The sequence below is a fragment of the Bacillus sp. AFS031507 genome (genome assembly GCF_002584635.1).
Taxonomy (GTDB): domain Bacteria; phylum Bacillota; class Bacilli; order Bacillales; family Cytobacillaceae; genus Neobacillus.
Map to the genome: position 1 here is coordinate 1 of NZ_NUOW01000023.1, position 56,966 is coordinate 56,966.

General features: G+C 40.6%; 68 protein-coding genes and 1 other annotated feature. Of the genes, 9 read left to right on the forward strand and 59 right to left on the reverse strand.

From position 1 onward, the window contains the following. Positions 1-247: 247 nt before the first annotated feature. On the reverse strand, positions 248-478 hold the full coding sequence (locus COE25_RS19600) for a hypothetical protein (protein WP_026565703.1): 231 nt from the start codon (positions 476-478) through the stop codon (positions 248-250). Positions 479-616: 138 nt separating this feature from the next. On the opposite strand from COE25_RS19600, the gene pdaB reads away from it, so the two are divergent. Next, positions 617-1,369: a polysaccharide deacetylase family sporulation protein PdaB gene (gene pdaB / locus COE25_RS19605; protein ID WP_098933826.1), complete on the forward strand. Its 753-nt coding sequence runs from the start codon at positions 617-619 to the stop codon at positions 1,367-1,369. Positions 1,370-1,396: 27 nt separating this feature from the next. Here the strand turns inward: pdaB and COE25_RS19610 are convergent, their stop codons facing one another. Continuing rightward, positions 1,397-2,089 carry a KinB-signaling pathway activation protein gene (locus COE25_RS19610; protein ID WP_088085023.1) on the reverse strand — a complete coding sequence of 231 codons (693 nt, stop codon included), beginning with the start codon at positions 2,087-2,089 and terminating at the stop codon, positions 1,397-1,399. Positions 2,090-2,240: 151 nt separating this feature from the next. Here COE25_RS19610 and gerD point away from each other — a divergent pair, with 151 nt between their 5' ends. Continuing rightward, positions 2,241-2,855 (forward strand): spore germination lipoprotein GerD, encoded by a 615-nt coding sequence (gene gerD / locus COE25_RS19615; RefSeq protein ID WP_179195685.1) that lies wholly within the window; start codon positions 2,241-2,243, stop codon positions 2,853-2,855. 74 nt (positions 2,856-2,929) lie between these two features. On the opposite strand, the gene COE25_RS19620 is transcribed toward gerD, so the two are convergent. The 3 genes from COE25_RS19620 to COE25_RS19630 form a co-directional block, all read right to left on the reverse strand. Next, positions 2,930-3,985: an Mrp/NBP35 family ATP-binding protein gene (locus COE25_RS19620; protein WP_098933827.1), complete on the reverse strand. Its 1,056-nt coding sequence runs from the start codon at positions 3,983-3,985 to the stop codon at positions 2,930-2,932. 139 nt (positions 3,986-4,124) lie between these two features. Then, positions 4,125-4,850: an N-acetylmuramoyl-L-alanine amidase CwlD gene (gene cwlD / locus COE25_RS19625; RefSeq protein WP_306298912.1), complete on the reverse strand. Its 726-nt coding sequence runs from the start codon at positions 4,848-4,850 to the stop codon at positions 4,125-4,127. An 84-nt stretch (positions 4,851-4,934) separates the two neighbouring features. Then, entirely contained in the window at positions 4,935-5,378 is a 444-nt protein-coding gene (locus COE25_RS19630) for a YbaK family protein (RefSeq protein ID WP_088085020.1), read from the reverse strand. A gap of 198 nt (positions 5,379-5,576) precedes the next feature. Between COE25_RS19630 and COE25_RS19635 the strand changes: the two genes are divergently transcribed. The 6 genes from COE25_RS19635 to COE25_RS19660 all read left to right on the forward strand — a co-directional run bounded on the left by COE25_RS19635 (position 5,577) and on the right by COE25_RS19660 (position 11,016). Continuing rightward, on the forward strand, positions 5,577-6,491 hold the full coding sequence (locus COE25_RS19635) for a nuclease-related domain-containing protein (RefSeq protein ID WP_098933828.1): 915 nt from the start codon (positions 5,577-5,579) through the stop codon (positions 6,489-6,491). Positions 6,492-7,031: 540 nt separating this feature from the next. Then, the gene (locus COE25_RS19640) at positions 7,032-7,748 is read left to right on the forward strand and encodes an SDR family NAD(P)-dependent oxidoreductase (RefSeq protein WP_088085019.1); all 717 of its coding nucleotides are present in this window, start codon (positions 7,032-7,034) and stop codon (positions 7,746-7,748) included. After that, entirely contained in the window at positions 7,748-8,776 is a 1,029-nt protein-coding gene (locus COE25_RS19645; RefSeq protein ID WP_098933829.1) for an S-adenosylmethionine:tRNA ribosyltransferase-isomerase, read from the forward strand. Before COE25_RS19640 ends, COE25_RS19645 begins: the two co-directional genes overlap by 1 nt. Before the next feature lie 16 nt (positions 8,777-8,792). Next, the gene (locus COE25_RS19650; RefSeq protein ID WP_098933830.1) at positions 8,793-9,140 is read left to right on the forward strand and encodes a VOC family protein; all 348 of its coding nucleotides are present in this window, start codon (positions 8,793-8,795) and stop codon (positions 9,138-9,140) included. Between the two features lie 108 nt (positions 9,141-9,248). Next, positions 9,249-10,361, forward strand: a complete 1,113-nt coding sequence (locus COE25_RS19655; protein ID WP_098933831.1) for a GAF domain-containing sensor histidine kinase — start codon at positions 9,249-9,251, stop codon at positions 10,359-10,361. A 13-nt stretch (positions 10,362-10,374) separates the two neighbouring features. Continuing rightward, a complete protein-coding gene (locus COE25_RS19660; protein WP_088085015.1) occupies positions 10,375-11,016 on the forward strand; it encodes a response regulator in 642 nt (213 codons plus the stop codon). A gap of 720 nt (positions 11,017-11,736) precedes the next feature. On the opposite strand, the gene COE25_RS19665 is transcribed toward COE25_RS19660, so the two are convergent. From COE25_RS19665 to COE25_RS19685, 5 genes are all read right to left on the reverse strand, one after another. Continuing rightward, positions 11,737-12,669, reverse strand: a complete 933-nt coding sequence (locus COE25_RS19665) for a response regulator (RefSeq protein ID WP_098933832.1) — start codon at positions 12,667-12,669, stop codon at positions 11,737-11,739. A gap of 4 nt (positions 12,670-12,673) precedes the next feature. Then, positions 12,674-13,981, reverse strand: a complete 1,308-nt coding sequence (locus COE25_RS19670) for a sensor histidine kinase (protein ID WP_098933855.1) — start codon at positions 13,979-13,981, stop codon at positions 12,674-12,676. Between the two features lie 128 nt (positions 13,982-14,109). Next, positions 14,110-15,804, reverse strand: a complete 1,695-nt coding sequence (locus tag COE25_RS19675) for an NAD-dependent malic enzyme (protein ID WP_306572711.1) — start codon at positions 15,802-15,804, stop codon at positions 14,110-14,112. A gap of 219 nt (positions 15,805-16,023) precedes the next feature. Beyond that, positions 16,024-17,460 carry an aspartate ammonia-lyase gene (aspA, locus tag COE25_RS19680; RefSeq protein ID WP_088085012.1) on the reverse strand — a complete coding sequence of 479 codons (1,437 nt, stop codon included), beginning with the start codon at positions 17,458-17,460 and terminating at the stop codon, positions 16,024-16,026. A gap of 20 nt (positions 17,461-17,480) precedes the next feature. After that, positions 17,481-18,752 (reverse strand): cation:dicarboxylate symporter family transporter, encoded by a 1,272-nt coding sequence (locus COE25_RS19685; protein ID WP_098933834.1) that lies wholly within the window; start codon positions 18,750-18,752, stop codon positions 17,481-17,483. A gap of 421 nt (positions 18,753-19,173) precedes the next feature. Here COE25_RS19685 and COE25_RS19690 point away from each other — a divergent pair, with 421 nt between their 5' ends. Then, positions 19,174-19,608: a CBS domain-containing protein gene (locus COE25_RS19690; RefSeq protein ID WP_088085010.1), complete on the forward strand. Its 435-nt coding sequence runs from the start codon at positions 19,174-19,176 to the stop codon at positions 19,606-19,608. Positions 19,609-19,875: 267 nt separating this feature from the next. Here the strand turns inward: COE25_RS19690 and rpsI are convergent, their stop codons facing one another. The 49 genes from rpsI to nusG all read right to left on the reverse strand — a co-directional run bounded on the left by rpsI (position 19,876) and on the right by nusG (position 56,838). Further along, positions 19,876-20,268, reverse strand: coding sequence for a 30S ribosomal protein S9 (gene rpsI / locus COE25_RS19695; protein ID WP_088085009.1), 393 nt, complete (start codon positions 20,266-20,268; stop codon positions 19,876-19,878). Between the two features lie 20 nt (positions 20,269-20,288). After that, on the reverse strand, positions 20,289-20,726 hold the full coding sequence (gene rplM / locus COE25_RS19700; protein ID WP_088085008.1) for a 50S ribosomal protein L13: 438 nt from the start codon (positions 20,724-20,726) through the stop codon (positions 20,289-20,291). Between the two features lie 380 nt (positions 20,727-21,106). Continuing rightward, the gene (gene truA, locus COE25_RS19705; RefSeq protein WP_088085007.1) at positions 21,107-21,847 is read right to left on the reverse strand and encodes a tRNA pseudouridine(38-40) synthase TruA; all 741 of its coding nucleotides are present in this window, start codon (positions 21,845-21,847) and stop codon (positions 21,107-21,109) included. A 12-nt stretch (positions 21,848-21,859) separates the two neighbouring features. After that, positions 21,860-22,657, reverse strand: coding sequence for an energy-coupling factor transporter transmembrane component T family protein (locus COE25_RS19710; RefSeq protein WP_088085006.1), 798 nt, complete (start codon positions 22,655-22,657; stop codon positions 21,860-21,862). Then, positions 22,654-23,523 carry an energy-coupling factor ABC transporter ATP-binding protein gene (locus COE25_RS19715; protein WP_098933835.1) on the reverse strand — a complete coding sequence of 290 codons (870 nt, stop codon included), beginning with the start codon at positions 23,521-23,523 and terminating at the stop codon, positions 22,654-22,656. The genes COE25_RS19710 and COE25_RS19715 overlap by 4 nt, the downstream gene beginning before the upstream one ends. Next, positions 23,499-24,338 carry an energy-coupling factor ABC transporter ATP-binding protein gene (locus tag COE25_RS19720; RefSeq protein WP_088085004.1) on the reverse strand — a complete coding sequence of 280 codons (840 nt, stop codon included), beginning with the start codon at positions 24,336-24,338 and terminating at the stop codon, positions 23,499-23,501. Before COE25_RS19720 ends, COE25_RS19715 begins: the two co-directional genes overlap by 25 nt. 401 nt (positions 24,339-24,739) lie before the next feature. Continuing rightward, the gene (gene rplQ, locus COE25_RS19725; protein ID WP_088085003.1) at positions 24,740-25,102 is read right to left on the reverse strand and encodes a 50S ribosomal protein L17; all 363 of its coding nucleotides are present in this window, start codon (positions 25,100-25,102) and stop codon (positions 24,740-24,742) included. 64 nt (positions 25,103-25,166) lie between these two features. After that, positions 25,167-26,111 carry a DNA-directed RNA polymerase subunit alpha gene (locus tag COE25_RS19730; protein ID WP_088085002.1) on the reverse strand — a complete coding sequence of 315 codons (945 nt, stop codon included), beginning with the start codon at positions 26,109-26,111 and terminating at the stop codon, positions 25,167-25,169. Positions 26,112-26,287: 176 nt separating this feature from the next. After that, positions 26,288-26,677 (reverse strand): 30S ribosomal protein S11, encoded by a 390-nt coding sequence (gene rpsK / locus COE25_RS19735; RefSeq protein WP_075689916.1) that lies wholly within the window; start codon positions 26,675-26,677, stop codon positions 26,288-26,290. A gap of 22 nt (positions 26,678-26,699) precedes the next feature. Further along, on the reverse strand, positions 26,700-27,065 hold the full coding sequence (gene rpsM / locus COE25_RS19740; protein WP_026565543.1) for a 30S ribosomal protein S13: 366 nt from the start codon (positions 27,063-27,065) through the stop codon (positions 26,700-26,702). 24 nt (positions 27,066-27,089) lie between these two features. Beyond that, positions 27,090-27,203 (reverse strand): 50S ribosomal protein L36, encoded by a 114-nt coding sequence (rpmJ, locus tag COE25_RS19745; RefSeq protein WP_000868344.1) that lies wholly within the window; start codon positions 27,201-27,203, stop codon positions 27,090-27,092. 38 nt (positions 27,204-27,241) lie between these two features. Beyond that, positions 27,242-27,460: a translation initiation factor IF-1 gene (infA, locus tag COE25_RS19750; RefSeq protein WP_007085268.1), complete on the reverse strand. Its 219-nt coding sequence runs from the start codon at positions 27,458-27,460 to the stop codon at positions 27,242-27,244. Positions 27,461-27,653: 193 nt separating this feature from the next. Further along, a complete protein-coding gene (map, locus tag COE25_RS19755) occupies positions 27,654-28,400 on the reverse strand; it encodes a type I methionyl aminopeptidase (protein WP_098933836.1) in 747 nt (248 codons plus the stop codon). Then, positions 28,400-29,047, reverse strand: coding sequence for an adenylate kinase (locus COE25_RS19760; protein WP_098933837.1), 648 nt, complete (start codon positions 29,045-29,047; stop codon positions 28,400-28,402). The genes map and COE25_RS19760 overlap by 1 nt, the downstream gene beginning before the upstream one ends. Before the next feature lie 57 nt (positions 29,048-29,104). Next, a complete protein-coding gene (gene secY / locus COE25_RS19765) occupies positions 29,105-30,400 on the reverse strand; it encodes a preprotein translocase subunit SecY (protein ID WP_088084999.1) in 1,296 nt (431 codons plus the stop codon). After that, positions 30,400-30,840 (reverse strand): 50S ribosomal protein L15, encoded by a 441-nt coding sequence (gene rplO / locus COE25_RS19770; protein WP_088084998.1) that lies wholly within the window; start codon positions 30,838-30,840, stop codon positions 30,400-30,402. Before rplO ends, secY begins: the two co-directional genes overlap by 1 nt. A gap of 32 nt (positions 30,841-30,872) precedes the next feature. Beyond that, positions 30,873-31,055 (reverse strand): 50S ribosomal protein L30, encoded by a 183-nt coding sequence (rpmD, locus tag COE25_RS19775; protein ID WP_088084997.1) that lies wholly within the window; start codon positions 31,053-31,055, stop codon positions 30,873-30,875. Between the two features lies 1 nt (position 31,056). Further along, positions 31,057-31,569: a 30S ribosomal protein S5 gene (rpsE, locus tag COE25_RS19780; protein WP_088084996.1), complete on the reverse strand. Its 513-nt coding sequence runs from the start codon at positions 31,567-31,569 to the stop codon at positions 31,057-31,059. A gap of 24 nt (positions 31,570-31,593) precedes the next feature. Then, positions 31,594-31,956 carry a 50S ribosomal protein L18 gene (rplR, locus tag COE25_RS19785; RefSeq protein WP_088084995.1) on the reverse strand — a complete coding sequence of 121 codons (363 nt, stop codon included), beginning with the start codon at positions 31,954-31,956 and terminating at the stop codon, positions 31,594-31,596. 32 nt (positions 31,957-31,988) lie between these two features. Beyond that, positions 31,989-32,525: a 50S ribosomal protein L6 gene (gene rplF, locus COE25_RS19790; RefSeq protein WP_088084994.1), complete on the reverse strand. Its 537-nt coding sequence runs from the start codon at positions 32,523-32,525 to the stop codon at positions 31,989-31,991. Positions 32,526-32,556: 31 nt separating this feature from the next. Next, positions 32,557-32,955, reverse strand: a complete 399-nt coding sequence (gene rpsH / locus COE25_RS19795; protein WP_088084993.1) for a 30S ribosomal protein S8 — start codon at positions 32,953-32,955, stop codon at positions 32,557-32,559. A gap of 29 nt (positions 32,956-32,984) precedes the next feature. Continuing rightward, positions 32,985-33,170: a type Z 30S ribosomal protein S14 gene (locus COE25_RS19800; RefSeq protein ID WP_034676107.1), complete on the reverse strand. Its 186-nt coding sequence runs from the start codon at positions 33,168-33,170 to the stop codon at positions 32,985-32,987. 24 nt (positions 33,171-33,194) lie between these two features. Continuing rightward, positions 33,195-33,734, reverse strand: coding sequence for a 50S ribosomal protein L5 (gene rplE / locus COE25_RS19805; RefSeq protein ID WP_088084992.1), 540 nt, complete (start codon positions 33,732-33,734; stop codon positions 33,195-33,197). A 28-nt stretch (positions 33,735-33,762) separates the two neighbouring features. Next, a complete protein-coding gene (gene rplX / locus COE25_RS19810; protein WP_098933856.1) occupies positions 33,763-34,071 on the reverse strand; it encodes a 50S ribosomal protein L24 in 309 nt (102 codons plus the stop codon). A gap of 35 nt (positions 34,072-34,106) precedes the next feature. Continuing rightward, on the reverse strand, positions 34,107-34,475 hold the full coding sequence (gene rplN / locus COE25_RS19815; RefSeq protein ID WP_026565532.1) for a 50S ribosomal protein L14: 369 nt from the start codon (positions 34,473-34,475) through the stop codon (positions 34,107-34,109). 40 nt (positions 34,476-34,515) lie between these two features. Continuing rightward, complete coding sequence (gene rpsQ, locus COE25_RS19820; RefSeq protein WP_088084990.1) at positions 34,516-34,779, reverse strand: 30S ribosomal protein S17; 264 nt, start codon at positions 34,777-34,779, stop codon at positions 34,516-34,518. A gap of 22 nt (positions 34,780-34,801) precedes the next feature. After that, entirely contained in the window at positions 34,802-35,002 is a 201-nt protein-coding gene (gene rpmC, locus COE25_RS19825; RefSeq protein ID WP_026565530.1) for a 50S ribosomal protein L29, read from the reverse strand. Continuing rightward, positions 34,992-35,426 carry a 50S ribosomal protein L16 gene (gene rplP, locus COE25_RS19830; protein ID WP_026565529.1) on the reverse strand — a complete coding sequence of 145 codons (435 nt, stop codon included), beginning with the start codon at positions 35,424-35,426 and terminating at the stop codon, positions 34,992-34,994. The genes rpmC and rplP overlap by 11 nt, the downstream gene beginning before the upstream one ends. Positions 35,427-35,428: 2 nt before the next feature. Then, positions 35,429-36,085 (reverse strand): 30S ribosomal protein S3, encoded by a 657-nt coding sequence (gene rpsC, locus COE25_RS19835; RefSeq protein ID WP_098933838.1) that lies wholly within the window; start codon positions 36,083-36,085, stop codon positions 35,429-35,431. Positions 36,086-36,088: 3 nt separating this feature from the next. Next, positions 36,089-36,430: a 50S ribosomal protein L22 gene (rplV, locus tag COE25_RS19840; RefSeq protein WP_088084987.1), complete on the reverse strand. Its 342-nt coding sequence runs from the start codon at positions 36,428-36,430 to the stop codon at positions 36,089-36,091. Positions 36,431-36,447: 17 nt separating this feature from the next. Then, complete coding sequence (gene rpsS, locus COE25_RS19845; protein WP_026565526.1) at positions 36,448-36,726, reverse strand: 30S ribosomal protein S19; 279 nt, start codon at positions 36,724-36,726, stop codon at positions 36,448-36,450. A 60-nt stretch (positions 36,727-36,786) separates the two neighbouring features. After that, on the reverse strand, positions 36,787-37,617 hold the full coding sequence (gene rplB / locus COE25_RS19850; RefSeq protein WP_088084986.1) for a 50S ribosomal protein L2: 831 nt from the start codon (positions 37,615-37,617) through the stop codon (positions 36,787-36,789). A gap of 29 nt (positions 37,618-37,646) precedes the next feature. Further along, the gene (gene rplW / locus COE25_RS19855; protein WP_174523456.1) at positions 37,647-37,934 is read right to left on the reverse strand and encodes a 50S ribosomal protein L23; all 288 of its coding nucleotides are present in this window, start codon (positions 37,932-37,934) and stop codon (positions 37,647-37,649) included. Then, entirely contained in the window at positions 37,931-38,554 is a 624-nt protein-coding gene (gene rplD / locus COE25_RS19860; protein WP_088084985.1) for a 50S ribosomal protein L4, read from the reverse strand. Before rplD ends, rplW begins: the two co-directional genes overlap by 4 nt. A 29-nt stretch (positions 38,555-38,583) precedes the next feature. Further along, positions 38,584-39,210, reverse strand: a complete 627-nt coding sequence (gene rplC, locus COE25_RS19865; RefSeq protein ID WP_098933839.1) for a 50S ribosomal protein L3 — start codon at positions 39,208-39,210, stop codon at positions 38,584-38,586. Positions 39,211-39,249: 39 nt separating this feature from the next. Next, complete coding sequence (gene rpsJ / locus COE25_RS19870; protein ID WP_066094693.1) at positions 39,250-39,558, reverse strand: 30S ribosomal protein S10; 309 nt, start codon at positions 39,556-39,558, stop codon at positions 39,250-39,252. 819 nt (positions 39,559-40,377) lie between these two features. After that, positions 40,378-41,565 (reverse strand): elongation factor Tu, encoded by a 1,188-nt coding sequence (gene tuf, locus COE25_RS19875; protein ID WP_098933840.1) that lies wholly within the window; start codon positions 41,563-41,565, stop codon positions 40,378-40,380. Positions 41,566-41,695: 130 nt separating this feature from the next. Beyond that, entirely contained in the window at positions 41,696-43,777 is a 2,082-nt protein-coding gene (gene fusA, locus COE25_RS19880; protein ID WP_098933841.1) for an elongation factor G, read from the reverse strand. A 48-nt stretch (positions 43,778-43,825) separates the two neighbouring features. Beyond that, entirely contained in the window at positions 43,826-44,296 is a 471-nt protein-coding gene (gene rpsG, locus COE25_RS19885) for a 30S ribosomal protein S7 (protein ID WP_098933842.1), read from the reverse strand. A 40-nt stretch (positions 44,297-44,336) separates the two neighbouring features. Continuing rightward, positions 44,337-44,759: a 30S ribosomal protein S12 gene (rpsL, locus tag COE25_RS19890; RefSeq protein ID WP_026565517.1), complete on the reverse strand. Its 423-nt coding sequence runs from the start codon at positions 44,757-44,759 to the stop codon at positions 44,337-44,339. A 101-nt stretch (positions 44,760-44,860) separates the two neighbouring features. Beyond that, positions 44,861-45,109, reverse strand: coding sequence for a 50S ribosomal protein L7ae-like protein (locus tag COE25_RS19895; protein WP_098933843.1), 249 nt, complete (start codon positions 45,107-45,109; stop codon positions 44,861-44,863). A 246-nt stretch (positions 45,110-45,355) separates the two neighbouring features. Next, positions 45,356-48,955, reverse strand: a complete 3,600-nt coding sequence (gene rpoC, locus COE25_RS19900; protein ID WP_098933857.1) for a DNA-directed RNA polymerase subunit beta' — start codon at positions 48,953-48,955, stop codon at positions 45,356-45,358. A gap of 216 nt (positions 48,956-49,171) precedes the next feature. Beyond that, positions 49,172-52,729 (reverse strand): DNA-directed RNA polymerase subunit beta, encoded by a 3,558-nt coding sequence (gene rpoB / locus COE25_RS19905; RefSeq protein WP_098933844.1) that lies wholly within the window; start codon positions 52,727-52,729, stop codon positions 49,172-49,174. 252 nt (positions 52,730-52,981) lie between these two features. Next, positions 52,982-53,584: a class I SAM-dependent methyltransferase gene (locus COE25_RS19910; protein WP_098933845.1), complete on the reverse strand. Its 603-nt coding sequence runs from the start codon at positions 53,582-53,584 to the stop codon at positions 52,982-52,984. Positions 53,585-53,689: 105 nt separating this feature from the next. Further along, positions 53,690-54,049 (reverse strand): 50S ribosomal protein L7/L12, encoded by a 360-nt coding sequence (rplL, locus tag COE25_RS19915; RefSeq protein ID WP_098933846.1) that lies wholly within the window; start codon positions 54,047-54,049, stop codon positions 53,690-53,692. Between the two features lie 58 nt (positions 54,050-54,107). After that, positions 54,108-54,608 carry a 50S ribosomal protein L10 gene (gene rplJ / locus COE25_RS19920; RefSeq protein ID WP_098933847.1) on the reverse strand — a complete coding sequence of 167 codons (501 nt, stop codon included), beginning with the start codon at positions 54,606-54,608 and terminating at the stop codon, positions 54,108-54,110. Positions 54,609-54,641: 33 nt separating this feature from the next. After that, positions 54,642-54,788, reverse strand: a sequence feature (ribosomal protein L10 leader region). Positions 54,789-54,841: 53 nt separating this feature from the next. Then, positions 54,842-55,540: a 50S ribosomal protein L1 gene (gene rplA / locus COE25_RS19925; protein ID WP_098933848.1), complete on the reverse strand. Its 699-nt coding sequence runs from the start codon at positions 55,538-55,540 to the stop codon at positions 54,842-54,844. Between the two features lie 102 nt (positions 55,541-55,642). After that, the gene (gene rplK, locus COE25_RS19930) at positions 55,643-56,068 is read right to left on the reverse strand and encodes a 50S ribosomal protein L11 (RefSeq protein ID WP_007085303.1); all 426 of its coding nucleotides are present in this window, start codon (positions 56,066-56,068) and stop codon (positions 55,643-55,645) included. 233 nt (positions 56,069-56,301) lie between these two features. Then, entirely contained in the window at positions 56,302-56,838 is a 537-nt protein-coding gene (gene nusG / locus COE25_RS19935) for a transcription termination/antitermination protein NusG (RefSeq protein ID WP_098933849.1), read from the reverse strand. Positions 56,839-56,966: the final 128 nt, after the last annotated feature.

Here is a 56,966-nt window from a genome sequence, read left to right on the forward strand (position 1 = left end):
TGTTACGTTGGCTTAGTTTCTTAGTTGAAACTAAAAATTTTTGTTTGTTTGCACGATTTTGTTTGTTTAGTTTTCAAAGAACAATTTATTCATTCGCTCAAAAGCGACTTTATTAATATATCACCCACAAAACGTAATGTCAACAACTTTTTTTAAGTGTTTTTTACGTCAGCAGCGACGTTTATTAATATACCAAGATACTATATAATTGTCAACGAACTTTGCACAAAAAATATGAAGTTTTTTCTTACCCCTTTTTCCTATCCTTCTTTCCCCTCCTCATATACTTTAAACAATCATGGGGAGAAGCAACCCGTCTAAATAATGTAAATAAAACTTTATATCGTTCTTCCATTGCACGTTTAACAATATGATCGATTCGATCATCTCTTAAATCAAATAATATTTCATCCATTTCTCTTTTAATAAGGTATTCCATTTCTTTTACTTCTTTATCGTTTATTAGAAGTCCAAACATTGAATAACCTCCAGCGAAATATCTAGTTATAGTAGTCTTTTCCAATTATTGAAATTTTATGATTAAATTTTTCTAATCATATTTTTAAAATTACGGTCATAGGTTGAGACAAGGACAGTATTGGACGAGGTGGGGACGATGAAATTCTTTTTTGTATTTAACGGGAAGACTTTGAAGAATATTTCACTCATATTAATTGCTGCATTTTTTACTGCTTGGTTTCTCTACATAGAGAATCTTGCACAAATTCCTGTCTTTTCAACAAAAGATGGACCGAAAGCCGTTTATAGAGGGGAAAAGGATCTTGCTCTTACTTTCAATATCGGCTGGGGTGACGAAAAGGCAGAGCCGATTTTAGATACGCTAAATAAGGAGGGCGTAAAGGCAGCCACTTTTTTCTTAGCAGGTTCATGGGCTGAAAGACATCCGGATCTTGTCAGTCGGATTGTAAAGGATGGTTATGAAATCGGCATTCTTGGTTACGAATACAAAGACTATCGGGATTTGGAAGATGTAAAAATCGGCCAAGATATCTCAAAAGCACAAGTGGCCTTCACGAAGTTAAATGTAAAGAATATTAAATTACTCCGTGCTCCAACTGGCCATTTTGATGAGAGAACCTTGAAAATAGCCAACAGATATGGATATACGGTTGTCCATTGGAGTGTGGATTCAAAGGATTGGAATAATCCTGGCGTACCAACCATTGTTAAAAATGTTAATAAGGCTGAAAAAGGTGATATTATTCTGCTCCATGCTTCGGACTCGGCAAAGCAAACAGCAAAAGCACTGCCGCTGATTTTGAAGAATATTCAGCAAAAAGGGTTAAAACTTATTTCAGTATCAGAATTAATCGCAAATGGAGAGGCAAGTTCCAGAGAAATCAAATAGTTATACGCTAAAAAACCGTCCAATATATTAAATGGACGGTTTTTTTGTCTTTTTCATATTTGCTTGGTTATTATTTTTTGATTTACCAGGCGATTGACTCGCTCTTTTTTGTCTTTCCTGCTCAGATTGTAGGTTTAATTTATGAAGAATTAATAATTGATAGGCATTACACGCAAGCAACGCCAACATCATCAGGTAAAGCCAGCTCTTTTCATTGACACGCAGAACTGGAACCCACTCAACTAATGTAACCACGATCATAAAGAACATGGCAGGTATAAACGCCTCTTGATTTGTCTGTTTCGTTTTGTACCACGCAACGATTAGACCAACGACTAAAAGAATGATAGCTGGAACAAAATAAGGCAGGAGCACATCCTTTGATCCAGCAAAATTTTCGTATCGTAAATAAACTAAATCAAATAAACCAAATAGAATCAGGACAATTTGAACAGCATTCCAAAGTGAGACAGATTTAAAGATTCCTAAACCAAAACGGTGAACCGTTAAATATGCAAAAAAGCCCATTTGGCTGATGACACTAAACAGAAAGCCCATGACAATTAACCAAATTAATGTTGATAAAATATCAAAGAGTTTAAATTCAGTAAAATAGGGCTGAAACTCATTCCAGCGAACAATAAAGCCCACAATAGCCGTTGTGAGTCCGCCAACTAATAATGTGTTTAAAAATAGTTTTACCCAATTACGGCTCGTCACACTACAAACCTCCATACTAAGAAAAATAAATAACATTATGATTGTACCAAGCCGAATTTGAAAAATCCATATTTTATGATTCCTTACGAATAATCTTTCAGCAGTTACTACATGCTAAACTTAAGGATTTTTATGTGAAAGGGGCTTATTAATGAAAGCAAAAAGCATGTTGCTCCTCCTGCCCATCATGGTGTTCCTGACAAGTTGTTCTTCCAATGACGCCAGCAGCGGAGGACAAATTGATTACGAAGAAACGAAGAAAATGGTCGTTGATATTCTCAAAACCGATGATGGTAAGAAAGCAATCCAAGATGTGATGTCAAGTGATAGTATGAAGGAAAAGCTTGTGATGGATCAAAAAGTTGTCTCTGACACCATCCAGCAAACACTAACCTCAGATAAAGCCAAACAATACTGGAAAGAAACATTTAGTGATCCTAAATTTGCACAAAGCATTTCTAAAAATTTGAAATCTGAAAATAAAACGTTACTAAAGGAATTAATGAATGACCCTGAATATAGAGGAATGATGATTGAAGTTTTTAAAGAGCCTGAAATACAAAAGGAATTGGCAGATGCTCTAAAAAGCAAAGAATACCGCGAGCATCTCCAGAAAGTAATTACGGAAACGGTCGATAGTCCTTTATTTAAGGCAAAAATACAAGAATTACTCTTAAAGGCAGCTGAAGAAGCAAATAGCAAATCATCCGGAGGAAAGAGCAGCAGCGATCAATCGGGCGGCAGCAAAAGCGACCAAGGTAGCTGAAGCTAGACCTTGATACATTCCTATCAAAAAATAGAAGCCTCTCCACATCGGAAGAGGCTTCTATTTTCATTAATTTACTTTTTTAGCAAGCCAGTTACTTTTTCAGCTATTTCTAGATAAACTTTTCCAATCTGATGGTCTACTTGATAGACCGATGGGGCAAAGTCTTCCTCGTTCCAATCAGGCTGATTTAGCGGCAGACGGCCAAGAACTTCTGTATTTAATTCTTCCGCTAATTTATCGCCGCCGCCTTGGCCGAATACATATTCTTTTTCCCCGGTCAGCTTGCTTTCAAAATAAGCCATGTTTTCAATGACACCAAGAACTTCATGGTCAGTTTTCAGAGCCATTGCCCCAGCACGCGCTGCGACAAAAGCGGCCGTTGGATGCGGTGTTGTTACAATAACTTCTTTACATGCCGGAAGCATCGTATGAACGTCTAATGCGACATCCCCAGTTCCAGGTGGTAAATCTAAAAGTAAATACTCAATGTCGCCCCATTCTACTTCATTAAAGAAGCTGTTTAACATTTTCCCTAACATCGGCCCGCGCCAGATAATAGGTGAATTATCCTCAACAAAGAAGCCCATTGAAATGACTTGTACTCCAAACCGTTCAACAGGAATTATTTTTTCTCCTCTAACAACCGGTCTTTCTGTTATTCCCATCATATCTGGAACACTAAATCCATAGATATCCGCGTCAATTAGTCCAACCTTTTTGCCTAGACGTGCTAGTGCAACGGCGAGGTTAACCGAAACCGTTGATTTACCAACTCCGCCTTTTCCACTTGCGATCGCAATGAAGTTGGTATTATTTGAATGAAGCAGGTTGGTATCATTACTTTCTGGTTGTGCATGACGGTTTGCTGCTAACACTTCTTCAGGAAGTTCACTAAAACGGATTCCAACCGATGCCGCTCCTGCTTCTTTTAACAAATTGACAATTTGTGTTTGCAGTTGGAGCTGTTCAGCTGTACCTGTCTTTGCGATGGCTACCTTTACACTGACATGATTTTTTTCTTCTTTTACTTTTATTTCAACAATAGCATTTAATTCAGCTAATGTTTTATGTAAAAATGGTTCTTTGAGGCTGCCTAGAACCTCATGGACTCTTTCTTCTGTTAACATAAAAAAGCACCTCACATTTTGAATTCGTTTCCATCTCTTAGTATATCATAACCACACCCGGAAACAGTTAATTGAATCACACGTACTTTATAGGTTGAATCCAACTTTTCGCAAAAAAATAGAAGGGGTTTTCCCGCCTTCAATAATCTGGTTCAACTAATTCTTTTTCATTCGTGTAATAACGAGTAATTCCTTGATAGATGGATATCGCAATTTTTTCCTGGTAAGAATCCTTCTTTAAATTTTCCTTTTCTGCTGGATTGGACAAAAAGCCCACCTCAACTAAAATACCCGGCTTCTTTGCATTCTTTAATATATACACATTATTGATTGGTTTGGCTCTACGAGTGGTGTTCTCTAAGTTTTTCCGAAGTTCTTCCTGAACAAATTTTGCTGCCTTAGCATTTTCCTTAAAATGTGGAGCATAAAAGGTCTGTGCTCCGCTCCACCTGGCAGAAGGAATCGCATTTAAATGAATGCTGACAAAAAAATCGTTATCACCGTTATTGATCATTTTTAGTCTATTTTTTAAATCTTCAACTTTTCTCCTACTATAACCCCTTGTATCCGAAGCGGCTAAGTCTGTATCTGTTTCTCTCGTCATAATCACAAGGGCACCTTGCATTTGCAGGTAATCCTTGACCTTCTTTGTAATCTTTAAGGCAATGTCTTTTTCCAATGTTTGACCCGTTCCAGCACCGCCATCTGGACCGCCATGGCCCGGGTCAAGTAAGATGATTTTTCCCGACAATGGAAGATTCCACGCATTTAACGAGTCATCTTCAGCAAAATCGTATTGTAAAACGAAAAATAAGACAAATAGCCCCACAATAAAACTTATGATTTTTAATCTTCGTTTTGACACCCAGATCATTCCTTCCCGCTCGTCCCGATTCACTAAACTATATGGGACAAAGGGGGGATTTAGAACAGGAAGAAATGATGGACATTAGTGGAGACGGAGCTTGTGGCGCCTTTGCCCCTTTTCATAGCCTTCTCTCCACCAGATACGGATATATTGCTCACACAGGTAATAAAGTGATTCACTCATGGTGCCCTCTTCACCGCTTCCCCAATAAAGGAAAAAATTATATAGGGTATCAATTAAATGTTTTTCTTCTCGATAGCAGCGTTTGCGAACCTCATCTAAGTCTTCTCCATAATAACCAAACTTGCTGAATTTTGCCCCCAATAAAAAGGCTTCAAGGGCAATGTCATAGCATGCTTCTTCTATGCCTGTATTCATTATTAGGCTGGAGGCAATTTTTGTAGAGCCAAAGTATTGTTGGACTCGTTCTTTTAATGTATTGATCGATAACTCCCGAAGGACGGAACGCTCATATTTTATTTGTTTTTCCCGTTTTTTTTCTTTAAAGGTCGTAATTACTGTCACTACTTTTCACCTCTTAGAACTATTCTTTATCTGGGGTTCAGAAGAAATGCAAAGTTCTGACCGTTATAAGTTGCCAATTTTTATCCGATGGATTTTGCTGATAAAAACATAATTGTTAACAAAGTATTCAAACAATATTTATGTTACTTTTTGTAAAATTAAGGTGAGTTTCTTTAAAAGTTGGGAGAGGAAGAGAATATGATCGTAAAGCCCCGTACGATGTCAAAAGAGTATAGAACACTGTTATCTTTAAATGCACGTATGGATTTATCGCCAAAAGATAAGAAACATTTAGTGTACCTAGAAAAGGGCTACCAGGGAGAGTTGAAATTTGACCGGTTAACAATGAAATTGGAAAATGAACTTTATATAATAAATGATTTGTGCCTCGAGCAGAATAAATCATTTATTCAAATTGATACATTAATCATTTCTCAGCATACCGTCTACCCGTACGAAGTAAAAAACTATGAGGGAGATTATAGGTATGAATTAGGAAATTTCTATCCTAAATTATCTAAGGATGAAATAAGAAATCCATTACACCAATTAAATCGCAGTAAATCACTCCTCCGCCCTTTACTTAAAAATCTCGGCTTTTATTTACCTATTGAAGGTGACGTGGCCTTTGTCAACAAAAATTTCACCTTATATCAAGCCCCATTAAACGAACCCATTATACATCCCACTCAGCTTAATAGCCTGATGAAAAAATTAAACGGAATCCCATCAAAACTAACGAACCGCCACAAAATGCTTACTGACCAATCAATCTCACTGCATCAAACCGACTCTCCGTATACTCGTTTTCCGCCTTATAGCTATGGTCAATTGCAAAAGGGGCCTCTTTGCGCAGATTGTCATTCGTTAATATTTTCAGTTGAGGATAATAAGATCATTTTGGTGTGTGATAAATGCGGGCACGAGGAGTTGGTCGATTCAGTTGTCTTACGGTGCGCGGAAGAGTTAGTGCTGCTTTTCCCTGATTTAAAAATTACAACGAATCTGGTTCATGACTGGTGTAGGGTGGTTGGGTCTAGAAAAACGATACGAAGAATTCTAATGCAAAACTATAAGTCAGTTGGAGAAAGGCAGCATAGATATTTTGAATAATAATTGATTAAAGCCATCTCCTACTTCATTTTTGTCCAACTATACGCCCTTCCATTTGTCGTGGAGTGGCCTTGTTTTTTATTAAGGATGGAACCCTCTTTCATTTACCGGCGAGGCGCTTTTTCCCCTTTCCTCGGTAAATGGAGACCTTTTTCATTTACCGGCGAGGTGCTTTTTCCCCTTTTCTCGGTAAATGGAGACCTTTTTCATTTACCGGCGAGGCGCTTTTTCCCCTTTCCTCGGTAAATGGAGACTCTTTTCATTTACCGGCGAGGTGCTTTTTCCCCTTTCCTCGGTAAATGGAGACCTTTTTCATTTACCGATGGGACCCCTTTTTTCCCTTTCTCCGGTAAATGGAACCTCCCCCTCTTTAAAAGAGGTTAATACCACTTTTCCTGGTTGTTTCGATAACTCCCCGAACAAGTAAATTCGTCTTTTCTCATCCTAAAGTTGTAGATAAACTTCAAGCTTTTTTCCGAAGGATGATTTTCCAGAACCCTGTATGCTTAAAACATCAAGGAACAAAGGGGAGAGACAAATATGAAAAATAAAGTAGTAATGATCACTGGAGCCTCAAAAGGATTGGGTAGAGCGTTAACACTATCTTTTGCTAAGGAAGGAGCTAAACTTGCGATTTGCTCCAGGTCAGCAAAAGTCCTGCTAACTGTGAAAGAGGAAGCTGAAAATTTAGGTGCTGAGGTACTGGCGGTTACCGCTGATATTTCCAAATCACGGGATGTGGAAAGGCTCGTTGCGATGACAGAGGAAGCCTATGGCCATATTGATGTCCTGATTAATAATGCATCTATCCTAGGGCCTAGTCCAATGCCCATGCTGCTCGATTATCCGGAAGAAGATTTTGCTGAGGTGCTAAGGGTGAATGCAGTTTCGCCATTTCTGGTTACCAGAAGAGTGATTCCAGGGATGCTTGAGCGGAATGTAGGATCGATTATTAATGTTACATCTGAAGCTGGCCATACCGGTTATGCGGGCTGGGGTGCATACGGGATTTCAAAATTTGCAGTTGAGGGTCTTACCCAAACCTGGGCTGATGAATTAAGTGAAACAAATGTACGGGTAAACATGGTTGATCCCGGCGAAATGGACACAGAAATGCACCAGTTAGCTGTTCCCAATTGCGATTACCCATTGGCTAAACCGGAGGATGTGGTCGACATCTTTTTATATCTAGCATCCGATAAGTCTGCAGGAATTAATGGCCAGCGGTTTGAGGCCCAATCAGAGGAGGAATTGTGATGGCGACGAAAGCGTTGGATTTTTATCTGCCAGATGAATTAAATGCTTCCCATCCTCCTGAAAAACGCGGCTTAAGGCGGGATCATGTCAGGATGATGGTACTGGACCGGTCAACGGGAGAAGTCCGGCATGACCAGTTCTTCCACTTGGCAGATTACCTTCAGCCTGGGGATCTGGTCATAGCCAATAATAGCCGAACCATACCCGCGGTATTACATGGTAAATGGTCAAGAAACAACGTAACAATCGCACCCAAAGTGGAAGTCAGGTTGGCAAGGCGCCGTTGCGAAGAATTGTGGGATGCGCTAATTGTAGCTAACCCTGTTAAAACAGGTGATCGACTAGACTTTTCCCTGGAATTGTCAGCAATCGTAATCGGCGAGAAAGAGAATTCGCCACTTAAGACCATAAAATTTACGAAAAAAGGCACAGAGTTATTTAATAGCATCTATGACCTGGGTGAACCGATCCGATATGAATATATTGAACAGCCATGGGACTTGGATTACTATCAAACCGTTTTTGCCTCCCATCCCGGTTCCGTCGAGATGCCCTCGGCAGGCAGAGCCTTTAGCTGGGAGCTCATCTTTAAAATGAAGCACAAAGGCATCCATGTTGATTTTATCCAATTGCATACCGGGTTAAGCTATTTACTTGATGATAGGTGGCATCAGTCACCCGAAGAGAATGAAGAGGAGTATCAAATCTCTAAACGAATTATGGAACGGATCCTCCAAACGAAAGCATCTGGCAAAAGAGTCATTGCCGTCGGTACAACAGTAGTTCGGGCGCTCGAGACGGCCGCTAAAAACGGGGTCCTTTCAGGAGTGACAAATCTCTATATCGATCCACACTATCCTTTACAAATAGCTGACGGAATCATTACGGGGCTTCATGAGCCACAAGCAAGTCACCTCGATATGTTGTCCGCCTTTGTATCAGAGCACCATTTACTACAGGCATATGATTATGCAATTAAAGCCGGCTATTTATGGCATGAGTTTGGGGATATGAATCTTATTTTATAAGCGGGGAGGTACTTATATGCGGTTCCACCATTATGGCCTAGTAGTAGATCGTCTCGAGGAGTCCGTAGCTTTTTACAAAAAGCACTTTCGACTTCAGGAAGAAAGCCGCTTCTCTTTCATGGAGGAAGATATTGTGTTCCTGGCTGCCAAGGAGTTCAGGCTTGAGCTAATTTCTAGTCAATCCGCGGAAAATAATACACATTTATGCTTTGAGGTAGATGACCTCTATGAATTGATGAAACGGTTTGATTCCAACCGAAGAATAGAAGGGCCATACAAGCTTGAAAACGGCTGGGAAACAATTTTTTATGAAGGACCCAATAAAGAGGTCATTGAGTTTTTGCAGATTAAACCTATGTTATGATACTCAAAAATAAGCCGTCAGAAGTGCAGCTTTTTGACATCAAATGAAGAGAAACCATCCACCAATAAGCTATAATAACAGTAAATGCAGGACGCTGGAGGAGAATGTATGTCGGAAGAGAATAAAGATATCGGCGTTTTAAAGGAAATCGCTGAATTATTAAATGAAGGAACCGATACAAATGACGTATTGTCTGGAGTGTTGAAAAGGCTTCTTCAAGTGACGGGACTTCAAACAGGATGGATATTTTTAATGGATGAACATGGAACGCATCATCTTGCAGCCGACGAAGCCCTGCCGCCTGCTTTGGCGAATAACGATAAGCAGAGGATGTGTCAGGGTGGATGCTGGTGCGTCAATAAATATAACAATAAAAAATTAACGAAAGCAACCAATATTATGGAATGTAAACGGATTGAAGATGCGATCGACGAAAATGCAGGGGAAACATGCGGTCTCACCCATCACGCTACCGTCCCGCTCGGAGCTGGAAATGAACGATTCGGGATCTTAAACGTAGGTTCCCCCTACAAAACACATTTTCAAAAAAATGAGCTCGCCTTACTCGAAGCCGTTGCCTATCAAATCGGCACAGCGCTGAAACGGATCAAACTTACCCAGAGGGAACAGGAGACTGCGCTGGTCGCTGAGCGGAATCGGCTTGCAAGAGATCTTCATGATTCTGTTAATCAGCTGTTATTTTCCTTAAGCCTTACAGCGAGGGCCGGAGTGGAAATGACAGAGCAAGATGAAGTGAAACAAACGTTTGGCTATATACAGGATTTAGCGCAGGATGCGCTTGGCGAAATGAGAGCATTAATCTGGCAGCTGCGGCCGCTTGGATTGGAGAATGGAGTAGTAAGTGCTCTGAAAAGTTATGCGGAAATGCTTGGACTGTCCATTGAAGCAAACATCACAGGCGCAGCTAGCATTCCAGTAACGGTCGAGGAAGCATTGTGGCGCATCGGCCAAGAGGCTCTGGCCAATTGTAAAAAGCACTCCCAGACCACAGAAACCAGCCTCACCTTTCATACTGCCAAAGATGAGGTTGTCATGTCCGTCAAGGATCGCGGCTGCGGCTTCCACTCCGGAGAAAATCTAGAAATCCCCTCATTGGGATTAAAAAGTATGAAAACACGGACAGAAGCATTAAATGGCCAATTTCATTTAAAAAGTAAACCAGGAAGTGGGACAGAAATAGAAATTCATATTCCGTATTAAGGAGGAGAACTCAGTGAGTATCCGCGTACTAATCGCCGATGACCATCACGTCGTCAGAAGAGGTCTAGTCTTTTTTCTTCGGACCCAAAAAGACCTTGAAATTATCGGGGAAGCCGCCAACGGCAAGGAAGCGGTTGAACAGGCAAAATTACTGAAGCCAGATATTATTTTAATGGATCTGGTGATGCCGGAAATGGACGGAATCCAAGCCACAAAGATTATTAAACAAGAACAGCCAGACATTAAAATCATGATGTTAACGAGCTTTTCCGACCAGGATCATGTCATTCCAGCGCTCAAAGCCGGTGCTTCAGGGTTCCAGTTAAAAGATATCCAGCCCGATGAACTGGTCACATCCATTAAAAAAATAATTGGCGGGGAAAACCAGCTCCACCCAAAGGCTACCTCTCATTTACTAGCCAATTTGTCCAATAAAAACAAGCAAGAAAAGAATTTACTAGCGGAATTAACGAAAAGAGAGTTGGATGTTTTAAAAGAAATAGCCAACGGAAAAAGCAATAAAGAAATTGCCGCCTCGTTATTCATCACCGAAAAAACAGTAAAAACCCATGTATCAAACCTTTTGTCGAAACTCGAATTGGCTGACCGGACACAAGCCGCCTTGTATGCAGTAAGAAATCAATTAGTAGACTAAAACGGATTTGAGCTGAGCTTACATCCGTTTCATTTTTAAACAAATAAAAAACACAACCAATTGGTTGAGAGCTTAATTTTGTCGAAATCTACTCAGAATATGTAGATATTTCCCGGGAATTTGTTGAAGTTTGAAAAATATTGAATCCGAATAGTCGAAACAAAGGAATTTATACTTTTGATTCGGTGCCTGGGTTTAAATGGTGATTTATGCAAATTTGATCCTTCCTTGGAGGAGAGGATGCTCTTCTATTCTCCTGTATATCATGTAGCATAACGACCTCTTTTCCCTTTCTATGGTTCTGGGTATATATATTTGTGTTATATCGCCCAGCGATACGAAAACAAAAAATAGCCGATCTGCACCTTTCTTGAGGAACACTATAGTTATATCGCCCATCGATACAAACCAAAAAAAAGCAAAAAAAAGCCTTAAAAAGGTACCTTATTTTCGGAATAAGGAGAGGAGTCCTCCCCATTTTTCTTTAGGTTTTTGTATTTATTCTTCTAAACGTTTATTAAAATCATTTTGTGAAAGCCATTCACTTCATGTGTGGCCGCGAGTTCATTATTTACAAGTTATATCGCCAAGCGATACATACTTTCACACGTGTGGGAGAGCTATTAGCTCTTCATGAGATATATTTATTTTGATACTTATCGATACACCTAGAGAAAATACTTGGAATCACTCTTTCTATCCCAGGCTCCTATTCACATTCTAATATTCCTCATCTACCAGCTGTTTTGCTTCAAAATACAAAACCTGAATAAACTTCTTGGCATTAATCCGCGTATGCGTTGATGAAGTTAAAGATGCTTGTTTCAATTCCGTCATTCGTTGACGCACTGTTGTAAAATCAAAAAACTTCGACGCGTAATTCTCAAATTTCTGATTCGCAAAATCAGCGAGGCCAAGAGATGCCAAATGGTTCAATGATTGGTAAATTGCTCGGCGAACACGCTGTTCTGACGCTTTTCTCTCCCTGTCAACCTCATCTTGCGAAGCAACCGTTCCTAATTTTTTCAAGCTGATATGGGTGAAGATATCCTTTAAAATAGGAAATCCCGTCTCAGATGCTAGTCTTGTCTCATAATGGTATAAATAATCGATGATTTCCAGCAAGTCCTTGCTTCCATTTTCACCGGCTATGCCGAGTTCGGATAAAAGAACTTGCCCCCAGTCTGTAATTTTCTTTTCCCCGGAGGAAGACTTTTGTTCCTTGGCGGAATTCCAATCAAATACATTGCTGAGTGATTTTTGAATGTCTTGTATAGATCGCTCCAAACGAATGCGTTCCATGACCTTCTGTATAACCGATAATACTTCATTTCTGTTCAGCGGCTTTGTGATGTAATATTCGATTCCAAGTGAATATGCTTCTCCGATCAGTTCTTTTGATTCCACTTGGGAAATCATAATGATTTTCCCTTTAAATGACGGCGCAATGTGACGAATGGTTTCAATTCCGTCCCGGATCGGCATCAGTAAATCAATGAATAAAATATCGACATGCTTCATTGCCAGCGTATGTGCATCTAGGAAAGAACCATCTTCCACTTCCCCTACAACGTCACCCAATTCTTCATCCTCTATAATTTGTGACAGCATAGATCGAAAGACTTCATCATCATCCGTAATATAAAAAAACATAAACTCACCCTTTCTCGGCAAGACAGAGGATCGGCAGCCGGATAATGAAAATGCATCCTTTCCCACTCGTTTGGAGTGTTACCTCGCCTCCCAATTCCTCTGACATTTCTTTTATATAAGATAGCCCGATTCCCGTGGACGGTGTTCCATCTTCTCCATATTTAGAGGTAAACCCCGGTTTAAAAATGAGATGATTATATTTTGAAGGAACGCCTGGACCGTCGTCAATCACTTTACACTCGATCCAATTATCCTCTTTATCTATTGAAACGGTGATTGTGCCTGTATTTTCAATCGCTTCTACTGCGTTCGCGACTAAATTGTTGATAAAAGACAGCATAAGGTAAATGTGATATTTCGGATGCTCTCCCCTAATCTGCGAAACAAATTCAATTTTCTTCCCTAACAGCGCAGCATATTTCTGATTGATTCGAACTATTATGTCCGCTAGTTCATGTACATTCATATATTCCGGCAGACTTTCGCTTGAAATGAGCTTTGATAGGCCCGCAAAGATTCTTTGGTTATCCTTTTTTATTTCATGCACCTCTCCGGCTATCCGTAAAGCTTTTTTTCCCCAATTTTCAATTGGAAGTCCATGGTCTTTTTTAAAATCAATCATGTTTCGATATAAATTGTAGGATTCTTTTGTGATGGTTTCTGCATTTTGCAGCGTCTTTTTCAAATAAACAGACTCTACATACAAATTGGAAAGGTGCATGAGCATATTCTCATTCTCCCTCCGGGTTTGCGATTCTTTCAGTCGTAGTTCGTACAGCTTCATCATATTGATGAAGGCCAAAACAAAAAAGCTTCGAAACACCGCGATAATAATGATTTTATTCAATGCCCCTATCGTCACAGCCGTTCCCAATACAAAAAGATGAAAAAACATTAACTCAATAAGACTGGATGTGATTTCAATTGTAATACCGAAACATCCAATCAGCAAAGGATGTTGAAAACGATTCACCCTCATCAAATAAAACAGGAAGGCATATGTAAAATAGTAGAAGAACGTCGGATACCGTTCGGTAAGAGATACTGCCAGGCTAAAGTCTGCCGACACCATCCAATCCAATAAAACACGGAACCCCGAAACTGACGTTCCTACTAACAGCCCCATGACAACAGGTGAAATTTTACGAAAGAACAATAAAGAAAAGAAGAAAATAGGAGTTCCGAAACTTACACGAAATACATTATCGAATGGATGAAAGTTCAATTCACCCGCGATTGGTACTATAACCATAAGAGCAATAACGATCCAGAAATCTTTGCTTTGCAGTTGATCCGCTCTCAAATCCGCCACTTCCTGATTTTTGCTACTAACAAACCGCCGCCTTGTAGTTATAAACACAATTGCCCCCCATACACTACTAGTTATATATATATATGAAGATACAGCTTGTTTATCAAAACAAGCTCGATTTTCTCCCATTATACCAGAACAGTTTCCTTTGCCGCTTTTATAGGCCGATACACCGGTTCCCACATTGCGTTTCGAACTGCTTGCTTAATATCGTCATGTTTTATTCGTGCCACACCATCGGCAACAGCCGCCTTTGCCACTTCTATCGCGACAATTTCTGAAATGGCACGTAGATTCTCAATCTGCGGAAGTAAAGGCGCACCTGGATTGCTTACATCAATCATTCCCGCCACAGCTTCTGCTGCCGCAGCAAACATGCCGTCAGTGATGATACTTGCACGGGACACGTTCGTTCCAAGTCCAAGCCCCGGAAAAATAAGAGCGTTATTGGATTGTCCGATTACATATACTGTTTTGTTATATGTTACAGGAGAAAACGGACTTCCTGTTGCTACTAGGGCTCTTCCCTCTGTCCAATGGATTAGATCAGCAGGCTTTGCTTCCGCAAGGGGAGTGGGATTGGACATAGGCAAAATTACCGGTCTTTCAACGTGAGCTGCCATGTCTTTCACAATATCCTCGGTGAATGCCCCCGCCACAGTTGAAGTTCCGATCAAAATAGTTGGATGTACTTGACGAACGACTTCAGCTAATCCCAATCCTGCATTGTTTTCTTCAGAAGGACGCGCATATGGGCGCTGGAAGTCGTACAATTCGTCCATATCATCTTCCAGTAAACCATTCCGGTCAATGCACCAAAATCTGCGGTTCGCCGATTCCCATGAAAGCCCCTCGCGTACCATGGCATCACGCACCTGATCAGCAATTCCAATACCCGCTGTACCCGCCCCGAATATGACAACACGATGCTCACTGAGCGGAATATCGGAAGCACGCACTGCCGCCAGCACAGCAGCAAGCGATACGGCTCCTGTACCTTGTATATCGTCATTAAATGTACACACTTTATCTCGATACTTGTCTAAAATGCTCCGCGCATTATGGGAGCTGAAATCCTCCCAATGGAGCAAGGCATTAGGAAACATTCTCGCCGCCGTACTTACAAACTGCTCAATGAATGCATCATACTGTCCATACCGAACACGGGGATGGCAATTTCCGATGTAGAACGGGTTGTTCAGAAGCTCATCACGATCTGTGCCTACATCTAAAATTACAGGCATGACGCGGGCGGGATCGATTCCAGCTGCGGCTGTATAAACGGCTAATTTGCCAATCGCGATATTAATACCGCCAACACCCCAGTCACCGATTCCTAAAATGCCTTCCCCATCGGTAATAACGATTAAATCGATATCTTCCGCACTCGCCCCAAAGTTTTCAAATGCTTGTTCAATGCCGTTTGCATCATTAATAGATAAATACACCCCGCGCGGTCGGCGGTATTCGAGACTGTAACGCTGGATTGCTAACCCGACTGTTGGTGTATATATGATTGGAAGCATTTCTGGTAAATGGTCCGTCAGAACCCGGTAAAACAATACCTCGTTTCGGTCACGCAATGCCGATAACGCTACATTTTTATGCAAATCATTCGGCTGCGAGGAGAATTGTTCATAAGCGCGGCGTGCCTGCTCATCAAGCGTCAGTACTGCCGGCGGCAATAATCCTGTTAAATCCAGCTCCTGTCTCTCCTCCTCCGTGAATGCAACCCCCTTATTCAACAACGGTATAGCCATTAATTCCGAACCTCGTAAGTCAGTTTCCACATCCCCATTCGGACCAACCTTGAATTTATACATATAATCCCTTCCTTTTCCAATCGACTTCTGCTATTGATTCTCAATAGAAATAGTGCACCCGGCTCGTTTAGGCGCAGAACCAGAGGTTCTCCCCCTAAAAAGCGCTTTTGCTTTTTTGTGGTGAAGGCTCTCTGGTAGAGCGCCTTGCCGGCGGAGTTTTACCCCTTATGTCAAGCAAAAAAGGGCCTCTCCGCCCTCCTTTGCTTGACATGTACAAGTTTACTGTCTATCTAAAAGAACTGCACCTGCGATACCTGGGTGAGTCATTTCATAAGGGTCCAAAATTAGATCGAGCTCTTCTTCTGATAATACGTCATATTTCAAGCATAATTCGCGAATCGGCTGACCTGTTAAAATCGCTTCTCTCGCTATACGTGCAGCAACCTCATAGCCGATATGCGGATTTACCGCCGTAATAATGCCGGCACTCTTTTCTACATATTCCTTCATTCTTTCTTCATTTGCTTCAATTCCCTTTAAACAATAGTCTGTAAATGCACGAAATGCATTATTCATAATACTGATGGATTGAAGTAAATTAAATACGAGAACAGGCTCCATAACATTCAGTTCCAGCTGCCCTGCTTCAGAAGCAAGACAAATCGTATGGTCGTTTCCAATAACTTGAAACGCCACCTGATTAATGACCTCAGCCATTACAGGGTTCACTTTCCCCGGCATAATGGAAGAACCAGGCTGACGTGCAGGTAATATTATCTCACCGAGTCCCGTGCGAGGACCGGAAGCCATCAATCTCAAATCATTGGCAATTTTGGACATGTTCATCATGCATACTTTAAGTGCTGCCGATACTTCCGTGTAAACATCTGTGTTTTGGGTTGCATCCACAAGGTGCTCAGCACCCACAAGCGATAAGCCGCTAATATCGGCAAGATGCTCGACTACACGCTCAATATAGCGAGGGTCTGCGTTCAAGCCAGTTCCCACAGCTGTCGCGCCCATATTCACCTCATATAAATGCTGCCGTGATTGTTTGATGCGCTTGATATCGCGGGCAATTACGCGGGAGTATGCTTCAAACTCTTGACCTAATCGAATCGGTACAGCATCCTGCAGATGAGTACGGCCCATTTTAATGACCCGGTCAAATTCCTTTGCTTTTTGCTCGAATACGCAATGCATATATTCCATTGTGTCTAATAATTTTTCTAACATATTCAATGTTGCGATGTGAATCGCAGTCGGAAAAGCATCATTTGTAGACTGTGCCATATTCACATGGCTGTTCGGACTAATATGAAAGTAGTCTCCTCTTTCTTTTCCGATTAATTCAAGCGCACGATTGGCAATGACCTCATTCGCATTCATGTTCATTGATGTACCTGCGCCGCCTTGAATCGGGTCGACAATGAAATGATCGTGCCACTTGCCGTCGATGATTTCTTCAGCAGCTTCTATTATGGCTTTGCCTGCCCCTTCATAAAGGCGCTTTGTTTCCATATTGGCAAGAGCAGCCGCTTTCTTGACAATGGCCAAAGCTTTAATTAGTTCTTCATGAATTATATATCCTGTAATAGGAAAGTTCTCGACAGCGCGCAATGTTTGTATGCCGTAATAGGCATTTACAGGCACCTCTTTTTCCCCTAAAAAATCCTTTTCAATCCGAACATTTGCTTTTATTTTAGTTACTGTCATTACATTCTCCTCCTATCCCTTTATGCAGCCTTTGTTTCTTTAACAGAATCCAAATAGTCCTGCGCTTTTTCTTTATCAAATTCGCCCTCCCATTTCGCCATTGAGATGGCAGCCAATGAGTTTCCTAAAACGTTTACAGCCGAGCGAATCATATCTAAAATACGATCGATGCCAGCAATCAAAGCAATTCCCTCTAACGGTAATCCCATAGAGCCAAGTGTCGCCAGCACAACGACAAACGATGCACCTGGGACGCCTGCCATACCTTTTGAAGTCATCATAAGTACAAATAACAATGTAATTTGCTGCATCAACGACATGTGTACATTATACATTTGCGCAACAAACAGCGAAGCAAGCGCCTGATAAATTGCTGATCCTGTCAGATTGAATGTGTATCCTGTCGGAATGACGAAAGAAACAATCGCCTTCGGACAACCGAATTGCTCCATCTTTTTCATGATGTTCGGGAGCACTGCCTCAGAACTCGCTGTTGTAAAAGAAATGATAAGTTCTTCCTTTAAAATCTTAATAAGTGTAAAAATATTTGTTCCTGTCATTTTCGCGTTTATACCTAAAATCACAATAGCGAAAAACAATACAGTTACATACACAGCCAATACAAGCTTTCCAAGCGGAAGCAATGTGCTCACTCCGAAATGGGCCACCGTCACCGCAATAAGAGCGAATACTCCAAACGGAGCAGCCTTCATTACTTGATTTGTTACCCAAAACATTGCTTCTAAAACACCTTCAAAGAAATGAAGCACCGGCTTTCCTTTGTCCCCGATTGCTGCGACCCCTAGGCCGAATAGAACACTGAAGAAAATAATCGGCAATAGATCCCCTTGCGCCATTGATTCAAACACATTTTTTGGAACGATGTGAACGATTGTTTCCGCAAAGCCTTTGTTTTGTGTAGCGCTTGCAGTTTGTTCGTATGCTGAGATATCTCCTTTTGCCAGATGGCTCATATCTACACCAGAACCTGGATGGAATACGTTTGCAGCCAGCAAGCCAATCCCCAGCGCAATCGTTGTAATGATTTCAAAATAAAGAATCGTCTTGCCGCCAAGCTTACCTAATTTTTTTATATCACCTACACCCGCCACAGCAACAACAAGTGCGGCTATTACAATCGGCATAACGATCATTTTAATTAAATGAATGAAAATATCACCGATTGGCGCAATGTAGGAAATTGCTGTATTGTTCCCATAAGTAGCAGCCCCAACCACTATACCTAAAATAAGTGCAATAAAAATTTGCGTAGCTAATCCAAATTTTTTCATGTCCATCCTCCTTGTTAACGCTTTCAATTTATTTGAATACTTAAGTAATTTTAAAAGCAAAACAACAAAACCCTACAAAAACCTACAAAACGAATAAAAAAATTTTTAAATGAACAAACCGCTACGAGGATCCAGGTACCATGAACAATGATTTGTGGAAGGAAAATATTTTCGTGGTCAAAAGCTTTTTGTGGACAGAAAAAAGACCCTCAACCAAAATGGTTGAGAGCCTTGGAAATGTTGATAATTAACGTTTTGAAAACTGAGGTTTGATTTGGTAAAAACCAGATTTAAATGTCCTCTTCTAATGAGTTAATTACACCACGTTCATGTGAAGCTGATATATAGAAAAAAGTTACCATTAATAATACCGCCAATGTTACCCATCCTATAAAGGAATAACATATTTGGAGGTAATTTCATGGCACAATTAAGAGATATCATGACATCAAATGTTCTTACAGTTAACGAAACACAGACCGTACAGGAAGCTGCAGCGTTAATGAGCGAATATAATATTGGAGCTATCCCAGTAATAAATAACAACAGACAAATGGTTGGAATTGTAACGGATCGTGATATTACCCTTCGTACGACAGCACAAGGAGAAGATCCACAAACACCAGTATCTCAAGTAATGACTGCACAGCAGATCGTACAAGGTACACCTGATATGGATGTCCATCAAGCAGCAAATTTGATGGCACAGCAGCAAATTCGCCGATTGCCGGTAATCGAAAATGGACAAATAGTAGGAATGGTTGCTTTAGGTGATCTAGCAGTAGAAAATCAATATGCAAACGAGGCAGAACAGGCATTACAAAGTATCTCAACTCCTTCCGCACCTCAACAATAGTAAGGGGTTACCTTTATTGTCATAAGATAATTATTAGCACAGATCAGCCCTTGGTCTGTGCTAGCATTTTTTATAATAGAAGTGAATAAATAAGTGGAAAAAAACGAAGATTTACCTCTTCGTTTTTTTATTTGTTATTCACCGCTCAAAAGTTTCAAAATGAGCTATGATATCTGGTCAAAAAAACTTTTCGTGATCAAAAGCCTTTTTTCTATATAAAAAAGACCCCCAACCAAATTGGTTGAGAGCCTTTGAAACGCCATAAAATTAACGTTTTGAGAACTGAGGCGCACGACGAGCACCTTTAAGACCGTATTTTTTACGTTCTTTCATACGTGCATCACGAGTTAATAATCCAGCGCGCTTTAATGTTGGACGGAATTCAGGGTCAGCTTGAAGTAATGCGCGAGCAATACCGTGGCGGATTGCGCCAGCTTGACCAGTGTATCCACCGCCGCTTACGTTTACAAGAACATCATAGCTTCCAACTGTTTCAGTAGCTACTAATGGTTGTCTTACAACAACACGTAATGCTTCAAATGGGATATAATCTTCAATTTCACGACTATTTACAATAATTTTACCTGTGCCTGGTACTAAACGTACACGTGCAACAGAACTTTTACGGCGACCTGTACCGATATATTGAACTTGTGCCAAGTTAATTCCCTCCCTCTTTATTAACCGCGAAGTTCGTAAACTTCAGGTTGTTGTGCTTGGTGCGGATGTTCGCTGCCAGCATATACATGTAATTTTTTAAACATTTGACGGCCAAGAGAATTCTTTGGAAGCATACCTTTAACAGCAAGCTCGATCATTTTCTCAGCATAGTTAGTACGCATTTCTAAAGCAGTTCTTGTTTTTAAACCACCTGGATGCATTGTGTGACGGTAGTAAATCTTGTCAGTTAATTTCTTTCCAGTAAGTTCTACCTTTGAAGCATTAAGAATAATTACATTATCACCAGTGTCAACATGTGGTGTAAAAGTTGGTTTGTTTTTACCACGTAAAATTGATGCTACTTCAGAAGCAAGACGTCCAAGAGTTTTGCCCTCTGCATCAATTACGTACCATTTACGCTCGATAGTGTTGGCATTTGCCATAAACGTTGTACGCATGAGTTTCCCTCCTAAATTAAATCCATAAAAGATTATTGTTTTCGCACTTTTAAAGTAATTAGAGTCCGATTCTGTTCCGGGAATCAACATCTAATACCCTTGTGCGGTTAAGTTTGTATTCATATATTTTCAATCACGATGAAGACTTTCCGGGGCTTTATCGTGGGATTAAAAACACGCACATCTAATATAATAAAACCTACAGGTCAATATGTCAAGAAAATGTTACACCAGGTTAGGTTGTTTTCAGAAAAGCGGAAGCGACTTGCACAGGGGCGACAGGCATAAGACGAACCGGCGAGAAGGTTGCTCTTTAACCTTTTTGACGGATTGGCTTATGACCCGAGCCCCTAGGCGCTGCAGCTAGACATTATCACATTTTAATCATAAAAGACTTCCCAAAGATACAATCCATGACCTGGAGCTGTCTTTCCTGATAGCCTCCGGTCTTTATGGGCTAATATTATCGGAATATCCTCAGGGCTGCGTTCACCCGATCCGACCTCTAATAAAGTTCCAACTAAAATACGAACCATATTATACAAAAAGCCATTTCCAACAAAACGGATCGTCAGTAACTCATCCATACGTGTAAAGTCAATCGATTCAATCGTTCGAACTTTATCAACTACTTCCGTCTTTGCCGCACAAAAACTAGTAAAGTCATGTGTACCAAGGACAAGTTTACTTGCCTGCTCCATCGCCTGTAAATTTAAACGGTATGGATATTGATAAGCAAATTTCCGCTGAAAGGGATCTCTTTTTTGAGATAAATGAAGAACATAGCGATATTCCTTCCCTTTCGCGTCGAAGCGGGCATGAAAGGACTCGGTGACAGGAACAACCTTTAGAACGGAAATATCTTCAGGCAGCATGGAATTCAATGCTTTCTCCCACTTGTCAGCTGGAATCAGTAGTGGTGAATCAAAATGAATGACTTGTCCTTTTGCGTGGACACCGGCATCCGTTCGTCCTGAGCCGACGACTTTGACCGTATCACCCTTATGCATTTTTGATAAAACAGCTTCTAATACAGACTGTACGGTTCGCTTATTTGGTTGGACTTGATAGCCGGAAAAGCCCGACCCGTCATAGGAAATAATACATTTATACCTTGCCATGGTTTCGCTCCATTATGATCGTAATAAAAGTAGTAGGATCGATAGAAGGACTAATACCCCCATCTGTAAGGAATCAGCTATTTTCCAGGATAATTCCCGGTATTTTGTTCTTCCTTCCCCACCTTGATACCCTCTAGCCTCCATCGCGATCGCCAATTCCTCCGCTCGTTTAAAGGAACTGACAAACAATGGGATAAGCAGTGGAATGACGGCTTTAATGCGTTCCTTAAAAGGGCCGCTTGCAAACTCAACGCCACGGGCTATTTGCGCCTTCATTATTTTATCCGTTTCCTGCATAAGTGTTGGAATGAACCTTAAGGAAATAGACATCATTAATGCCATTTCGTGGACAGGGAAACGGACCTTATTTAAAGGATGTAACAACGTTTCAAGGCCATCGGTAATCTCAATTGGGGTGGTGGTTAACGTCAACAGTGACGTCATTAAAATTAAGAAAAAGAATCGTAAGGAAATAAAAATCCCCTGCCTGACTCCTTCCTCATAAATTTTTACAGGACCTAGTTCAAATAAAAGGGTACCCTCTTTTGTGAAAAACAGTTGCAGCACTAGGGTAAAAAGAACGAGCCAGATGACTGGTTTAAGACCCCCATATAAAAAGCGCACCGGGACCCGCGACAATCCAAGCATTAAAAAAGTATAAATTCCAATAAGTGCATAGGTTACGACATTGTTTGCTAAAAAAATAACACAAACAAAAAGAAAGATAATCATTAATTTTGAACGAGGGTCCATTTTATGAATAATAGAATCTGACGGGACATAGCGCCCAAAAATCATTTTTTCCATCATGAGTGAACACCTCTACTTAATACCTTAGTAACAGCAGTAGACAACTCATCAATGGTTAGAAAAATTTTCTCAAATTTCATGCCAAGTTTCTCCTCAAGCTTCAGTTGAAACCGAACGACTTCAGGAACATCAAGTCCCATTTCAACCAGCTCAGTCGGTGCGGAGAAAATCTCTTCTGCTGTCCCTTTTTTGGCAACTTTCCCTTGCTGCATAATCACAATTTGGTCTGCGTATCTAGCAGCATCCTCCATACTATGTGTAACAAGAATGGTAGAGAGCTTTCTTTCCTTATGGAGAGAAAAGAACATGTCCATAACTTCTTTTCGGCCTCTTGGGTCTAAACCCGCAGTAGGCTCGTCCAGGACAATAACATCGGGCTCCATTGCAAGTACTCCTGCAATTGCGACGCGGCGCATTTGTCCACCAGAGAGGTCAAACGGTGATTTATTTAGAATATCTTCCTCTAAACCCACTTGTTTTAAAGCAATCCGTGCCCTTTCCTTTGCTTCTGTTTCAGAAACCCCAAAATTCATAGGCCCAAAAATAATATCTTTTTCGACCGTCTCTTCAAATAATTGGTGTTCAGGAAATTGAAAGACGATGCCAACTTTTTGGCGGACTTTTTTTAAGTTCTTATTTTTTTGCAAAGCTTTAATTTCATGTTCACCAATTGCTACTGTTCCTTTTGTTGGTTGAAGGAGAGCGTTTAAATGCTGCAGGACTGTTGATTTCCCTGAACCGGTATGACCAATAATCGCCATATACACACCTGAAGGAATATCAATAGACACATCCTCAATGGCCAGTCGTTCAAAAGGAGTATTGACTTGATAACGATAATCTACATGTTTGAGCGAGATGTCCATAACTCTTTCACCAACTCTTCTTCCGATAAATAGTGCCTAGATAGATCGATTCCATGATTCCTTAAAGCTTTCGTCATTTTCACTGAAAAAGGAATATCTAACCCTAACTGAACCAATTGTTCATCCATAGAGAAAATCTCTTCAGGTGTACCCTCCCGGAAGACCTCCCCTTTGTTCATGACGATGATTCGATCCGCCTTAGCCGCCTCTTCTAAATCATGTGTAATCGAGATAACGGTCAATGATTTCTCTTCTTTTAATAATCGGACGGTCTCTAATACCTCTTCGCGTCCTCTTGGATCAAGCATGGAAGTTGCCTCATCAAGTATGATGATCGATGGCCGTAATGCTAGCACACCGGCTATTGCCACACGTTGCTTTTGTCCGCCTGATAGATGGTGGGGCTCTTGATATAGAAACTTATCCATCTTAACTCTCTTTAACGAATCCTCGACCCTTGTGACCATTTCGTCTCTAGGTATGCCGTTATTTTCTAGACCAAAAGCCACATCATCCTGTACTGTCGTTCCAACAAATTGATTGTCAGGGTTTTGAAAGACCATCCCTAATTTTTTACGGATATCCCAAATTGACTCTTCATCCAACTTTATTCCGCAAACTGTAATCTCACCTGTTTGTGGAAATTGCAGCCCATTTAAGAGTTTTGCCATCGTGGATTTACCTGACCCATTATGACCGACAATAGCAAGCCATTCTCCCTCATTTATATCAAATGAGACATTGTTCAAAGCATAACGTTCTTGTGCGTCATATTGAAAAGATACTCCATTAAGAGATACAATCGAGTTTTTCACAGATAATTCCTCCTCTCAGCTATACTATTCTCCGCTCATTATTTCTTTTACATATAAAAAAAAGCCTGCACCTCGTCCCTATGCAGTTTCGCTGTAAACTGCAGTTTAAGGAATTTCTATAAAAGAAATGAGAGGAGGTGCATGAGCTAGACGAGACGTATTTAATTCAATCTGCACAACAATAGCGCGAGATGATAAAAGATACAAGAAATCAAGTCACATAAAAAGTTACAAGAAATCAAGTAGGACTTTTAGATTGTCTCCAATGAATTGGAGTTACGCTCATCGTAACACTCTTTTTGGCTTGGGTCATCTTGATATAAGATTCACTTACAGAAAAAGGGCAAAGAACAAGTTTGTTTGTAAACTGTCCAGCGCCCTTGTTGTCTGTTAAAGCTATATTAAACTAACTCGATAATAACCATTGGTGCACCGTCACCGCGGCGTGGTCCAAGTTTCATAATACGAGTGTATCCACCTTGACGCTCTTGATAACGCGGAGCGATATCAGCGAAAAGTTTTTGTACTGCACTTGTATTATTTTCAGCATCAGCAACTTCGTTACGAACATATGAAGCAGCTTGACGACGAGCGTGTAAATCACCACGTTTACCTAAAGTGATCATTTTTTCAACAGTCACACGAATTTCCTTCGCACGAGTTTCTGTTGTTTCAATGCGCTCATTGATAATTAAATCTGTAGTTAAATCACGTAGCATAGCTTTACGCTGTGCACTTGTGCGTCCTAACTTTCTGTATGCCATGAAGGGTTCCCTCCTTTGTTGAAGTCATTAAACGGATTAACGCATGTGTATTACGATTAACAAATCAGTCGTCTTTACGCAAGCCTAATCCAAGCTCTTCTAGTTTTGCCTTCACTTCTTCAAGTGATTTACGGCCTAAGTTACGAACTTTCATCATATCTTCTTCAGTCTTATTAGCTAATTCCTGAACAGTGTTGATTCCAGCACGTTTTAAGCAATTGTAAGAACGAACAGAAAGATCTAGTTCTTCAATAGTCATTTCAAGAACTTTTTCTTTTTGGTCTTCTTCTTTTTCAATCATGATTTCAGCATTTTGAGCTTCATCAGTTAAACCAACGAAAATATTCAAATGCTCGGTCAAAATTTTGGATCCAAGAGCGATCGCTTCTTTTGGCCCAGTGCTTCCATCTGTCCAAACATCAAGTGTGAGCTTGTCGAAATTAGACATTTGACCAACACGTGTGTTTTCTACTTGAAATTGTACACGAGAAACTGGTGTGAAAATGGAATCAATGGGTATAACACCTATTGGTTGATCTTCTCTTTTGTTTTGAACAGCCGGTGTATATCCACGTCCACGTCTAGCAGTCAAACGCATGCGAAGATGACCATTTGCAGCTAATGTTGCAATATGAAGCTCAGGATTTAAAACCTCAACATCACTATCATGAGTGATATTGCCAGCTAAAACTGGACCCTCACCTTGTACATCAAACTCAAGCGTCTTCTCTTCATCAGAGTAGATTTTTAAAGCTAATTTTTTAATGTTTAAAATGATGGATGTTACATCCTCTACGACGCCTTCAATTGTTGAGAACTCATGAAGTACCCCATCGATTTGAATCGATGTAACCGCGGCACCTGGGAGTGAAGATAATAGGATACGACGTAAGGAGTTACCCAAAGTGGTACCATATCCACGCTCAAGTGGCTCTACGATGAATTTGCCATACTTAGCATCATCGTTGATCTCAATCGTTTCGATTTTTGGTTTTTCTATTTCGATCATCAAATAACCCTCCTTCAAAACGTCGAAACTCTAAATCAGCATATTTGCTAATTAAAAGTCCCCATGTATACGTTCCCGTTTTGTGCACAACAACTGGAATAAATCTTCTGTAAGAGTGCAAAAAATTAGTATCATATCCCATTATAGACGCATGATACAAAATCTATACAGAAAAATTAAACACGACGACGTTTTGGTGGACGGCATCCATTATGAGGAACAGGTGTAACGTCTTTAATTGCAGTTACTTCTAGACCAGCAGCTTGAAGAGCACGGATTGCAGCTTCACGTCCTGCACCAGGTCCTTTAACAGTAACTTCTAAAGTTTTCATACCATGTTCAATGGAAGTCTTAGCTGCTGTTTCAGCCGCCATTTGTGCAGCAAATGGTGTAGATTTACGAGAACCTCTAAATCCAAGCGCACCTGCACTTGACCATGAAATTGCATTACCATGTACATCAGTAATTGTTACAATCGTATTGTTAAATGTTGAACGGATATGAGCGATACCAGCTTCAATATTCTTTTTAACACGACGTTTACGTGTATTCGTTTTACGTGCCATTTAAATTAACCTCCTTTACCGATTACTTCTTCTTGTTCGCTACAGTCTTACGAGGACCTTTGCGTGTACGAGCGTTGTTTTTCGTATTTTGTCCACGAACTGGTAAACCACGACGATGACGTAATCCGCGGTAGCAGCCGATTTCCATTAAACGCTTAATGTTAAGAGAAATTTCACGGCGAAGGTCACCTTCAACTTTTAATTTGTCGATGATGTCACGGATTTTGTTTAATTCGTCTTCTGTTAAATCACGTACACGTGTATCTTCAGAAACACCAGCTTCTGCTAGTACTTTTTGTGCAGTATTTTTACCAATTCCATAAATGTAAGTTAAAGAGATAACTACACGTTTTTCACGTGGAATATCTACACCAGCAATACGTGCCATAGAAAATGCGCACCTCCTTCAAAATTAACCTTGTTTTTGTTTATGTTTAGGGTTTTCACAGATAACCATAACTTTTCCGCGTCTACGGATAACTTTACATTTTTCGCAGATGGGTTTAACAGATGGTCTTACTTTCATTATTATCCTAACCTCCTTAGTAGTACGGAGTGCAAGCATTATTTAAAGCGGTAAGTAATTCTTCCGCGTGTTAAGTCATATGGAGAAAGCTCAACAGTCACTTTGTCACCCGGAAGGATCCGAATGAAATGCATTCGTATTTTACCAGAAACATGCGCTAGCACGGTATGACCGTTTTCTAATTCTACCTTAAACATTGCATTTGGCAATGTTTCAATGACTTTACCTTCAATTTCAATTACATCATCTTTGGCCATCGATCTCGTCTCCCTTCTCTTTTCAGGATTGCGTTTATTCAAACTAGGTAGACCAAGCAAAGCTATTCGCTCGTATGTCGTCCTGCAACCTTTCAATTCTAACATATTGAGCAGCATTCTGTCCTCAGTAAATATTACAAATTACCTAAAAACGGACCAGAATTGATAACAACTATTGAAATCCATACAAAATTTATAATTTGGTTAGGATTTCAAATCCTGCATCAGTGATCGCAACCGTATGCTCGAAATGCGCACAACGCCTGCCGTCAACAGTTACAACTGTCCAATTGTCAGTCAATGTTCTCACATATCGGCTTCCGGCATTTACCATCGGTTCAATAGCAAGTACCATTCCAGGCATAAGACGCGGACCATTGTTTGGTGGACCAAAATGTGGAATTTGAGGTTCCTCATGTAAGTCTTGCCCTACTCCGTGTCCTACATACTCGCGTACAATAGAAAAGCCATTTGCTTCCACATACGTTTGAATCGCATGGGAGATGTTCGAGAGTCGCTCGCCCGGTTTTGCTTCGTTTATGCCTAGATAAAGAGATTCCTCTGTTACCTTCAGCAAATGCTGGGAAATATCATCAATCTTTCCTACAGCATAGGTCCAAGCTGAATCACCGTGATAACCATCATACTTAGCACCGATATCGATGCTAATAATGTCTCCTTCATTGAGAACATGATTACCAGGAATTCCATGAACAAGTTCTTCGTTCACACTTGTACAAATGCTGCCGCGAAAACCATTATACCCTTTAAACGAAGGAAATGCATCTTGTGAGAGAATAAATTCTTCAGCAATCATGTCTAATTCCTTTGTGGTAATCCCAGGAGCTACGTGTTTTTGTAACTCTTGGTGGGTAAGGGCCACAATCCGCCCGGCCGCGCGCATGATTTCAATTTCCCTAGGGGTTTTGCAAATGATCATTATAAGCCCCCAAGTAATTGCTCGATATCAGCGAATACCTTGTTAATATCCTGCTGACCATCAATCGTGCGAAGATAACCTTTTGTTTCATAAAAAGTTAATAATGGTTCTTGTTGTTTGATATTAACGTCTAATCGATTTTGAACAGTTTCTTCATTATCATCCGCTCTTTGGTATAACTCACCGCCGCAACGATCGCATACGCCATCTTGTTTTGGAGGATTAAAAACTAAATGATACGTAGAACCACATTCTTTACAAATACGACGCCCTGTCAAACGTTCCATTAATAAATCCTTAACCACGTTAATATTAATTACATAGTCAATTTTTTTATTTAAATCAACTAAAAGATTTTCCAACGCTTCTGCTTGAGGTACAGTTCTAGGAAAGCCATCTAAAAGGAATCCCTTTTGACAATCTTCCTTGCTTAATCGTTCACGAACAATTCCGATTGTTACTTCATCAGGAACAAGTTCGCCCTTATCCATGAATGATTTCGCTTGTAAACCTAGTTCTGTTCCTTCTTTCATCGCTGCACGGAACATATCTCCAGTAGAGATATGAGGGATGCCGTAATTTTCGACGATTCTTTCAGCTTGAGTACCTTTTCCGGCACCCGGAAGCCCCATTAATACTAAATTCACACGTGTTCCCCCCTCGTGCTATAAATTGGTTTTAGGGAGCAGTGGCCCCCAAAACCTTTAATTTATAAAGCCTTTATAGTGACGTTTAACTAATTGTGCTTCAAGTTGTTTCATCGTATCTAATGCTACACCGACAACGATTAGCAAACTTGTTCCACCGATTTGAGCCGATTGCGGCAGATTGGCTAAATTAATAAATAACATAGGCAATACAGCAATCACTGCTAGGAAGAGTGCACCAACAAAAGTTAAACGATATAAGACGCGTGTTAAGTATTCTTGCGTGCTCTTTCCTGGACGGATCCCTGGAATATAGCCGCTTTGCTTTTGCAAGTTTTCCGCTGCTTGTTCAGGGTTAACTTGGATAAATGCATAGAAATAAGTAAACGCGATAATTAACGCAGCATATAACGTCATCCCAATTGGATGAGAATAATCAAATACTTTTGTAATCCAAAGTGTTACATCATTAGTTGGAAAAAATGATGCGACCGTTCTTGGTGTTACAATGAATGAAACAGCAAAGATTACAGGAATTACACCCGCAGCATTAACTTTTAATGGCATGTGAGTGGATTGTCCTCCGACAGGATTACGTCCAGCAACCACACGTTTAGCATATTGAATAGGTATCTTACGATTTGCTTGTTGGATAAAAATAACTCCAACTACGATAGCCACAACAGCAAGTGCTATTAACACTACAGTAACAATACGTAAGAATAATGCCTCTCCTGCATTCTCAAATTGCTGTACATAAATTTGATTAATAGTTGATGGCATTCCAGCAACGATACCGGCAAAGATGATAATGGAAATTCCATTACCAACACCTTTTTCAGTAATCTGCTCCCCTAACCACATTAAAAATGCTGTACCTGCAGTTAAGACAACTGCAATAAGCAGATACGTAGCTATTCCGGGATTTTCAATCAGTTGACCGCTGGCTAAATTATTAAAGCCATAGGACATACCTAATGCTTGGATAAAACCAAGCACAATTGTGAAATATCGAGTGATTTGAGCAATCTTACGACGACCTGATTCACCCTGCTTAGACCATTCCGTAAATTTCGGTACAACGTCCATTTGCAGGAGTTGTATAATGATCGAAGCAGTGATATATGGCATGATACCCATTGCAAAGATGGAGAATTGTTTTAATGCTCCACCGCCAAAAGTATTTAAAATTCCGAAAACACTAAGCTTATCTTGATTAGCAAGTACATCTGCATTTACATTGGGTACTGGGATAAATGTACCTAATCGAAATACGACTAACATTAAAAGGGTGAATATGATCTTCCGTCGTATCTCACCCACGCGCATAAAATTGGAGATTGTCTGGAACATTAGATCACCTCAGTGTTTCCACCAGCAGCTTCGATCGCTTCCTTAGCAGCAGAGGAGAATTTGTGAGCTTTGACAGTCAACTTTTTCTCTACGTTCCCTTTTGCAAGAATTTTGATTCCTGCTTTTTCGTTGCTTACTACACCTGATTCGATAAGAAGTTCTGGAGTAACTTCTGTACCTTCAGCAAAGCGGTTTAAAGCATCAAGATTTACAACTGCATATTCCTTACGGCTGAAGTTTGTAAATCCGCGTTTTGGTAAACGACGATATAAAGGTGTTTGACCACCTTCAAATCCTAGACGTACACCGCCACCCGAACGAGCGTTTTGACCTTTATGACCTTTACCGGCAGTTTTTCCTTGACCAGAACCGATACCGCGTCCTAGACGCTTACGTTCTTTACGAGAACCCTCAGCAGGTTTTAGTTCATGAAGTTTCATATTGGCACCTCCTTATGAAAGAAAACAATCAATTATTGTTCTTTAACTGTTACAAGGTGAGCAACTTTGGTAATCATACCGCGAATAGCAGCGTTATCTTGATGCTCAACTGTTTGATTCAATTTACGTAATCCTAAAGCTTTAACTGTTTCACGTTGGTCGCCAGGACGGCCAATTACGCTGCGAGTGAGGGTAACTAATAGTTTATTCGCCATTTTATTTCCCCCCGTATCCTAACAGTTCTTCTACTGATTTTCCACGTAGTTTAGCTACGTCTTCAGCACGTTTTAATTGTTTTAAACCATCAATTGTTGCACGAACCATGTTAATAGGAGTATTTGTTCCTAATGACTTAGAAAGGATGTCAGCTACTCCGCCTAACTCAAGAACAGCACGAACTGGACCGCCAGCGATAACTCCTGTACCTTCTGAAGCAGGTTTTAGAAGAATTTCACCAGCACCAAAACGTCCGATTACTTGGTGAGGAATGGTAGTTCCAACCATAGCAACTTCTATTAAGTTTTTCTTTGCATCTTCGATGGCTTTACGAATAGCATCAGGTACTTCTTGAGCTTTACCAGTACCGAAACCAACGTGACCGTTTTTATCGCCTACAACAACAAGGGCTGTAAAGCGGAAACGACGTCCACCTTTAACAACTTTCGCAACACGGTTAACCGTGACTACGCGTTCTTCTAGTTCAAGTTTGTTTGGATCAATACGACGCATCTTTTTGTGTCCCTCCTTTGTCTTTTAGAATTGTAAGCCGTTTTCACGGGCAGCATCAGCTAATACTTGAATACGTCCATGGTATAGGTATCCGCCACGATCAAAGACAATAGAAGTGATACCTTTTTCTACCGCACGTTTAGCAACTAACTCACCGATCATCTTAGCAGCTTCAACATTATTAGTTGATTCTAAAGTAAAGTCTTTATCTAAAGTAGAAGCACTCGCTAAAGTTACTCCATTAATGTCATCAATTATTTGAGCATAAATATGTTTGTTAGAACGAAACACATTTAGACGTGGACGAGCTGAAGTACCGCTAAGTTTCGCACGAACACGAGCATGTCTTTTCTTGCGAGTAGCGTTTTTATCAAGCTTCGTAATCATTTACGTCACTCCTTTCGTTTACCTATGAGGCATTACTTACCAGTTTTACCTTCTTTACGACGAACAAATTCACCTTCGTAACGAATTCCTTTACCTTTATAAGGCTCAGGAGGACGAACTCCGCGAATATTCGCTGCTAATGCACCAACACGTTCTTTGTCAGTACCTTTGATAACGATTTTTGTATTAGCAGGCACCTCGATTTCAAGGCCCTCTTCAGGTTCGATCTCAACTGGATGAGAGTATCCAACGTTTAATACAAGCTTGGTACCTTGCTTTTGAGCACGATAACCAACCCCGATTAACTCTAAGCCTCTAGTGAAGCCAGTGGATACACCTTCAATCATGTTCGCAAGCACGGCACGAGTAGTTCCGTGTAATGCGCGGTGTTCTTTTACATCAGAAGGACGAGTGATTGTTACAAGATTTTCTTCCACGTTGATAGTAATATCAGGATGGAAAGTACGAGTAAGTTCACCTTTAGGTCCTTTAACTGTAGCAGTACTATTATTTAAAGTAACTGTAACTCCTGCTGGAATAACAATTGGTTTTTTTCCTACGCGAGACATTTAGTGCACCTCCATTCATTCAAAAGCTCAATTACCAAACGTAAGCTAATACTTCTCCGCCGACTTGTTTTGCACGAGCTTCTTTATCTGTAATAACACCATTTGATGTTGATACTAATGCGATACCAAGACCGTTAAGAACGCGTGGTACCTCAGTTGATTTTGCGTAAACTCTAAGTCCAGGCTTGCTTATGCGCTTAAGACCAGTAATAACACGTTCATTACTAGCACCGTATTTTAAGAAGATACGGATGATACCTTGTTTGTTGTCTTCGATGAATTCGACGTCACGTACGAAACCTTCGCGCTTTAAAATTTCAGCAATTTCTTTTTTCATATTAGAAGCAGGCACTTCTAACTTTTCGTGACGCACCATATTCGCATTACGAATGCGAGTAAGCATATCAGCAATTGGATCTGTCATGACCATTATTTTTACCTCCTTCCCAGACTTGGGTTTTACCAGCTAGCTTTTTTAACACCAGGAATTTGTCCTTTGTACGCTAATTCGCGGAAACAAATACGACAAAGCTTAAATTTACGGTATACAGAGTGTGGACGGCCACAACGTTCGCAGCGTGTATACTCTTGTACTGCATATTTAGGCGTGCGCTTTTGTTTCGCAATCATTGACTTTTTAGCCACGTTTTCGCCTCCATTATTTAACGATTACTTTTGGAATGGCATTCCAAATTGAGTTAAAAGTTCACGAGATTCTTCATCAGTTTTAGCAGTCGTTACGATAACGATATCCATACCACGAACCTTGCTTACTTTATCGTAATCAATTTCAGGGAAGATTAATTGTTCTTTAATCCCTAATGTATAGTTACCGCGACCGTCGAATGCTTTTTTAGAAATACCACGGAAGTCACGTACACGAGGTAAAGAAACTGAAACTAATTTATCCAAGAATTCGTACATGCGCTCACCGCGAAGTGTAACTTTTGCACCGATTGGCATACCTTCACGAAGGCGGAAGCCAGCGATAGATTTTTTCGCACGTGTCACGACTGGTTTTTGACCTGTGATCGTTGAAAGTTCTTCAACTGCATTATCAAGTGCCTTTGCATTTGCAACTGCGTCACCAACGCCCATATTCACGACGATTTTATCAAGTTTAGGAACTTCCATAACTGATTTATAGTTGAACTTGCTCATAAGAGCAGGAGTAACTTCTTTAACAAATTTTTCTTTTAGGCGGTTCACTTATTGTACCTCCCTTCTTAATTTTAAACTATTTATCTAAAATTTCACCGGATTTTGCTACGCGTACTTTTTTGCCATCTACCGTAGTGGAACCTACACGAGTCGGGTTACCAGACTTAGGATCGATAGGCATTACGTTCGATACATGAATTGGAGCCTCAAAGCTAATGATTCCGCCTTGTGGATTCACTTGAGAAGGTTTTGAGTGTTTTTTTGCAATGTTCACGCCTTCTACTAGTACACGGCTTTCTTTAGGATAAGCAGCAAGGATTACTCCTGTTTTGCCTTTATCCTTTCCAGAGATGACTCTTACGTTGTCACCTTTTTTCACATGCATCATTAAGCACCTCCTTAAAGGCATTTGAATTTAAATTATAATACTTCTGGAGCTAGAGAAACAATTTTCATAAAGTTGTTGTCGCGAAGTTCGCGGGCAACTGGTCCGAAGATACGTGTTCCACGTGGGCTCTTATCATCTTTGATAATTACACATGCGTTTTCATCGAAACGAATGTATGAACCGTCAGGACGACGGGCACCGCTCTTTGTACGAACAATAACTGCTTTAACAACGTCACCTTTTTTAACAACGCCACCTGGTGTTGCTTGTTTTACTGTACAGACGATAACATCACCAATACCAGCAAATTTGCGACCTGAACCACCAAGAACTTTAATCGTTAGTACCTCACGAGCACCAGAGTTGTCAGCAACTTTTAAACGTGATTCTTGTTGAATCATGTGTGTAACCTCCCTTCGGAATGAAGCTTAATCCGAACAATTAAATAATAACTGCTTTTTCTACAACCTCAACTAAACGGAAACGCTTAGTAGCTGAAAGCGGACGAGTTTCCATGATACGTACTACATCGCCGATTTTTGCTTCGTTTTGCTCATCATGAGCTTTATACTTTTTAGAGTACTTAACGCGTTTACCATATAAAGGATGCTTTTTTTGTGTTTCAACAAGAACAGTTACTGTTTTATCCATCTTGTCAGAAACAACGCGTCCTGTGTAAACTTTACGTTGGTTGCGTTCACTCATAGTGTGAACCTCCCTTCAATTATCACTTGTTAACGTTGATTTCTCTTTCACGAACAACCGTTTTCATACGAGCAATCGCTTTGCGTACTTCACGAATGCGAGCAGTGTTTTCAAGTTGTCCTGTCGCCAATTGAAAGCGAAGGTTGAAAAGTTCTTCTTTTAAAGATTTTACTTTTTGTTCAATTTCAGCAGTGGTTAGGTCACGAAGTTCATTAGCTTTCATTTGATTCACCACCAATTTCTTCTCGTTTTACAAACTTACACTTAACAGGAAGTTTGTGCATTGCAAGTCGAAGTGCTTCACGAGCGATCTCTTCAGAAACGCCAGCAATTTCGAACATGATTTTTCCAGGCTTAACAACAGCTACCCAGCCTTCAGGTGCCCCTTTACCGGAACCCATCCGTACTTCTAGAGGTTTAGCAGTGTAAGGCTTGTGTGGGAAAATTTTAATCCAAACTTTACCGCCACGTTTCATGTAACGTGTCATCGCAATACGAGCAGCTTCGATTTGACGATTCGTGATCCATGAAGCTTCTAAAGCTTGTAGGCCGAATTCACCGAAAGTTACTTCTGTACCGCCTTTTGCGTTACCACGCATGTTACCACGGTGTTGACGGCGATATTTTACGCGTTTTGGCAATAACATGATTATTTGCCTCCTTCCGCATTTTTCTTCTTAGTAGGAAGGACTTCTCCCTTATAGATCCATACTTTTACGCCTAACTTACCATAAGTAGTATCGGCTTCAGCAGTAGCATAGTCGATATCAGCGCGAAGTGTATGAAGTGGAACAGTTCCTTCGCTGTAATGTTCAGCACGAGCGATATCTGCACCGCCAAGACGACCAGATACTTGTGTTTTAATACCTTTTGAACCAGCGCGCATAGCACGTTGAATTGCTTGCTTTTGTGCACGACGGAAAGATACACGGTTTTCTAATTGACGAGCAATATTTTCAGCAACTAGTTTCGCATCAACGTCAGCTCTCTTGATTTCAAGAATGTTGATGTGAACACGTTTGCCAGTTAATTGATTTAATGCTTTACGAAGTGCTTCAACTTCCGTACCGCCTTTACCAATAACCATACCAGGCTTAGCTGTATGCACTGTTACGTTTACACGGTTTGCAGCACGTTCGATTTCTACTTTAGAAACAGAAGCATCTTTTAAACGCTTCGTGATGTATTCACGAATTTTAAGGTCTTCGTGTAAAAGAGTAGCGAAGTCTTTGCCTGCGTACCATTTAGATTCCCAATCACGAATGATTCCAATACGCAAACCGACAGGATTTACTTTTTGACCCACAGCTTATCCCTCCTTCTTTTCTGATAATACGATTGTGATGTGGCTTGTGCGCTTTAAGATCTGGCTTGCACGGCCCATTGCGCGAGGACGGAAACGTTTCAACGTTGGTCCTTCGTCAACAAATGCTTGAGCAACAACTAGGTTGTTAACGTCCATTTCATAGTTATGTTCAGCATTTGCCATAGCGGATTTTAATACTTTTTCCACGATTGGAGAAGCAGCCTTAGGAGTGAGATTTAAAATCGCCACAGCTTCACCAATTTGCTTACCTCGAATTAAATCTACGACTAAACGTGCTTTACGAGGAGCAATACGAACTGTTCTTGCAACAGCTTTAGCTTGCATTTGGATGCCCTCCTCTCTTAACGTCTTGTTTTCTTGTCATCATTACCATGGCCCTTGTAAGCACGAGTTGGAGCGAACTCTCCAAGCTTGTGTCCTACCATGTCTTCAGTAACATATACAGGCACGTGTTTGCGACCATCATATACAGCGATAGTGTGGCCAATAAATTGTGGGAAGATTGTAGAACGGCGTGACCAAGTTTTAATAACTTGTTTGCTTTCAGTCTCGTTCAACTTTTCAACCTTAACCATTAAATGATCATCAACAAATGGTCCTTTTTTTAAGCTGCGACCCATGAAGGAACCTCCCTTCGTGACTGTTCTACGGTTCTTTCTTTGAACCGTAGGAGAATCACGTTATTTTTTACGACGACGTACGATAAACTTATCTGATTTGTTTTTCTTTTTACGAGTTTTGTATCCAAGAGTTGGTTTACCCCATGGAGACATTGGTGATTTACGTCCGATTGGTGAACGTCCTTCACCACCACCGTGTGGGTGATCGTTAGGGTTCATAACAGATCCACGTACAGTTGGGCGCTTGCCTAACCAACGATTACGTCCTGCTTTACCAATGTTAATAAGTTCATGTTGTTCGTTACCTACTTGACCGATTGTTGCACGGCATTCAGCAAGAATCATACGAACTTCACCAGAATTCAAACGTACTAATACGTATTTTCCTTCTTTACCAAGTACTTGAGCGCTTGTTCCAGCAGAACGAACTAACTGGCCGCCTTTACCTGGTTTTAACTCGATGTTGTGTACTACTGTACCAACAGGAATGTTTGTTAGTGGAAGTGCGTTACCCACTTTAATATCAGCCTCAGGGCCAGACATTACTTCCAATCCAACTACTAGGTTTTTAGGGGCTAAGATATAACGCTTTTCTCCATCCACGTAGTTGATTAACGCGATATTTGCAGAACGGTTTGGATCGTATTCGATCGTAGCAACGCGTCCAGGAATGCCATCTTTGTTACGTTTAAAGTCAATTAAACGATATTGACGTTTGTGACCGCCACCTTGATGACGAACAGTTAACTTACCTTGGTTATTACGGCCGCCTTTTCTCTTTACTGGTGCTAAAAGAGATTTTTCTGGAGTGCTAGTTGTGATTTCTGCGAAATCAGAAGTAGTCATTCCGCGACGACCATTGGAGGTAGGTTTGTACTTTTTAATCGCCATTTTATTTCCCTCCTCTTCTTGATAGGTTCTTATGCTTCAAAGAATTCGATTTCTTTGCTATCAGTAGTTAATTTTACAATTGCTTTACGACGTTTATTTGTGTAACCACCGAATTTTCCCATACGCTTAAATTTACCTTTGTAGTTCATGATGTTTACTTTCTCAACATCAACGCTAAAGATTTCTTCAATCGCATCTTTAACTTGAGTTTTGTTAGCTCTAACATCAACTTCAAAAGTATATTTTTTCTCAGCCATTAGGTCAGTAGTACGTTCAGTGATAACGGGGCGCTTAATGATATCGCGTGCATCCATTATGCAAGCACCTCCTCTACTTTTTCAACCGCTGCTTTAGTCATGATCAATTTCTCATGATTAACAACATCTAATACGTTAATTCCATCTGCTGTTACTACTGTGATACCAGGAATGTTACGAGCAGAAAGTGCTACATTTTCATCAAGGTCAGCTGTAACGATTAATGCTTTTTTCTCAACAGAAAGACCGCTTAATACTGTTTTGAAATCTTTCGTTTTCGGAGTATCGATAGCTAGGATATCTAACACTAAAATGTTTTCTTCTAATACTTTAGAAGAAAGCGCAGATTTGATTGCTAAACGACGCACTTTTTTCGGTAATTTATAGCTGTAGCTGCGTGGTGTTGGACCGAATACAGTACCACCTCCGCGCCATTGTGGAGAACGGATTGACCCTTGACGAGCGCGTCCAGTTCCTTTTTGACGCCATGGCTTACGACCACCGCCGCGTACTTCAGAACGAATTTTAGTTTTATGAGTTCCTTGACGTAATGAAGCTCTTTGCATAACAATTGCTTCGAATAATACGTGCTGGTTAGGCTCAATACCAAATACAGAATCATTAAGTTCGATATCACCAACTTGTGATCCAGTTTGGTTTAATAATGCTACTTTAGGCATTCCTTTGTTCCTCCTTTCTTAAAAAGTTACTATGCTTTAATCGCACCTTTAATTTTTAATAAAGCTTTTTTAGCGCCAGGTACATTACCTTTGATTAAAAGTAAGTTACGCTCTGTATCAACCTTTACGATTTCAAGGTTTTGTACAGTGATTTGTTCTCCACCCATACGGCCAGGTAATAATTTACCTTTGAATACGCGGTTTGGAGCAACTGGTCCCATTGAACCAGGACGACGGTGGTAACGTGAACCGTGAGCCATTGGGCCGCGTGATTGTCCGTGGCGCTTAATTACACCTTGGAAACCTTTACCCTTTGAGATTCCTGTTACATCTACGATATCGCCAGCAGCGAAAATATCAACCTTGACTTCTTGACCAACTTCATAGCTTGCTAAGTCATCTCCGCGGAATTCGCGAACGAAGCGCTTAGGAGCAGTGTTTGCTTTAGCAACATGGCCTTTTTCTGGTTTGTTAGCTAACTTTTCACGTTTGTCTTCAAAACCAACTTGAACTGCAACATATCCATCGCTGTCAACTGATTTCTTTTGAAGAACTACGTTTGGAGCTACCTCAACTACAGTTACAGGAATTAAGTTACCGTTACTAGCAAATACTTGAGTCATACCAATCTTTCTTCCTAAGATTCCTTTGGTCATTTAAGTCACACCTCCTAGATTATTTATCATTTATTTTGATTAAAGTTTAATTTCGATATCAACACCAGATGGTAAATCTAAACGCATTAACGCATCAACTGTTTGTGGAGTTGGGTTAACTATGTCGATTAGACGCTTATGTGTCCGTTGTTCGAATTGCTCACGTGAATCTTTGTACTTATGAACCGCACGCAGAATCGTGTAAATAGTTTTTTCAGTTGGTAGCGGAATTGGACCAGACACAGCCGCACCAGAACGTTTTGCTGTTTCAACGATTTTTTCTGCAGATTGATCAAGGATTCTGTGATCATACGCTTTTAAACGGATACGAATTTTTTGTTTTGCCATTATTTTCCCTCCTTTATTCGCCTATTTTCTAAATAGACATTCTCAGTGAAAATTTCCCTCACACACTCGCCATGGCAAAGCGGCCGGGTGTGTCAGCAACCTTCCACATCATCGCAGTCAAAGACCAACATTGTCTATTATACATAAAACATAAAACAAACGCAACACTTATTACGATTTTTTTTTATGCTTCTGTTTCGAACACTTTTCCTATTATAGCGGCTGAAATACACTTTATCAACTATTATTATCAATCTCCAGAAATATCCTAATGCAATAGTTGCGGTGCGAATATTATGAATATATTTCTATAGAAGAAACTCGGAATAGTAGTGGTTTTTAATATAGTAAGTTCTGATGTTGACTTCAATTTGCATACTGACTCGAAATAGGTTTTTATCGACCGTTTCACTGGTTTATTGTCTCAGATGCGCTTATAAACCGTTCATATACACCATTCAGAGTGAATAATAGGCAAAATAGGCTTTATAAACCCTTCTTAACGACCGTTTCACTGGTTTATTGGCCAGACAGGATTTATAAAACGTTCATATTTACCACATCAGTGGTTTTTAGCTAGAATAGGCTTTATAAACTCTTTTTATTGACCACATCGGTAGTATTTTTCCAAGAAAGGCTTTATAAATACTTATTATCAATACCACACATTTTTTAATCGAAAAAGTAATTGTCTCAAGATTAGCCCACAATAATCTCTTACATATACAAACACAAAAAAAGCAGATGGATCGTCATCCATCTGCTTTTTATATGTTTGTATATTGTCCAGCTCAGCAATCAAGTTGCTGCACTTTTCAATTACTCAGTGATTGTAGTGATTGAACCTGAACCTACTGTACGTCCACCTTCACGAATAGAGAACTTAGTTCCTTCTTCGATAGCGATTGGAGCGATAAGTTCAACAGTCATTTCGATGTGGTCGCCAGGCATAACCATTTCAGTACCTTCTGGAAGCATACAAATACCAGTGATATCAGAAGTACGGAAATAGAATTGTGGACGGTAGTTTGAGAAGAATGGAGTGTGACGTCCACCTTCTTCTTTTGATAATACATAAACTTGTGCTTTGAACTTTGTGTGTGGAGTGATTGACTTTGGTTTAGCCAATACTTGACCACGTTCGATATCTTCACGTGCTACACCACGAAGAAGGGCACCGATGTTGTCACCAGCTTCAGCGAAATCAAGAAGCTTACGGAACATTTCTACACCTGTTACAGTAGTAGATTTTGGCTCTTCAGTGAAACCTACGATTTCAACTACGTCCCCTACTTTAACTACTCCACGCTCAACACGTCCAGTAGCAACAGTTCCACGACCAGTGATTGAGAATACATCCTCAACTGGCATCATGAATGGCTTGTCAGTGTCACGAGTTGGTGTTGGAATCCACTCATCAACAGCAGTCATAAGTTCATTGATTTTTTCTTCCCACGCAGCTTCGCCTTCTAATGCTTTAAGAGCAGAACCTTTGATAACTGGAGTGTCATCACCAGGGAAGTCGTATTCTGATAATAGATCACGAATTTCCATTTCTACTAATTCAAGAAGTTCTTCATCGTCAACCATGTCACACTTGTTCATGAATACAACAAGGTATGGTACACCTACTTGACGTGAAAGAAGGATGTGTTCACGAGTTTGTGGCATTGGGCCGTCAGTTGCAGATACAACTAGGATACCGCCGTCCATTTGCGCAGCACCAGTGATCATGTTTTTAACATAGTCAGCGTGTCCTGGGCAGTCTACGTGTGCATAGTGACGAGCATCTGTTTCATATTCTACGTGTGCAGTTGAGATTGTGATACCACGTTCTTTTTCTTCTGGTGCACCGTCGATTTGATCGTATGCACGTGCTTCTGCTTTACCTGTTTTAGCAAGTACAGAAGTGATTGCAGCTGTTAAAGTTGTTTTACCATGGTCAACGTGTCCGATTGTACCAATGTTAACGTGTGGTTTTGAACGGTCGAATTTAGCTTTACCCATTAGGAAATCCTCCTCTAAATTATAAAAATTTAAGTTTTGTTTTTTATGTAAGCCGTGAATTGGGTTGCCCAAATTCACGGCTTCCACTGCTTACAAATGTAGTTATACTTAATTATAAGGTGAAAATCAATTATTCACCTTTATTTTTTTTGATGATTTCTTCAGAAACTGACTTTGGTACTTCTTCATAGTGATCGAAGTGCATGGAGAATACTCCACGTCCTTGAGTACTAGAACGAAGTGCTGTTGCATAACCAAACATCTCTGAAAGTGGAACGCTAGAGCGAACTACTTGTGCGTTACCACGAGCTTCCATACCTTCAACACGACCACGGCGAGCTGTGATTTGTCCCATGATATCTCCTAAATATTCTTCAGGGATAACAACTTCAACTCTCATCATAGGCTCAAGAATAACAGGCTTACACTTAGAAGCAGCATTCTTAAGTGCCATTGATGCAGCGATTTTAAACGCCATCTCTGAGGAGTCAACATCATGGTATGAACCATCAAATAATCTTGCTTTAATATCAACTAATGGATATCCAGCAAGAACACCACGGTCTAGTGCATCTTCAAGTCCAGCTTGAACAGCAGGAATGTATTCACGAGGAACAACCCCACCAACAATACCGTTTACAAACTCGAATCCTTTACCTTCATCGTTAGGTGAGAATTCAATCCAAACATGTCCATATTGACCGCGACCACCAGATTGACGAGCGAATTTTCCTTCAACTTGTGCAGAAGCACGGAAGGTTTCGCGATATGCAACCTGAGGCGCACCAACATTAGCTTCTACCTTAAACTCACGACGCATACGGTCTACAAGAATATCAAGGTGAAGTTCACCCATACCTGCAATGATTACTTGTCCAGTTTCCTGGTCAGTATGTGCACGGAATGTAGGATCTTCTTCTTGAAGTTTTTGAAGTGCAGTTGTCATTTTGTCTTGGTCAGCTTTTGATTTTGGTTCTACTGAAAGTTGAATTACTGGTTCTGGGAATACCATAGACTCAAGGATAACAAGATTTTTCTCATCACAAAGAGTATCACCAGTAGTTGTATCTTTCAAACCTACAGCAGCAGCAATGTCACCAGCGTAAACCTTAGAGATTTCTTGGCGGCTGTTTGCATGCATTTGCAGGATACGTCCTACACGCTCACGCTTACCTTTTGTAGAGTTTTGGACATATGATCCAGCATCTAATGTACCAGAGTAAACGCGGAAGAATGTTAATTTACCAACATAAGGGTCAGTCATAACTTTGAATGCTAGAGCAGAAAATGGCTCTTCATCGCTAGAATGACGTTCAACGATTTCTTCATCATCATCAACAGCATGACCTTTAATTGCAGGAACATCTAATGGTGATGGAAGGTAATCGATAACAGCATCTAACATTAGCTGAACACCTTTGTTTTTGAATGCTGAACCACAGATAACTGGATAGAATTCAACATTAACAGTACCTTTACGAATTGCTGCTTTAAGCTCTTCTTTAGTGATTTCTTCTCCACCAAGGTATTTCTCCATTAATACTTCATCTAACTCAGCTACTGCTTCTACTAACTTTTCACGGTATTCTTCAGCTTGTGCTTTAAATTCTTCAGGAATCTCACGTACTTCAATATCAGTACCTAAGTCATTTCCGTAGAATACAGCATTCATTTCCACAAGGTCAATGATTGCTTCAAACTGATCTTCAGCACCGATTGGCAACTGAATTGGATGTGCATTTGCTTGAAGACGGTCATGGATTGTTCCTACTGAATATAAGAAGTCTGCTCCAATTTTGTCCATCTTGTTTACAAATACTACACGAGGTACACCGTAAGTTGTTGCTTGGCGCCAAACTGTTTCAGTTTGCGGCTCAACACCAGACTGTGCATCAAGTACAGCTACTGCACCATCGAGAACACGCAAAGAACGTTCAACTTCAACTGTAAAGTCTACGTGTCCTGGTGTATCGATAATGTTTACACGATGGCCATGCCATTGTGCTGTTGTTGCAGCGGAAGTGATTGTGATTCCGCGCTCTTGTTCTTGCTCCATCCAGTCCATCTGAGAAGCACCTTCATGTGTTTCACCAATCTTATGGATACGACCAGTGTAATAAAGAACACGCTCAGTGGTAGTCGTCTTACCGGCATCAATGTGAGCCATGATACCGATATTACGAGTGTTTGCTAAGGAGAACTCTCTTGCCATTGGGTCTTTCTCCTTCCTAGTTTGAAAGTTTTTATATTGAAGGTTAGATTACCAACGATAGTGAGCAAACGCTTTGTTTGCTTCTGCCATTTTGTGTGTATCTTCACGCTTTTTAACAGATGCACCAGTGTTGTTAGCTGCATCCATGATTTCATTAGCTAAACGCTCTTCCATCGTTTTTTCTCCACGGTTACGTGAATAATTCACTAACCAACGAAGACCTAGAGTTGAACGGCGGTCAGGACGCACCTCAACTGGAACTTGGTAGTTAGCACCACCTACACGGCGAGCTTTAACTTCAAGTACAGGCATGATGTTTTTAAGTGCTGCTTCAAAAACTTCCATTGGCTCTTTGCCAGTACGTTCGCGAATTGTATCGAACGCAGAGTAAAGAATTTCTTGTGATTTACCTCTTTTACCGTCAACCATCATTTTGTTGATTAAACGAGTAACTAATTTAGAGTTATAAAGTGGATCTGGTAACACGTCTCTTTTTGCTACAGGACCTTTACGTGGCATTATATTTCCTCCTTTCAAAGAAGCTTCTATTTAAGTTGTTTTATTTCTTAGCTGCTTTTGGTCTCTTTGTACCGTATTTAGAACGTCCTTGCATACGGTTGTTTACACCAGCTGTATCAAGCGCTCCACGTACGATGTGATAACGTACCCCTGGTAAATCTTTTACACGTCCTCCACGGATAAGAACAACGCTGTGCTCTTGAAGATTGTGTCCAATACCAGGAATGTATGCTGTTACCTCGATACCATTAGTCAAACGTACACGCGCATATTTACGTAACGCTGAGTTTGGTTTCTTTGGTGTCATTGTACCAACACGAGTACATACACCGCGTTTTTGTGGTGAAGATACATTCGTTTGTGATTTTTTGAAGCTGTTATAACCTTTATTTAACGCAGGTGATTTTGACTTTTCCTCTTTAGATTGACGAGGCTTGCGCACTAATTGGTTAATAGTAGGCATTTGTGTTTCCTCCCTTCATTATTTGTAAGCCCACACATCCAGGTGGTTCATTTTTTCGCAAAAACAAAGTTTCTGCAGACATTCTATCTACAAAAACGCTTTTAGCTGATAATTGCAACAGTTGAAGCACCAACTTCAATCCCGCATGCCTTCCCGAGTTTTTTCATCGAGTCAACATATAGGATAGGAACATTTATATCAAGAGCTTCTTTAGCAACTACTGCTGTTACTTTCGCATCAGCATCACTTGCTATAATCAACTCTCGCACATTACCATCTTTAAGTGCTTTGACTGTTTGTTTTGTTCCTATAACGAACTTTTGTGCCTGCAATACTTTTTCATAAGACATAATTCATATCCTCCAAAGTATCAGGTGAATAGGAGCACCTTTGATATAGTACCATCTTTACAAATAGATGTCAACACGACTTTAAATAATTTCTTAAAATAAGGAATAACGAAAAGCGCAAGCGCCTTGATCAGGGGCGACAAGCATAAGACGAGCCGACGGGAAGGTTGCTTTATAACCTTCCCGACGGATTGGCTTATGACCTCGAGCCCCTAGGCGCTGGAGCTAGACATTAACCATATTTTATTAATCAATAGTAACTGTTTCTTCAGAAGTGGTATCACGGAGTACAGGCTCAGCTTTGCGATAACGCGGCATCCCTGTTCCAGCCGGAATCAGCTTTCCGATAATAACATTTTCTTTTAGACCTAGTAATTCATCACGTTTACCTTTGATGGCTGCATCGGTAAGAACTCTTGTTGTTTCTTGGAACGATGCTGCAGATAGGAATGAATCAGTTTCAAGCGACGCTTTGGTAATACCAAGTAATACTGGACGACCTGTAGCCGGTAACTTGCCAGCTAACAATGCCTTTTCATTCGCATCAGTAAACTGATGGATATCAAGAAGTGTTCCTGGAAGAACGTCTGTTTCACCAGCATCCCCCACACGAACCTTGCGCAGCATTTGACGGACCATTACTTCAACGTGCTTATCACCAATTTCTACCCCTTGCATACGGTAAACCTTTTGTACTTCTTTTAATAGGTACTCTTGAACAGATGTAACATCTTTTACTCGGATTAACTCTTTCGGATCAATCGAACCTTCAGTTAGTTCTTCACCACGAGCGACATGATCATTTACTGCCACTTTTAAGCGTGCTGTATATGGAGCATTGTAGGTGCGTGATTCAACTTCACCTTGAACAACAATTTCATGTTGGCGATCACGGCCTTCATTAATTCCAACAACCACACCTTCAATTTCAGTGATAACTGCTTGACCTTTAGGGTTACGAGCTTCAAAAATCTCTTGGATACGCGGTAAACCTTGAGTAATATCGTCTCCCGCAACACCACCTGTATGGAATGTACGCATTGTTAACTGTGTACCCGGCTCACCGATGGATTGCGCTGCAATAATACCTACAGATTCACCAACCTCAACCTCTTGACCAGTTGCCAAGTTGCGGCCATAACACTTCTTACATACACCATGACGGGTATTACAAGTAAACGCAGACCGGATTTTTACTTGTTCAATACCTGCTTCGACAATAATTTCTGCTAAATCCTCAGTAATCAAGCCATTTTCAGGAACAAGTACCTTCTTGGTTTCTGGATGTCTAATCGCAGTTCGTGCATGACGGCCAATTAGACGTTCGTCCAATCCTTCGATAATTTCAGTTCCGTCTTTTAATGCACTGATTATAAAGCCACGGTCTGTTCCACAATCATCTTCACGGACAATAACATCCTGTGCAACGTCAACAAGACGACGTGTTAAGTAACCAGAGTCAGCCGTTTTAAGGGCAGTATCAGCAAGACCTTTACGCGCACCATGAGTGGAGATAAAGTACTCTAATACCGTTAATCCTTCACGGAAACTTGATTTAATCGGTAATTCAATAATTCGTCCAGCCGGGTTGGCCATTAGACCACGCATACCAGCTAACTGGGTAAAGTTAGATGCGTTACCACGGGCACCGGAATCACTCATCATAAAGATTGGATTCGATTTATTCAGGGATTTCATTAGTTTACCTTGAATGGTGTCTTTTGCGGCACTCCAGATCGCAATAACACGATCGTAACGCTCATCTTCAGTAATTAGACCACGTCTGAACTGCTTCAAAACGTTATCTACTTTACCTTGTGCTTCTTTAAGAATTTCCTGCTTTTCAGGAAGTACGACAATGTCAGCTACACCAACCGTAAGTCCTGCTTTCGTTGAATGCTTAAAGCCCAAGTCCTTCATGCGGTCAAGCATTTTTGACGTTTCGGTAATTTTGAAACGCTTGAATACTTCAGCAATGATATTTCCAAGGATTTTCTTTTTGAACGGATCAATTAATGACATTTCTTGAATTTTCGCCCTAATGTCTTCGCCTTTTTCAACAAAATATTTTACAGGTGTTTCTACTTCCAAATTATGTCTAGTTGGTTCATTAATATACGGGAATGATTTTGGCAGAATTTCATTGAAAATAAGTTTACCAACCGTTGTGATTAATAACTTATTATTTTGTTCTTCTGTGAATGTTTCATTTCCTAATGAGCCCGCATGGACAGCTACACGTGTATGCATGTGAACATAGCCGTTTTGATAAGCAAGTACTGCTTCGTTCGTGTCTTTAAAAATCATTCCCTCACCGACAGCGCCATCTCTTTCCAATGTTAAGTAATAGTTACCTAAAACCATGTCTTGAGAAGGAGTAACAACAGGCTTACCATCTTTAGGGTTTAAGATATTTTGTGCTGCAAGCATTAATAATCGTGCTTCTGCTTGTGCCTCTGATGAAAGCGGCACGTGAACAGCCATTTGGTCACCATCAAAATCCGCATTGTATGCTGTACATACAAGAGGATGAAGACGAATCGCACGGCCTTCAACAAGTGTTGGTTCAAATGCTTGAATCCCTAATCTATGCAATGTAGGGGCACGGTTTAATAATACCGGATGCTCTCTGATTACATCTTCAAGTACATCCCACACATCTGGAGATACTCTTTCTATTTTACGTTTTGCAGATTTGATGTTATGCGCTAAGCCCTTTTCAACGAGTTCCTTCATAACAAATGGCTTAAATAGTTCTAACGCCATTTCTTTAGGAAGTCCGCACTGATACATTTTAAGGTTTGGTCCTACAACGATAACGGAACGTCCAGAATAATCTACACGTTTTCCAAGCAAGTTTTGACGGAAACGGCCTTGCTTTCCTTTTAGCATATGGGAAAGTGACTTCAATGGACGGTTACCTGGTCCTGTAACTGGACGCCCGCGGCGGCCGTTATCAATCAAGGCATCAACTGCTTCTTGAAGCATCCGTTTTTCATTCTGAACAATAATGCTTGGAGCACCTAAATCTAACAAACGCTTTAAGCGGTTATTACGGTTTATTACACGACGATAAAGATCGTTTAAGTCAGATGTCGCAAATCTCCCCCCATCCAATTGAACCATTGGACGAAGTTCAGGAGGTATAACTGGAAGAACGTCAAGAATCATCCATGAAGGCTCATTTCCAGAACCACGGAATGCTTCCAGCACTTCAAGGCGTTTAATCGCACGCGTACGACGCTGACCTTGTGCACTTTTTAATTCCTCTTTTAAGGCGTCTACTTCCTTGTTTAAATCGATATCAAAAAGAAGTTTTTTAATTGCTTCTGCACCCATGGCAGCTTGGAATTTGTTTCCGTACTTTTCACGGTATGCCCGATATTCTTTTTCAGATAATAGCTGCTTTTTATCAAGAGCTGTATCACCGGATTCCGTCACTACATAAGAAGCAAAGTAGATGATTTCCTCCAAAGCCCTTGGTGACATGTCTAAAACAAGTCCCATTCGGCTTGGAATTCCTTTAAAGTACCATATATGTGAAACTGGTGCAGCAAGCTCGATGTGCCCCATTCGTTCACGACGAACTTTAGCACGAGTTACTTCCACACCACAGCGGTCACATACAACGCCTTTATAACGGACACGTTTGTACTTCCCGCAATGACATTCCCAGTCCTTCGTTGGACCGAAAATTCGTTCACAGAATAAACCATCCTTTTCAGGCTTTAATGTACGATAGTTAATCGTTTCTGGTTTTTTGACTTCTCCGAAAGACCATGAACGGATTTTGTCCGGTGAAGCAAGACCAATCTTCATATACTCAAAATTATTAACATCCAGCAAGGGGCCTACCTCCCTTTTGATATCTCCAGGTTTTACCCTTATTGCGTTATAAAGCGGAAGCGCGCGTCTTAGCCCCGACAAGCATAAGACGAAATCCGCAAGAAGGCGTCTTTTGCCTTCTGGAGGATTTTGGCTTATGACCTCGAGGGGTTGCGCGCTGCAGCTAGGAATCAATTTAAGTTGGAGTGCAGATTGCACTCCAACTAGCATATATTATTACTCTTTTGAACCGACTTTTTCAGATTCAAATGCTTGCTCAGGAACGATGTTTAACGTATCGACTTGTTGTAAGTCATCGTCATCTTCCGTATCGCGCATTTCGATTTCTTCTTCATCACCAGAAAGAATTTTTACATCCATTCCAAGACTCTGAAGTTCTTTAATTAATACTTTGAATGATTCAGGAACACCAGGTTCTGGAACATTTTCGCCTTTAACAATCGCTTCATATGTTTTCACACGACCAACAACGTCATCTGATTTAACAGTAAGAATTTCTTGAAGTGTGTATGCTGCTCCGTATGCTTCAAGTGCCCAAACTTCCATCTCACCAAAGCGCTGTCCGCCAAATTGAGCTTTACCGCCCAATGGCTGCTGCGTAACAAGTGAGTAAGGACCAGTTGAACGGGCATGGAGTTTATCATCGACCATGTGTGCGAGCTTAATCATATACATGACACCTACAGAGACACGGTTATCAAATGGTTCCCCAGAACGGCCATCATAAAGGACCGTTTTCGCATCACGAGCCATTCCTGCTTCTTCAATCGTTCCCCAAACATCTTCTTCACGCGCTCCATCAAATACAGGAGAAGCGACATGAATACCTAGGTAGCGAGCTGCCATCCCAAGGTGAAGTTCAAGCACCTGTCCAATGTTCATCCGTGAAGGTACGCCCAGTGGATTTAACATGATATCAACAGGAGTACCATCTGGTAAAAATGGCATATCTTCTTCCGGTAAAATACGAGAGATTACCCCTTTGTTACCATGACGTCCCGCCATTTTATCTCCCTCAGAAATCTTACGCTTCTGAACGATATAAACACGGACCAGTTGATTTACACCTGGTGGCAGTTCATCGCCATCTTCACGATTAAAGACTTTTACATCAAGAACAATTCCGCCGCCGCCATGTGGAACTCGTAGTGACGTATCACGAACTTCACGTGCCTTTTCACCAAAAATTGCGTGTAAAAGACGTTCTTCTGCCGTTAATTCTGTAACTCCTTTTGGCGTAACTTTACCAACTAGGAGATCTCCGTCTTTAACTTCAGCACCGGTACGGATAATCCCACGCTCATCCAAGTTGCGAAGGGCATCTTCACCCACGTTTGGAATATCACGTGTAATTTCTTCAGGTCCAAGCTTTGTATCACGAGATTCTGACTCGTATTCTTCGATATGGATAGATGTGTATACATCATCTTTAACAAGACGTTGACTCATAATAATCGCATCTTCATAGTTATAGCCATCCCATGTCATAAAGGCAACAAGGACGTTGCGTCCAAGGGCTAATTCGCCAAGTTCCATTGATGGACCATCAGCAAGAATTTCGCCTTTTGTTACGCGGTTGCCCACAGCAACAATTGGACGTTGGTTATAACATGTTCCTTGATTGGAACGGATGAATTTTAACATACGGTACTTATCAAGATTACCTTTAACCTCTTGACCATCAACAACATTAATGCGACGCACCCATACTTCACGTGCTTCTACATGCTCAACAATACCTTCGTGCTTACAGATAACCGCAGCACCTGAGTCTTTACCGGATACATATTCCATACCCGTTCCAACTCTTGGAGCTTCTGGCTGCATAAGCGGTACTGCTTGACGCTGCATGTTCGCACCCATAAGGGCACGGTTGGAGTCATCGTTTTCAAGGAACGGGATACACGCTGTTGCCGCAGACACAACCTGCTTTGGCGATACATCCATATAATCAATTCGTTCACGTTTAACTACCGTGTTTTCACCACGGAAACGAGCAACAACATCTTCATCGACGAATGAACCATCATCACTTAGACGAGAATTCGCTTGGGCTGTAACATAGTTATCTTCTTCATCAGCAGTTAAGTAATCGATCCGGCTTGTAACCTTCCCTGTATCAGGGTCGACACGGCGGTAAGGTGTTTCAATAAACCCAAAACGGTTTACTTTTGCATAAGATGATAACGAGTTAATCAGACCAATGTTCGGACCCTCTGGTGTCTCAATCGGACACATACGGCCATAGTGAGAGTAGTGAACGTCACGAACTTCGAATCCGGCACGCTCACGCGTTAAACCACCAGGTCCTAATGCAGATAGACGACGCTTGTGTGTTAATTCAGCAAGCGGGTTGGTTTGATCCATGAACTGCGATAATTGCGAGCTTCCAAAGAACTCTTTTATCGAAGCAATAACCGGACGAATATTAATTAATTGCTGTGGTGTGATTGTTGCTGTATCTTGGATTGACATTCTTTCGCGTACGACACGTTCCATACGGGATAATCCGATTCGGAACTGATTTTGTAGGAGTTCTCCTACAGAGCGAAGACGTCTGTTTCCTAGATGGTCAATATCATCTGTATCGCCTACTCCATGCAATAAATTGAAGAAGTAGCTAATCGATGCAATGATATCTGCAGGTGTAATATTTTTAATTGGTTCGGCCACATAGGCGTTACCTAAGACATTAATTACTTTTTCATTTTCATCGCCAGGAGCATAAATCTTAATGTCCTGAAGAGTAATTTCCTCATCAACTACGCCGCCATAAGGATTGAAGCCTTTGAAATTAATATTCTTTTCTAAGGCTGGCAACACTCTATCCAGATTTCTTCTGTCTAGAACTGTTCCCTTTTCAGCGATAATTTCGCCCGTTTCAGGATCCGCAAGCGATTCTGCTAAGCGCTGGTTGAATAAGCGGTTTTTAATATGAAGCTTTTTATTAATTTTATAACGACCTACATTCGCAAGATCATATCGCTTTGGATCGAAGAAACGCGAAATTAATAGACTCTTTGCGTTTTCAACAGTAGGGGGTTCACCCGGACGAAGTCGCTCATAAATTTCTAGAAGCGCTTTGTCAACACCTTCTGTATTGTCCTTCTCTAATGTGTTACGGATGTACTCGTTATCACCGATCAATTCGATGATTTCTTGATCAGAACCGAAGCCAAGTGCACGCAAAAGAACCGTAACGGGCAGTTTCCGAGTACGATCTATTCTCACATATACGACATCTTTGGCGTCTGTTTCATATTCCAGCCAAGCGCCGCGGTTCGGAATGACAGTAGCCGAGTAGCCACGTTTTCCATTTTTATCGAGTTTCCCACTAAAGTAAACGCTCGGAGAACGCACTAATTGTGAAACGATAACACGTTCTGCCCCGTTAATGACAAACGTACCCGTTTCAGTCATAAGTGGAAAATCACCCATAAAAACATCTTGATCTTTTACTTCGCCTGTTTCTTTGTTTACAAGACGTACTTTTACACGTAATGGAGCAGAATATGTAACGTCCCGTTCTTTTGATTCTTCAACAGAATACTTTGGATCGCCAAGGCTGTAATCAATAAATTCTAGTGATAGGTTACCAGTAAAATCTTCTATTGGTGAAATATCCTGGAACATTTCACGCAAACCCTCATCAAGAAACCATTGATAGGATGAGGTTTGGATTTCAATAAGATTTGGTAATTCTAAAACCTCACTGATTCGTGCGTAACTTCTTCGTTGGCGGTGTCGTCCATACTGAACTAGTTGACCTGTCAACTGATTCACCCCTCAAATCAAGCGTTATTATTAAAATCTATAAGCGTTTATGGATCAGAATTTTACTTCCTTTCCAATAAACAAAAAGAAAAAGGGTTTTTTACTAAAAACCACATTTTCACATTTTGACTATTATTTTGTCATCATTTCCTTAATATCCCTTTTTTATACATTGAAATTAAGTGTTTTAAGGAATAATTCGGAAATTATTATGATGGCATTTTATAATGCTATCATAGTGACATTTTCAAGTCAACTTTTTTGTGCCTTTATGACAAAATAACCTTTGGATTTGTCAATAGTTTCGACGTGGTTAAATAAAAAATTTAATTTTTCAATTGCGGATGGTGCTCCTTGTTTCTTTTGAATGACAACCCAGAGCTCACCCTGAGATGTAAGATGCTCGAAGCTTTGTTCAAAAATATCATGAACCGTTTTTTTTCCCGCTCTAATCGGTGGATTTGTTAAAATAGCAGCAAACGTGTTTTCCTTTACATTCAGCAAACGATCACTTTCATATATCTTAACGTTCTGTATCCGATTAAGTTCTGCATTTTCCTTCGCCAAAGCAATTGCCCGTTCATTAACATCAATCATATGTATCATACGATCATGGTAAGATTTCGCAATCGAAAGACCAATTGGTCCATAGCCGCAGCCTACATCCAGGAGTAATCCATCTGCATTCGGCATTTCAAAAGACTCAATTAATAAACGTGAGCCGAAATCTACTTCTCTTTTTGAAAAAACACCGTTATCCGTTTTAAAACGGAACTGGTTATTTTTTAAAGTGTAATCCCAAAATTTAGGATCACTTTCAACCTTCTGCATACGAGAATAGTAGTGTTCAGACAACTGACTCACCTCCGAGGAATATTAATAATTGAAGATAAACGAGGACTAAAAATTTAGTTAAGGCAAAAAAAGCCCGCTTATACAGCGAGCTTTTTTATAAGATTATTACTTAACTTCAACGTTTGCTCCAACTTCAGCAAGTTTAGCTTTAACTTCTTCAGCTTCTTCTTTAGAAACGCCTTCTTTAACAGCTTTTGGTGTGTTGTCAACAAGGTCTTTTGCTTCTTTAAGTCCAAGACCAGTGATTTCACGAACAACTTTGATAACCTTGATTTTTTGATCGCCAGCGCTAGCTAGGATAACATCAAATTCAGTTTGTTCTTCAACAGCTGCTACAGCCGCGCCACCCATTGCAACAGGAGCTGCAGCAGTTACGCCGAATTCTTCTTCGATTGCTTTTACTAGATCGTTAAGTTCTAAAACAGTCATAGTTTTAACTGCTTCAATGATTTGTTCTTTAGTCATGATAAATTTCCTCCTTAGTTTTCGTTCAAATTTATTTGATATGCGTATTCAGGCTAACTTACGCGCCTTGTTCTTCTTTTTGTTCTGCAACTGCTTTTGTAACAAGAGCAAGGTTGCGGATTGGAGCTTGTAGTACGCTGAGTAACATAGATAGTAAACCTTCGCGTGATGGTAGGTCTGCAAGAGCTTTAATTTCTTCGGCTGTTGCAACGTTTCCTTCAATTACACCCGCTTTAAGTTCAAGTGCTTCATGTTTTTTCGCAAAGTCATTCAAGATCTTAGCTGGTGCTACTACATCTTCAGTACTGAACGCAATTGCGTTAGGGCCTGTTAATGCAGCGTTTAATCCAGCAAGTTCAGCAGCTTCAGCCGCACGGCGAACCATTGAGTTTTTGTAAACTTTAAATTCAACGCCTGCTTCGCGAAGTTGTTTACGAAGTTCAGTTACTTCTGCAACTGAAAGACCACGATAATCAACAACAACAGTAGAAACACTAGCTTTTAACTTATCAGTAATTTCATCAACGATTTGTTTCTTTAATTCGATTACACTGCTCATCTTTACACCTCCTGTAGAATATCTACATTTATACCAGGCAAATAAAAGCCTCCATATCAATCGGTGACATGGAGGCAGCATACAACAGCTGAACAAGTTCAGCTAATTCTATCGCATTACCTCGGCAGGAAATTAAGCTGCTAGAGCACCTGCTGTCTACAGTACAAATGTTATTATTTTAAACAACAAAATAGATTATATAAAATCTATTATAGATTGTCAATTGGTAAAATTTATTTAACTGCTACAGATGAAGGATCAACTTTAACGCCAGGTCCCATTGTTGAAGCAACAGTTACGTTCTTCATGTAAGTTCCTTTTGCAGCAGATGGCTTCACTTTTAGCATAGTTTCAAAGATAGTGCTGAAGTTTTCAACAAGCTTCTCGTTTTCGAAAGATGCTTTACCGATTGGCACGTGAATGTTACCAGACTTGTCAACGCGGTATTCAACTTTACCAGCTTTAATTTCATTAATCGCACGAGTCACATCAAATGTAACTGTACCTGTTTTAGGGTTTGGCATTAAACCTTTAGGTCCTAATACACGACCAAGTTTACCAACTTCACCCATCATGTCAGGAGTTGCTACGATTACATCAAATTCAAACCAACCTTGTTGGATTTTGTTGATGTACTCTGCATCACCTACATAATCAGCACCAGCTGCTTCTGCTTCTTTTACTTTTTCACCCTTAGCGAAAACTAGAACGCGTTGCGTTTTACCAGTTCCGTTTGGAAGTACAACTGCACCACGGATTTGTTGGTCAGCTTTCTTAGGGTCAACACCTAAACGGAATGCTACTTCTAGAGTTGCATCAAATTTAGTGAAGTTTGTTTTTTTAGCAAGATCAATTGCTTCTGCAATCGGATATGCCTTTAGGCGATCTACAAGCTTTGAAGCTTCTAAATACTTCTTACCTTTTTTAGCCATTTTTATTTCCTCCTAGATTGTGGTTTTAGCGAATTATTCTCCCACGAATAAAGGTTGCGCAGAAACGCAACCCCACTCATTCAACACGAACAGTTACATGAATTAGTCTTCGATGACGATACCCATGCTGCGTGCAGTACCTTCGACCATGCGCATTGCTGCTTCAACGCTAGCTGCGTTTAGGTCAGGCATTTTTTGTTCCGCAATCTCGCGTACTGTATCACGCTTTACTGTTGCTACTTTATTACGGTTAGGTTCACCAGAACCAGACTGGATTCCAGCTGCTACTTTCAAAAGAACGGCAGCAGGAGGAGTTTTCGTAATAAATGTAAATGAACGGTCTTCAAATACCGTGATTTCAACAGGAATGATCAAACCAGCTTGATCTGCTGTACGAGCGTTAAATTCTTTACAGAATCCCATGATATTAACACCGGCTTGACCTAGTGCAGGACCAACTGGTGGCGCAGGGTTTGCTTTCCCAGCAGGAATTTGTAATTTAACGACTTTAATTACTTTTTTAGCCACGAGACACACCTCCTTAAAGTCCGTGATGTGGTAATAGGAATCCGTTAGGAATCCTCCCACTCAGGCATCTGTCTTTATCTATTGATCATAAAGAACTTGACATAAGTCTTGTCTCACAAGGAGACATACTGACCTATGAAATATTACCACTTTTTAAAAATGATTTCAAGTTTTTTTACAATATAACATTATTTTCTTTGAATATCGCCGCAATTGAGGCACTTCTGCTTGCCTTAATCTAGCTTCTCGATTTGTGTGAAATCCAGTTCTACCGGGGTATCACGGCCGAACATATTGACAAGAACCTTCAGTTTCGCACGATCCTTATCCATTTCTTCCACAGACCCAGTAAAGTTCGCAAATGGACCTTCCTTCACGCGAACCGTTTCACCAATCTCGTAATTGGCATCGACGCGATTTTCGGAAACGCCCATGCGTTTTAAAATAACAACGACTTCTTCCGGAAGCAATGGAGTGGGCTTCGATCCACCACCAGATGAACCCACAAAGCCTGTTACACCCGGTGTATTCCGAACCACATACCAAGAATCATCAGTCATTACAATTTCAACTAATACATAACCAGGGAACACTTTGCGCTTTACTACTTTTTTCTTACCGTTTTTGATCTCAGTCTCTTCTTCTTCTGGGACAACTACTCTGAAAATCTTATCTGTCATACCCATCGATTCGACTCGTTTTTCTAAATTTGCTTTTACCTTATTTTCATAACCTGAGTAAGTATGTAAAACATACCAATTTTTTTCCATTTAAGAGGACTTGAACGTCCGTCCCTCCCTATTTCTTATTCAAAAACAAAAGGCGCAAGCGCCCGTTTAGCTGCGTATGGACTGGAGCACTCCAACTGAGATAAAGGAAACACGGAGAGCGTTAGCGA

Excerpts from the sequence above, each read along its gene's own strand:
- COE25_RS19600 (WP_026565703.1), bottom strand. The coding sequence starts at position 478 with ATGTTTGGACTTCTAATAAACGATAAAGAAGTAAAAGAAATGGAATAC.
- pdaB (WP_098933826.1), top strand. The coding sequence starts at position 617 with ATGAAATTCTTTTTTGTATTTAACGGGAAGACTTTGAAGAATATTTCA.
- gerD (WP_179195685.1), top strand. The coding sequence starts at position 2,241 with ATGAAAGCAAAAAGCATGTTGCTCCTCCTGCCCATCATGGTGTTCCTG.
- COE25_RS19620 (WP_098933827.1), bottom strand. The coding sequence starts at position 3,985 with ATGTTAACAGAAGAAAGAGTCCATGAGGTTCTAGGCAGCCTCAAAGAA.
- COE25_RS19635 (WP_098933828.1), top strand. The coding sequence starts at position 5,577 with ATGATCGTAAAGCCCCGTACGATGTCAAAAGAGTATAGAACACTGTTA.
- COE25_RS19640 (WP_088085019.1), top strand. The coding sequence starts at position 7,032 with ATGAAAAATAAAGTAGTAATGATCACTGGAGCCTCAAAAGGATTGGGT.
- COE25_RS19645 (WP_098933829.1), top strand. The coding sequence starts at position 7,748 with ATGGCGACGAAAGCGTTGGATTTTTATCTGCCAGATGAATTAAATGCT.
- COE25_RS19650 (WP_098933830.1), top strand. The coding sequence starts at position 8,793 with ATGCGGTTCCACCATTATGGCCTAGTAGTAGATCGTCTCGAGGAGTCC.
- COE25_RS19655 (WP_098933831.1), top strand. The coding sequence starts at position 9,249 with ATGTCGGAAGAGAATAAAGATATCGGCGTTTTAAAGGAAATCGCTGAA.
- COE25_RS19665 (WP_098933832.1), bottom strand. The coding sequence starts at position 12,669 with ATGTTTTTTTATATTACGGATGATGATGAAGTCTTTCGATCTATGCTG.
- COE25_RS19675 (WP_306572711.1), bottom strand. The coding sequence starts at position 15,804 with ATGTATAAATTCAAGGTTGGTCCGAATGGGGATGTGGAAACTGACTTA.
- aspA (WP_088085012.1), bottom strand. The coding sequence starts at position 17,460 with ATGACAGTAACTAAAATAAAAGCAAATGTTCGGATTGAAAAGGATTTT.
- COE25_RS19685 (WP_098933834.1), bottom strand. The coding sequence starts at position 18,752 with ATGAAAAAATTTGGATTAGCTACGCAAATTTTTATTGCACTTATTTTA.
- COE25_RS19690 (WP_088085010.1), top strand. The coding sequence starts at position 19,174 with ATGGCACAATTAAGAGATATCATGACATCAAATGTTCTTACAGTTAAC.
- rplM (WP_088085008.1), bottom strand. The coding sequence starts at position 20,726 with ATGCGTACAACGTTTATGGCAAATGCCAACACTATCGAGCGTAAATGG.
- truA (WP_088085007.1), bottom strand. The coding sequence starts at position 21,847 with ATGGCAAGGTATAAATGTATTATTTCCTATGACGGGTCGGGCTTTTCC.
- COE25_RS19710 (WP_088085006.1), bottom strand. The coding sequence starts at position 22,657 with ATGATGGAAAAAATGATTTTTGGGCGCTATGTCCCGTCAGATTCTATT.
- COE25_RS19715 (WP_098933835.1), bottom strand. The coding sequence starts at position 23,523 with ATGGACATCTCGCTCAAACATGTAGATTATCGTTATCAAGTCAATACT.
- rplQ (WP_088085003.1), bottom strand. The coding sequence starts at position 25,102 with ATGGCATACAGAAAGTTAGGACGCACAAGTGCACAGCGTAAAGCTATG.
- COE25_RS19730 (WP_088085002.1), bottom strand. The coding sequence starts at position 26,111 with ATGATCGAAATAGAAAAACCAAAAATCGAAACGATTGAGATCAACGAT.
- rpsK (WP_075689916.1), bottom strand. The coding sequence starts at position 26,677 with ATGGCACGTAAAACGAATACACGTAAACGTCGTGTTAAAAAGAATATT.
- rpsM (WP_026565543.1), bottom strand. The coding sequence starts at position 27,065 with ATGGCACGTATTGCTGGTGTAGATATTCCACGTGAAAAACGTGTAGTT.
- rpmJ (WP_000868344.1), bottom strand. The coding sequence starts at position 27,203 with ATGAAAGTAAGACCATCTGTTAAACCCATCTGCGAAAAATGTAAAGTT.
- infA (WP_007085268.1), bottom strand. The coding sequence starts at position 27,460 with ATGGCCAAAGATGATGTAATTGAAATTGAAGGTAAAGTCATTGAAACA.
- map (WP_098933836.1), bottom strand. The coding sequence starts at position 28,400 with ATGATCATTTGCAAAACCCCTAGGGAAATTGAAATCATGCGCGCGGCC.
- secY (WP_088084999.1), bottom strand. The coding sequence starts at position 30,400 with ATGTTCCAGACAATCTCCAATTTTATGCGCGTGGGTGAGATACGACGG.
- rplO (WP_088084998.1), bottom strand. The coding sequence starts at position 30,840 with ATGAAACTTCATGAACTAAAACCTGCTGAGGGTTCTCGTAAAGAACGT.
- rpmD (WP_088084997.1), bottom strand. The coding sequence starts at position 31,055 with ATGGCGAATAAACTATTAGTTACCCTCACTCGCAGCGTAATTGGCCGT.
- rpsE (WP_088084996.1), bottom strand. The coding sequence starts at position 31,569 with ATGCGTCGTATTGATCCAAACAAACTTGAACTAGAAGAACGCGTAGTC.
- rplR (WP_088084995.1), bottom strand. The coding sequence starts at position 31,956 with ATGATTACGAAGCTTGATAAAAACGCTACTCGCAAGAAAAGACATGCT.
- rplF (WP_088084994.1), bottom strand. The coding sequence starts at position 32,525 with ATGTCTCGCGTAGGAAAAAAACCAATTGTTATTCCAGCAGGAGTTACA.
- rpsH (WP_088084993.1), bottom strand. The coding sequence starts at position 32,955 with ATGGTCATGACAGATCCAATTGCTGATATGCTTACTCGCATTCGTAAT.
- rplX (WP_098933856.1), bottom strand. The coding sequence starts at position 34,071 with ATGCATGTGAAAAAAGGTGACAACGTAAGAGTCATCTCTGGAAAGGAT.
- rplN (WP_026565532.1), bottom strand. The coding sequence starts at position 34,475 with ATGATTCAACAAGAATCACGTTTAAAAGTTGCTGACAACTCTGGTGCT.
- rpsQ (WP_088084990.1), bottom strand. The coding sequence starts at position 34,779 with ATGAGTGAACGCAACCAACGTAAAGTTTACACAGGACGCGTTGTTTCT.
- rpmC (WP_026565530.1), bottom strand. The coding sequence starts at position 35,002 with ATGAAAGCTAATGAACTTCGTGACCTAACCACTGCTGAAATTGAACAA.
- rplP (WP_026565529.1), bottom strand. The coding sequence starts at position 35,426 with ATGTTATTGCCAAAACGCGTAAAATATCGCCGTCAACACCGTGGTAAC.
- rplV (WP_088084987.1), bottom strand. The coding sequence starts at position 36,430 with ATGCAAGCTAAAGCTGTTGCAAGAACAGTTCGTATTGCTCCTCGTAAA.
- rpsS (WP_026565526.1), bottom strand. The coding sequence starts at position 36,726 with ATGGGTCGCAGCTTAAAAAAAGGACCATTTGTTGATGATCATTTAATG.
- rplB (WP_088084986.1), bottom strand. The coding sequence starts at position 37,617 with ATGGCGATTAAAAAGTACAAACCTACCTCCAATGGTCGTCGCGGAATG.
- rplD (WP_088084985.1), bottom strand. The coding sequence starts at position 38,554 with ATGCCTAAAGTAGCATTATTAAACCAAACTGGATCACAAGTTGGTGAT.
- rplC (WP_098933839.1), bottom strand. The coding sequence starts at position 39,210 with ATGACCAAAGGAATCTTAGGAAGAAAGATTGGTATGACTCAAGTATTT.
- rpsJ (WP_066094693.1), bottom strand. The coding sequence starts at position 39,558 with ATGGCAAAACAAAAAATTCGTATCCGTTTAAAAGCGTATGATCACAGA.
- tuf (WP_098933840.1), bottom strand. The coding sequence starts at position 41,565 with ATGGGTAAAGCTAAATTCGACCGTTCAAAACCACACGTTAACATTGGT.
- fusA (WP_098933841.1), bottom strand. The coding sequence starts at position 43,777 with ATGGCAAGAGAGTTCTCCTTAGCAAACACTCGTAATATCGGTATCATG.
- rpsG (WP_098933842.1), bottom strand. The coding sequence starts at position 44,296 with ATGCCACGTAAAGGTCCTGTAGCAAAAAGAGACGTGTTACCAGATCCA.
- rpsL (WP_026565517.1), bottom strand. The coding sequence starts at position 44,759 with ATGCCTACTATTAACCAATTAGTGCGCAAGCCTCGTCAATCTAAAGAG.
- COE25_RS19895 (WP_098933843.1), bottom strand. The coding sequence starts at position 45,109 with ATGTCTTATGAAAAAGTATTGCAGGCACAAAAGTTCGTTATAGGAACA.
- rplL (WP_098933846.1), bottom strand. The coding sequence starts at position 54,049 with ATGACTAAAGAACAAATCATTGAAGCAGTTAAAACTATGACTGTTTTA.
- rplJ (WP_098933847.1), bottom strand. The coding sequence starts at position 54,608 with ATGAGCAGTGTAATCGAATTAAAGAAACAAATCGTTGATGAAATTACT.
- rplA (WP_098933848.1), bottom strand. The coding sequence starts at position 55,540 with ATGGCTAAAAAAGGTAAGAAGTATTTAGAAGCTTCAAAGCTTGTAGAT.
- nusG (WP_098933849.1), bottom strand. The coding sequence starts at position 56,838 with ATGGAAAAAAATTGGTATGTTTTACATACTTACTCAGGTTATGAAAAT.